The 57,671-nt window shown below is 74.4% G+C and carries 30 protein-coding genes and 2 pseudogenes (2 of these 32 running past the window's edge); 18 read left to right on the top strand and 14 right to left on the bottom strand.

Annotation, left to right across the window (positions count from 1 at the left end):
* Positions 1-570 carry the 5' portion of a hypothetical protein gene (locus ACFYNX_RS00455; RefSeq protein ID WP_388656010.1) on the bottom strand. 96 nt of this gene lie to the left of the window's left edge, so 570 of the gene's 666 nt are visible here — the first part of the coding sequence; the start codon lies at positions 568-570; its stop codon lies beyond the left edge, outside the window.
* A 629-nt stretch (positions 571-1,199) separates the two neighbouring features.
* Positions 1,200-1,835, bottom strand: a complete 636-nt coding sequence (locus ACFYNX_RS00450) for a VanZ family protein (RefSeq protein WP_388656007.1) — start codon at positions 1,833-1,835, stop codon at positions 1,200-1,202.
* A gap of 182 nt (positions 1,836-2,017) precedes the next feature.
* On the opposite strand from ACFYNX_RS00450, the gene ACFYNX_RS00445 reads away from it, so the two are divergent.
* Both ACFYNX_RS00445 and ACFYNX_RS00440 read left to right on the top strand, forming a co-directional pair.
* A complete protein-coding gene (locus ACFYNX_RS00445) occupies positions 2,018-2,698 on the top strand; it encodes a DUF4230 domain-containing protein (RefSeq protein WP_388656004.1) in 681 nt (226 codons plus the stop codon).
* A 213-nt stretch (positions 2,699-2,911) separates the two neighbouring features.
* Positions 2,912-4,009, top strand: coding sequence for a glutamate--cysteine ligase (locus ACFYNX_RS00440; RefSeq protein WP_388656003.1), 1,098 nt, complete (start codon positions 2,912-2,914; stop codon positions 4,007-4,009).
* A 68-nt stretch (positions 4,010-4,077) separates the two neighbouring features.
* Here ACFYNX_RS00440 and ACFYNX_RS00435 read toward each other — a convergent pair whose 3' ends face one another.
* The 3 genes from ACFYNX_RS00435 to ACFYNX_RS00425 all read right to left on the bottom strand — a co-directional run bounded on the left by ACFYNX_RS00435 (position 4,078) and on the right by ACFYNX_RS00425 (position 9,625).
* The gene (locus ACFYNX_RS00435) at positions 4,078-4,344 is read right to left on the bottom strand and encodes a DUF4235 domain-containing protein (RefSeq protein WP_388656001.1); all 267 of its coding nucleotides are present in this window, start codon (positions 4,342-4,344) and stop codon (positions 4,078-4,080) included.
* Positions 4,345-4,412: 68 nt separating this feature from the next.
* On the bottom strand, positions 4,413-5,183 hold the full coding sequence (locus tag ACFYNX_RS00430) for a hypothetical protein (RefSeq protein WP_388655999.1): 771 nt from the start codon (positions 5,181-5,183) through the stop codon (positions 4,413-4,415).
* Positions 5,180-9,625 (bottom strand): SNF2-related protein, encoded by a 4,446-nt coding sequence (locus ACFYNX_RS00425; protein WP_388655997.1) that lies wholly within the window; start codon positions 9,623-9,625, stop codon positions 5,180-5,182. Before ACFYNX_RS00425 ends, ACFYNX_RS00430 begins: the two co-directional genes overlap by 4 nt.
* 366 nt (positions 9,626-9,991) lie before the next feature.
* Here ACFYNX_RS00425 and ACFYNX_RS00420 point away from each other — a divergent pair, with 366 nt between their 5' ends.
* The 3 genes from ACFYNX_RS00420 to ACFYNX_RS00410 all read left to right on the top strand — a co-directional run bounded on the left by ACFYNX_RS00420 (position 9,992) and on the right by ACFYNX_RS00410 (position 13,047).
* Positions 9,992-10,582 (top strand): lytic polysaccharide monooxygenase, encoded by a 591-nt coding sequence (locus ACFYNX_RS00420; RefSeq protein WP_388655995.1) that lies wholly within the window; start codon positions 9,992-9,994, stop codon positions 10,580-10,582.
* An 81-nt stretch (positions 10,583-10,663) separates the two neighbouring features.
* A protein-coding gene (locus ACFYNX_RS00415; RefSeq protein WP_388655992.1) for an IS5 family transposase occupies positions 10,664-11,495 on the top strand; the annotation gives its coding sequence in 2 pieces (ribosomal slippage) (positions 10,664-10,855 and positions 10,857-11,495; 831 coding nt in all).
* A 157-nt stretch (positions 11,496-11,652) separates the two neighbouring features.
* On the top strand, positions 11,653-13,047 hold the full coding sequence (locus ACFYNX_RS00410; RefSeq protein ID WP_388655989.1) for an aspartate ammonia-lyase: 1,395 nt from the start codon (positions 11,653-11,655) through the stop codon (positions 13,045-13,047).
* Positions 13,048-13,324: 277 nt separating this feature from the next.
* On the opposite strand, the gene ACFYNX_RS00405 is transcribed toward ACFYNX_RS00410, so the two are convergent.
* The gene (locus ACFYNX_RS00405; RefSeq protein WP_388655986.1) at positions 13,325-14,755 is read right to left on the bottom strand and encodes a pre-peptidase C-terminal domain-containing protein; all 1,431 of its coding nucleotides are present in this window, start codon (positions 14,753-14,755) and stop codon (positions 13,325-13,327) included.
* Positions 14,756-15,072: 317 nt separating this feature from the next.
* Here ACFYNX_RS00405 and ACFYNX_RS00400 point away from each other — a divergent pair, with 317 nt between their 5' ends.
* From ACFYNX_RS00400 to ACFYNX_RS00370, 7 genes are all read left to right on the top strand, one after another.
* A complete protein-coding gene (locus tag ACFYNX_RS00400; protein WP_388655983.1) occupies positions 15,073-16,020 on the top strand; it encodes an ABC transporter substrate-binding protein in 948 nt (315 codons plus the stop codon).
* Between the two features lie 2 nt (positions 16,021-16,022).
* Positions 16,023-16,985, top strand: a complete 963-nt coding sequence (locus ACFYNX_RS00395; RefSeq protein ID WP_388655981.1) for an amino acid ABC transporter permease — start codon at positions 16,023-16,025, stop codon at positions 16,983-16,985.
* Between the two features lie 8 nt (positions 16,986-16,993).
* Entirely contained in the window at positions 16,994-17,746 is a 753-nt protein-coding gene (locus ACFYNX_RS00390) for an amino acid ABC transporter ATP-binding protein (protein ID WP_388657775.1), read from the top strand.
* Positions 17,743-18,960, top strand: a complete 1,218-nt coding sequence (locus ACFYNX_RS00385; RefSeq protein ID WP_388655978.1) for a M20 family metallopeptidase — start codon at positions 17,743-17,745, stop codon at positions 18,958-18,960. Before ACFYNX_RS00390 ends, ACFYNX_RS00385 begins: the two co-directional genes overlap by 4 nt.
* 104 nt (positions 18,961-19,064) lie before the next feature.
* The gene (locus tag ACFYNX_RS00380; protein ID WP_388655975.1) at positions 19,065-20,351 is read left to right on the top strand and encodes a cyanophycinase; all 1,287 of its coding nucleotides are present in this window, start codon (positions 19,065-19,067) and stop codon (positions 20,349-20,351) included.
* 119 nt (positions 20,352-20,470) lie between these two features.
* Positions 20,471-21,334 carry a MurR/RpiR family transcriptional regulator gene (locus ACFYNX_RS00375; protein WP_388655972.1) on the top strand — a complete coding sequence of 288 codons (864 nt, stop codon included), beginning with the start codon at positions 20,471-20,473 and terminating at the stop codon, positions 21,332-21,334.
* 79 nt (positions 21,335-21,413) lie between these two features.
* Positions 21,414-22,361 carry an ABC transporter substrate-binding protein gene (locus ACFYNX_RS00370; RefSeq protein WP_388655969.1) on the top strand — a complete coding sequence of 316 codons (948 nt, stop codon included), beginning with the start codon at positions 21,414-21,416 and terminating at the stop codon, positions 22,359-22,361.
* A 16-nt stretch (positions 22,362-22,377) separates the two neighbouring features.
* Here ACFYNX_RS00370 and ACFYNX_RS00365 read toward each other — a convergent pair whose 3' ends face one another.
* Both ACFYNX_RS00365 and ACFYNX_RS00360 read right to left on the bottom strand, forming a co-directional pair.
* Positions 22,378-23,262, bottom strand: a complete 885-nt coding sequence (locus tag ACFYNX_RS00365; protein WP_388655967.1) for a MurR/RpiR family transcriptional regulator — start codon at positions 23,260-23,262, stop codon at positions 22,378-22,380.
* Positions 23,263-23,374: 112 nt separating this feature from the next.
* Positions 23,375-24,157: an ABC transporter substrate-binding protein gene (locus ACFYNX_RS00360; protein WP_388657772.1), complete on the bottom strand. Its 783-nt coding sequence runs from the start codon at positions 24,155-24,157 to the stop codon at positions 23,375-23,377.
* A 323-nt stretch (positions 24,158-24,480) separates the two neighbouring features.
* On the opposite strand from ACFYNX_RS00360, the pseudogene ACFYNX_RS00355 reads away from it, so the two are divergent.
* Positions 24,481-25,343: pseudogene (locus ACFYNX_RS00355) on the top strand (MFS transporter); the annotation flags it as partial.
* 87 nt (positions 25,344-25,430) lie between these two features.
* Here the strand turns inward: ACFYNX_RS00355 and ACFYNX_RS00350 are convergent.
* The 4 genes and pseudogenes from ACFYNX_RS00350 to ACFYNX_RS00335 form a co-directional block, all read right to left on the bottom strand.
* Positions 25,431-26,228 (bottom strand): AAA family ATPase, encoded by a 798-nt coding sequence (locus tag ACFYNX_RS00350; protein ID WP_388657769.1) that lies wholly within the window; start codon positions 26,226-26,228, stop codon positions 25,431-25,433.
* Between the two features lie 552 nt (positions 26,229-26,780).
* Positions 26,781-27,383 (bottom strand): annotated as a pseudogene (locus ACFYNX_RS00345) (IS5 family transposase); the annotation flags it as partial.
* 74 nt (positions 27,384-27,457) lie between these two features.
* Entirely contained in the window at positions 27,458-29,020 is a 1,563-nt protein-coding gene (locus tag ACFYNX_RS00340) for an FAD-dependent oxidoreductase (RefSeq protein WP_388655964.1), read from the bottom strand.
* 132 nt (positions 29,021-29,152) lie between these two features.
* A complete protein-coding gene (locus ACFYNX_RS00335; RefSeq protein ID WP_388655962.1) occupies positions 29,153-30,409 on the bottom strand; it encodes an NAD(P)/FAD-dependent oxidoreductase in 1,257 nt (418 codons plus the stop codon).
* Between the two features lie 292 nt (positions 30,410-30,701).
* On the opposite strand from ACFYNX_RS00335, the gene ACFYNX_RS00330 reads away from it, so the two are divergent.
* Positions 30,702-32,132, top strand: coding sequence for a protein kinase (locus ACFYNX_RS00330; RefSeq protein ID WP_388655959.1), 1,431 nt, complete (start codon positions 30,702-30,704; stop codon positions 32,130-32,132).
* A gap of 9 nt (positions 32,133-32,141) precedes the next feature.
* Here the strand turns inward: ACFYNX_RS00330 and ACFYNX_RS00325 are convergent, their stop codons facing one another.
* Together ACFYNX_RS00325 and ACFYNX_RS00320 are read right to left on the bottom strand one after the other, a co-directional pair.
* A complete protein-coding gene (locus tag ACFYNX_RS00325; protein ID WP_388655956.1) occupies positions 32,142-33,083 on the bottom strand; it encodes an oxygenase MpaB family protein in 942 nt (313 codons plus the stop codon).
* Between the two features lie 68 nt (positions 33,084-33,151).
* Positions 33,152-33,574, bottom strand: coding sequence for an SsgA family sporulation/cell division regulator (locus tag ACFYNX_RS00320; protein ID WP_388655953.1), 423 nt, complete (start codon positions 33,572-33,574; stop codon positions 33,152-33,154).
* Positions 33,575-33,866: 292 nt separating this feature from the next.
* Between ACFYNX_RS00320 and ACFYNX_RS00315 the strand changes: the two genes are divergently transcribed.
* The 4 genes from ACFYNX_RS00315 to ACFYNX_RS00300 all read left to right on the top strand — a co-directional run.
* A complete protein-coding gene (locus tag ACFYNX_RS00315) occupies positions 33,867-34,415 on the top strand; it encodes a phosphatase PAP2 family protein (protein ID WP_365550789.1) in 549 nt (182 codons plus the stop codon).
* A 600-nt stretch (positions 34,416-35,015) separates the two neighbouring features.
* The gene (locus tag ACFYNX_RS00310) at positions 35,016-35,234 is read left to right on the top strand and encodes an MbtH family protein (protein WP_388655951.1); all 219 of its coding nucleotides are present in this window, start codon (positions 35,016-35,018) and stop codon (positions 35,232-35,234) included.
* A gap of 405 nt (positions 35,235-35,639) precedes the next feature.
* On the top strand, positions 35,640-50,219 hold the full coding sequence (locus ACFYNX_RS00305) for an amino acid adenylation domain-containing protein (protein WP_388655948.1): 14,580 nt from the start codon (positions 35,640-35,642) through the stop codon (positions 50,217-50,219).
* A protein-coding gene (locus ACFYNX_RS00300) for an amino acid adenylation domain-containing protein (protein ID WP_388655945.1) crosses the window boundary here: on the top strand, positions 50,216-57,671 show its 5' portion. The gene runs 92 nt beyond the window's last position; 7,456 of the gene's 7,548 nt are visible here — the first part of the coding sequence; the start codon lies at positions 50,216-50,218; its stop codon lies beyond the right edge, outside the window. Before ACFYNX_RS00305 ends, ACFYNX_RS00300 begins: the two co-directional genes overlap by 4 nt.

Below are 57,671 nucleotides of genomic sequence, written 5' to 3'. Positions count from 1 at the left end.
CCCCTCCTTCGCGTCCTCGGCGGGCAGGGAGCAGTCCAGGACCCCCGAGCCGTTGACGACCCAACTGGTCGCGCGGCCCGTCGTCCGTCCGCCGTCCCCGCAGGTGTACGTGAAGTCGGCGACGACCTGCTTCACCCAGGAGTAGTTCACGAAGGTCCCGGCGCCCTCCATGTCGGTGGTGACCGCCCGGGGATCCGGTGCGGGCCTGTGCACGTCGGTGAACCCCGGATCGTCGTCCGCGTCTCCGGTACGGGTGCCCAGGGAGCGGAGCACGGCCTTCGCGTCGATCCCCGGTCCCCTCTCGAAGGCGACCGCGACGCGCGGCACGTGGAGCGGCGTCATCTCGCGCGTGAGCACGCCGCCCTCCTTGCCGAGCCTCTGCTTCTCGGCGACGCCGGTCAGGACGTCCCGCCTGTCCACGTTGAACCACGCGTAGGTCCCGTCCTCGCAGGCGGGCCCGGCCGTCGCCTTCGGCCGGGCCGCCGGCTCGCCGCCGGACGTGCAGGCGCCCGCCCCCGTGAGCAGCGCGGCGACGACACCCGCCGCGAGGCGGCCCTCTTCGATCCCCATGCCCGTTCCCCCTCCGAAGGCCACTGGTCGGTGGCGGAGACGACGCTGCCCGCTCGCAGGCTTCCCCGGCAAGGGAGTTGAGCGACTTCTGAGCTGGGCGGGGATGCCCCGGATCCATCCGGTGCGAGGGCTGTCGCAGCCGTGCCACTCGACGGTGATCCGCGGATCCGCCCGCGACTCGGGGGAGTGGCGCGGGCACCGTCACGACGTCCGATCCCGTCACCGAGCACGAGAGGGCCCGCGCCGCCCTTGCCGCCGCGCTCCCGCGCCTGGTCGGGCCGTTGCGTGCCGTGCCCGACCCGGACGCGGGATCGGGCGTCCCCGTGTGGTCGGTGGGTGACGTCGGCGCGCACCTGGCGGTCGTCCACCCCGGGTACACCTCCCTCGTCCAGCCCGGCGAGGAGGTGGAGCGGGACGACGTCCTGCCACCCGGCGAGGGGACCTTCGCCGAGCGGATCACCGCCATGAACGCGCGGTCCGCGGAGCTGTTCGGCGGTGAGGAACGCGCGAAGACGGCCGACTTCGTCGCCGAACGGGACGAGACCTTCCGGCCGCGCGGCTCGGCCGGCTCGTCGCCGGCCCCTGACCCCGGCCCGGCCGTCCGGCCGCCGTCCGTCCCGCCCGCGCGCCTACCGGTCGGCGGCCAGGGCCCGGTCGGTGCCCTTCCGTCGCTGCCACCACCGGCGCCGGACGCGCGGGTGCACCGCACGGCCCAGCCGCCGCCCGATCAGCAGATAGCCGAGCAGCGCGCCCGTGGTGTTGAGCAGGACGTCGTCGATGTCGAAGGCGCGCCCCGTGATGAGGGCGCCCTGCACCAGCTCGACGAGCAGCATCGTCACGACCGTGAGCAGGGCCACGCGCACCAGTCCGCGGGTCCTGAGCGAGAGCAGCGGCAGCAGGATGCCGAACGGCACGCCGAGCAGCACGTTGCCGCCCAGTTGCTTCACCGTCTCCACGAACTCCGGCTGTCCCAGGTACGCGCGGATGGAACTGCCCGGGGTCAGATTGCTGTGGGTGAGCGGTACGGACGCCGGTGAGGCGTTCAGGGTGAGCCGGGCCAGGACGATCGCGAAGGCCACCATGCCGACGACGGCGACGAGGGCCACCAGCGCCCGGACCGCCAGGCCCGGCCGCCGCGGCTCCTCCCGGCGCTCCCTCCCCCGGGAGGGCTCCTCCCGGGGCGGCTCGGCCGGTACGGCAGGAGCGGCGGGTACGGGATCGTCGGCCGCCACCGCCTTGTCCGCGCTCCGACCGCGTGTCCACATCCTCATGTTCCGCCCCCAGGGTCAGGTCTCTCCGAGGGGGTGCGGCTACCCGGGAAGCGGCGCGGCAACCCATGCGCGCCGCCCCGGCGCGACACCGGCCACAGCGGCCACGGAAACCCCAACCACCGCCGAAAGAAGCCGCGTTCCGCATGCCCCCCGGACGAGGCGGGCACCAGACGCGCATGGCAGACGACACGGAGAACAGACCCTCGCGCGAGCGCCGGCGGACCGGGCGGTCCGTCCGCGGATGGCCCCTCGCCGCCGCGCTCCTCACCCTGATCCTGGTCCTGGTCCTGCTGGGCCGGTTCTTCCACCCGCCCGGCCTGGGCGACCTGTTCGGAACCGAGACCAAGGACCGCTCCGGCCCCGCCGTGCTGAAGTCGATCCAGGACATGAACCGCCACGAGGGGGCCGCCGGCGCCTACCAGGTCGTGGTCGACCTGGAGAAGGACGCCCGGTTCCTGCCCGACGCGATCCGCGGCACCCGCACGCTCTACGTGGCCGGCGGCAGCGTCAGCGCCTACGTCGACTTCTCGGGCCTCGGCGAGAACGCCGTCACCGTCGACGAGAAGCGCACCACCGCCACCCTCCGCCTGCCGCACGCCCGGCTCGCGCAGCCGTTCCTCGACCCCGAACGCTCCTACACGGTGTCCAAACAGCGGGGACTCCTCGACCGGCTGGGCGACCTCTTCTCCGACAACCCGGCGAGCGAGCAGGCCGTCAACGTCCTCGCCGCCGAGCGCATCGGCGACGCCGCGAAGGAGAGCGACCTCACCACCCGGGCGGAACGCAACACCACCGCCATGCTCCAGGGCCTCCTGCGCGCCCTCGGCTTCGAACGGGTCACCGTCACCTACGGCTGAGCGGACGCTCCCGCACGAACGGAAGGCCCGGACTCCGGCCCGTACCGGCGGAGTGCGAGAACACCCGCCGGGAGCGCGAAGCGAAGTGCGTCACCGAGGCGGAAGTGGGCATACGGGGGAGAAAGTCCCTGTCCCGCACCGCTCGCGGCCCCTCCCGGGGCGGCCGGCGGCGCGGGGCATTCGTCGCAGTAACAGCAGTAATCAGGAGAGCCGATGCGCACGGTAGGAGTCGAGGAAGAGCTGATGCTCGTCAACGCCAGGACGGGCGAGCCGTTCGCCGTGTCGTCGGCGGTACTGGCGTCGGCGGCCCTGCGCGGTGGCGAGGCGGGGGAGGTCTTCGAGAAGGAGCTGCACCAGGAGCAGCTCGAGTTCTCCACCCAGCCGCTGACGGACATGGCGGAGATGCGGAAGGAGATCGTACGGTGGCGGGGCGAGGCCCTGCGGTACGCGCGGGAGTCCGACGCGGTCGTCGCCGCCCTCGCCACCTCGCCCGTCCCCGTCGAGCCGTCCCGCCACCGGGGCGAGAGGTACCGGTGGATGGCCGAGCAGTTCGCCCTCACCACCAAGGAGCAGCTCACGTGCGGCTGCCACGTCCACGTCGCCGTGGACTCCGACGAGGAGGGCGTCGCCGTCCTCGACCGGATCAGGCCCTGGCTCTACCTCCTGAACGCGCTCAGCGCCAACTCCCCCTTCTGGCAGGGGGAGGACAGCGGGTACAGCAGCTACCGCAGCCGCGTCTGGAACCGCTGGCCGTCGGCCGGCCCGTACGAGCTGTTCGGCAGCCCGGAGGTGTACCACCAGCAGGTCGAGGCCATGGTGGAGACCGGCGTCCTGCGGGACTCCGGCATGATCTACTTCGACGCCCGCCTCTCCGCGAACTACCCGACCGTGGAGATCAGGGTCGCCGACGTCTGTCTGGAGCCCGACACCACCGTCCTCATCGCGACCCTCGCCCGGGGCCTCGTGGAGACCGCCGCCCGCGCCTGGCGCAAGGGCGAGCCCGCCGCCCCCGTCTCCGCCGGTCTCCTGCGGCTCGCGTCCTGGCGCGCCGCCCGGTCCGGCCTCCGGGGGCCGCTCCTCCACCCCCTCACCCTGGAGGAGACCTCCGTCGAGACGGCGTACGAAGCACTCCTCGACCACGTCGAGGAGGCCCTCGCGGACACCGGTGACCTCGACGACGCGCGCAAGGGGATCGCCGCGCACCTGGCCCACGGCGGCGGCGCGGACCGCCAGCGGGCCCTGCGCGACGAGGGCTTGGACCTCCACGAGGTCGTGAAGGCCTGCGCCCGGATCACGACCGCCGGCGAGTGAGTCCCGAACGGCCCGGAGGGCCGCCCCCCGCGGGGGGCGGCCCTCCGGGCCGTCGGTTCGGGGCGGGCTCAGGCGGGCCAGGTGCCCGTCACGCGCCGCACCGCCGTGGCCCCGCCGCGGTCGACGGCGGCCTTCACCAGGGCGAAGATCGCGCCGTGCAGCGTGGCGGCGACCAGGACCTCTCCCCAGCCCCGGTGCTCGTCGGTGGCGTCGGGAGTGTCGTCGTCGTGTCCCAGGAGCTGCCACGCCTTCTTGAACGCGGCCCCCGCGAGCACGCCGGTCCCGGCGCTCACGGCGAGCGAGAGCGGCTTGAACACGAGACGTGACGGTTTCATGGCATTTTTCCTTTCCTCAGGTCACTGGCCCGGCTACCCAGGCGCCCGACCCGCATGCGCCCCCGCGATCAGCGGTGCCGCCGCAGCGCGAGGCGGGCGGCCCGGTACGCGCGGACGGGGTCCCGGTGCGGCCCCGCCACCGGCTGCCAGGCGCCGTGGAGGTGGGCGTACGGGTACCAGCGCCCGTCCGGGCCGTGGCGCAGCTCCACCCCGGCGGGCGGGTCGGTGAGCCGGTCGCGGCGACGCTCGACGGGCGGTTCGGCGAAGGGGCGCAGCGGCCGGATCGCGGCCTCCGCACCGGCGAGCACGGCGGGGTCGGCGGGCCGGGGGGAGAGGCAGGCGGCGACGCCGTGCGGACCGCCGTGGTGGTAGGCGGCGGTCAGGTGCCGCATCCGGAGGGGCGTGAGCCCGAGGTGGGCGGCCGCGGTCTCCAGGTGGGCGCCGCCGGTGCCGACGGTGAAGCGGACGATGTCGGCGGCGGTGTCGTGGGCCTCGGGGACGTGGCCCTGGAGGAGCGAGGCGGCGCGCCGGGCGGCGTCCCGGACGAGCGCGCGCAGGGCGGCGAGGTCCGGCAGCGGAGCGGGCGGTTCGGCGGTGACCGCGTCGAGGACCGGCGGGGTGCCGTGCGGATCGAGCGGCGGGAGCGGCGGCAGGGCCCCGGTCCGTACGCCCTGGGCGGGGAGGCGCGGTGCCCCGGCGGCCGTGGGCGCCCCGGACGCCGGAGCGGCCGGGACCGCCCGGTCGCCGGTCGCCGTGCCGCCCTCCGGGGGGCCGGCGGAAGGGCGCGTACGGGGAAGGGGCCCGGCGGCGGCGTGCCGGCGGGGCGGGACGGCGGTCATCGGGGCGCCCCCAGACGGACGAGTTCGGTGAGTTCGCGGTCGGTGAGACGGGCGAGGCCGGTGCCGCCGGAGGCCAGGACCGTGTTCTGCAGGGCGCGTTTGTGGGCGAGGAGCCGGTCGATCCGGTCCTCGATCGTGCCCCGGGTGACGAGCCGGTGGACGGTGACGGTCCGTCGCTGGCCGATGCGGTGGGCCCGGTCGGACGCCTGGTCCTCGACCGCCGCGTTCCAACTGCGGTCGAAGTGGACGACGTGACTGGCCCGGGTCAGGTTGAGGCCGGTGCCGCCCGCCCTGAGGGAGAGGACGAGCAGCGGCGCCCCGCCGCCCTGGAAGGTGTCGACCAGTTCCTGCCGCCGCCCGGCGTCCAGGCCGCCGTGCAGGAACAGCGGACGGTGGCCCAGATGCGCGAGGTGCTCCTCCAGGAGCCGGCCCATGGCGACGTACCCCGTGAACACGAGGGCGGCCTCGCCGCGCCGGGCGATCGCCCCGGTGAGCTCGACGAGCGCCTCCAGCTTGGCCGACCTCCGGCCGAACCGCCGCACGTGCGCGGGCCCGGGGTGCGTCTCCCGCAGGTAGTGGGCGGGATGGTTGGTGATCTGCTTGAGCGCGGTGATCAGCTTCAGGACCAGGCCGGAGCGGGTGGCGGCACAGGAGCCGGCGATCCGGTCCATCGTCTCCCGGACGACGGCCTCGTACAGGGCGACCTGCTCGGGGGTGAGGTCGACGATCCTGCGCGTCTCGACCTTGGCGGGCAGCTCCGGCGCGATGCCGGGGTCGCTCTTGGTGCGGCGCAGGACGAACGGCGCGACGAGGCGGGCGAGGGCCCGGGCGGCGGGGCCGTCGGGCTCGCGTTCGGCGGCGGCCGCGTACCGGGACCGGAACGCCTCCAGGGTGCCGAACAGGCCCGGGTTGGCCCAGTCGATCAGCGACCACAGCTCGGAGAGGTTGTTCTCCACGGGGGTGCCGGTCAGGGCGAGGCGGGCCGTGGAGGGGAGCGAGCGCAGGGCCCGGGCGGTCGCCGAGGCGTGGTTCTTGGTGTGCTGGGCCTCGTCCGCGACCACCAGGTCCCAGGTGACGGCCGCGAGTTCCGCGTCCCGGCGCAGGACGCCGTAGGTGGTGAGGACGACCGTGTGCCCGCCGACGGCGTCGAGGCTCCGGTCGGCGCCGTGGTAGCGGACCACGTCCAGGTCCGGGGCGAACCGGTCGATCTCCCGCTGCCAGTTGGTGACCAGGGAGGACGGGCACACCACCAGGACGGGGCCGGTGTGCCCCGTCTCGTGGCGGTGGAGGACGTAGGCGATCGCGGTGAGGGTCTTGCCGAGGCCCATGTCGTCGGCGAGCACGGCCCCGAACCCGACCCCGCCGGTGTGGGCGAGCCAGGCCAGGGCCCGTTCCTGGTAGCCGCGCAGCACGGCCCTCAGCCGGGACGGGACGGCGACGGGGGGGACGTGCTCGCCCCGGCGCAGCGTGGCGACGACACCGGCCAGGTCACCGGTCGCCCGGCAGGGGACCTGGTGGCCGTCGACGCCGACGGTGCCGGTGAGCGCGGCGGCGAGCGCGTCGACCCCGGCCAGCCGGCCGAGCTCCCGGCGCCGCGCGCGGGCGCGCACGGTGGGGTCGAGCAGCACCCAGCGGCCGCGCACCCGTACCAGCGGCCGGGCGGCCTCGGCCAGCGCGTCCATCTCGGCCTCGTCGAGGGTGTCGTCGCCGAGCGCGACCTGCCAGCGGAAGTCGAGCAGCGCCCGGAGACCGAACCCGGGCGCCCCGGTGCCGCCGGCCGTCGCGGTCGTGGTGCCGACGACCGCGTACGAGGAGAGCCCCCGGCGCAGGCGGTCCGGCCAGCGCAGCAGCAGGCCGGCGGCGGCCAGTTCCTCCTCCGCCCGCAGGAGCCGCGCGATGCCCGCCGCGTCCACCGTGAACGCCCCGGGCCGCGAGGCCAGTCCCGACAGGCCGGGACACAGCCGCTCCAGCCGTTCCAGACGGCGCCCGACCCGCTCGCGCGACCGGTGCCGGTCGACACCGCGCGGGAAGGCGCGCCCCGACCACAGCAGATGGGCCGCGACCTCGCCCCCCTCCCGCCCCGGTCCGGGGTCGAGCAGGAGACGGCCCGTCAGGCGCCCGGCCAGGGCCTCCCGCTCGGAAGGCTCTCCCATCTCCAGGACCAGGCGGGGCGGCGGTCCGTCGTCCCATCGGTCCTCCAGCGCGTCGAGCCAGGGCCGTACCGCCTCGGCCTCGGCGGGCGGGACGCGCTCCCCGGCGGGGCCCGTGAACGGGCCGGAGCCGAACATGACCGCCGCGGGCGTACGCACCAGGCCGTCGGCCACGGAGTCCAGGAAGACGAGCACCGCGTCCCGCGCCGGCGGGGCGGGGCCGTCGCCGACGACGGCGTGGGCGTGGGGCGACATGTGGTGCGCCAGCTCGTCCACGCCCTGTAAGGCGGCGTCCGGAAGGGGGCCGACCCTCCACCGGCCGGTCCCGTCGGTGCCGAGCGCCGGACGGACGAGTCCGGCCGCCACCAGGCGTACGCCCAGGCGCGCGGCCTGCTCCCACTCCACGGCCGTGGGGTGCCACGCGGCGGACCGGGACCGTCCGAGCAGGAGCGGCACGGCCTCGGCGAGGGGGAGGTGCCAGCCGGTCACCTCCACGAGTCCGTCGGCCGCCGGTACGCCGAGCCGGCGGACGGTCGCGGCGAGCGGGGCGGGCAGCGGCACCTCGGGCATCGGCGCGCCGTCGGCCCGGTAGAGGAACATCCCGGCGGCCGGCCCACCCGTGACCGGGGGGACGAGGGAGAGGGCGCACCCGGCCGCGAGCGCCTCACCGGCCACGGCACCGGCCGACAGCCCTTCCCACGGGGTCTCCGGCACGTCCGCTGCCACGGGGGCTTCCGGGGCCTCGGGGTTCCCCGGCGGCACCGGGCCTTCCGGCGCGGTGAGGGCTTCCAGTGCTACGGGGCCTTCTGTCGCGACCGGACCTTCCGGCACTACCGGGCCTTCCGGTACCACCGGGCCTTCCGGCGGGACCGGCCCTTCCGGCGCCACGGGTGCTTCCGCGCGCGGTGCCGGCAGGAACACCGACGGACCCGCGGGCGGGGCCGTCGCCGGTCCCGGCGGCAGGGCGGCCGCAGGACCCGCCGGCCGGGGCCTCGGGATCACGACGGGCGCGGGGGAGGGCGGCGCCGGAGGCGCGGACCGTTCCGGCCGCCGGGCGGGCCGCGCGTCCAGGCGGGCCAGCTCCTCCAGGAGCGCCGCGGCCGCCTTCTGGCGCGCGTCCCCCTTCATCCGTGCCGTGCCCGCGCCCCGTACCGTCCTGCCCGTCGCCACGTGCCGGCACGTGTACGTGCAGACGATGGTCTTCGGCCTGGAGACGACACCGAGCTCCGGCTTCGTGATCACCTCCAACTGGGTGTACTTGTTGAGGTACTTCACCGGGTCCTCGCCCCGGGGCACCGGCTGGATCCGGGGCGGGGCCTTCCGGGGCCTCTCCACGACCCGCTCCCGGGGCTCGGGCAGCCCGCACAGCAGGGCCAGGAGGGCGACCGCGGCGGCGTGCAGGGAGGCGCGCCGGTCGTCGGAGACCCGCTCGGGGCCGGTACGGACCCGGCCGTCGGCCTCCTCCCAGCTCCACACCGAGGCGAAGCCCCCGGAGCGCTCCACCGCCGTGTGGCGGAGTCCGGCGCGGCACGCCTCGGCCCGCCACTGGAGCAGGGTCGCCGCCGTCGGCGGCACCCGTGCCGTGTGGTCGAGGGCGAGCAGCCGGACCTCCCGCCACCCGGGGGCCGTCGTGTCGAAGAGCAGCCGCAGGGCGTCGCGGTGCCGCAGCCGCGAGGCGGCCGCCCGCCGTACGAGTTCGGCGTGGAGCTCCTCGCCCGGATACGCCGCGCTCTCCAGGCGCGTGCTCAGGAGCGAGTCGAACAGCTCCGCCGTCATCCCCGGGAGCCGCAGCCGCTCCGCCCCGACGCCGGCCAGGGCCCGGAGCATGGCGTCGGCCGCCGCCCGGCGCGCCCGCTCCGGCGAAGGGGCCGTCCGGGCGGGGCCGTTCACGACCGCGTCGGCCGGGCCGATCCGGAACTCCGCCCGGTGGAGGGCCTCCCCGTGCGGCGCCCGCTCGGAGGACTCCGCGTACGCGGGCGGCGCCCAGGCCTCCAACTGCGCGTGCAGGGCCAGTACCTGGTGCGGTGTCTCCGGGCGGGCGTCCAGGGCCGCGAGGGCACACCTCCGGGCGGGGAGCCACCCGGGGTGGTCGCCCGTCACGAGCAGCAGGATCCGGAGGTCGCGCGGGGTCAGGCCGCCCGCGAGCGCCAGCTCCTCCGCCTCGGCCGCGAGGCGCGGATCGAATCCGCCGAACGCGACGACGTCCCGCGCCCGCTCGTGCCACGGTGCTCCGGACCCGTCCGCCGAGGGGGAGGACGAGCCGGCACCGGTCGTCCGAGACTGCGTACCCAACAAGAGACTCCCTGCACAGTGCGTCATGCGATGAACACGCACAGGATACGAAGCGGAGCCCCCTCGCTCGCCCGGATGCGGCATCCGAAAGGCGCCAACCTCCCCTCTTCGTCAAGCCCTTGGGGAGGCGTCACTCGTTCCGGCGAACGCCCGGTGTGCCTGCGCGGACGGGGGACGCCGCACCCTCCATTGGTATGGACATGTTCAAGTGGCGGGTCTAGCCTTTCACTTGGTCTAGACCGCATCGGACGCGTGTCCTCCGGTTGTGCCTTCCGTTCCGCCGCTCCGTCCCCACTCCTCGGACCGGCGGCACGGCCGGGGCACGCGTCCGCCCCCACTCGCCCTCCAGGACCACGGGAGCACGTCATGCGCAGGAAGATCACCTCCTTACTCCTCGGCCTCGGCCTCGTCGGCGGCACCCTGCTCACCGCCACCGGCAGCGCCCAGGGCCACGGCTACACCGACTCGCCCGTCAGCCGCCAGCAGTTGTGCGGCAACGGCACCGTCCGCGGATGCGGACAGATCCAGTGGGAGCCGCCGAGCGTGGAGGGACCCAAGGGCTTCCCCGCGCGCGGACCGGTCGACGGGACCATCTGCGCGGGCGGCAACGGCCGCTTCTCCGAGCTGGACGACCCGCGGGGCGGGAACTGGCCGGCCACCGCCCTCACCGCCGGCCGGAACCACACCTTCGTCTGGCGGATCACCGCACGCCACGCCACCACGGACTTCCGCTACTACGTCACCAAGGACGGCTGGGACCCGACCAAGCCGCTGACCAGGGCCGACCTGGACCCGCAGCCGTTCCTGACGGTGCCGTTCGGCGGACGGCAGCCCACCGCCACGGTCAGCCACACGGGCGTCCTGCCCCAGAAGAGCGGCCGGCACCTCATCCTCGGCGTCTGGACCGTCGCCGACACAGGCAACGCCTTCTACGCCTGCTCCGACGTGCGCTTCTGACGCCACGACGGACCGCGGACCGCCCCCGGACGGGCCGTCCCTGGGTCGTGTCCGGAAAGCGGACGGCTCGTTGCTCCGTTCGTGGTGCGTCGACACGAACTGGCGGATGAGTCGTGGGTGTTGATCGCTCCGTTGCCGGGGCCGGGCCGGATGGGCCGGCCGGTGCGGGGCCGGCGCCAGATCGTCGACGGGATCTTGTGGAAACCGTCCGCCGGTGCGGCCCGGCGGGATCTGCCCGAGCGGTACGGGCCGTGGAAGACGGTCCGTGAACGGCTTTCGGCCCTGGTCCGCCGACGGCGCCTGGGACCGCTCGCCGGCCCACGTCCAGCAGCACTCCTGCGCCGTCGGACAGGTGGACCGGATCATCGTCTGCGTGGATTCCACCACGGTGCGGGCCCGCCAGCACGCGGCCGGGCCCGAGGAAGGGCCTCGGGAAGGCGGGGCGCCGGGCCGGTCGCGCGGCGAGCTGACCAGCAGGATCCACCTCGCCCGCGACAGGCAAGGCCGGCCCCTCGCCTCCACCCTGACCGGCGGAAACGTGAACGACCGCACCCGTTTCGAGGCGGTCGTGGATCGGATCGAGGTCATCCGGCCGGGCCCGGGAGGACCTCGGACCCGGCCCGACCGTGTCGTCGCGGACAAGGGCCAATCGGCCCGGAAGGTCCGTGCCCACCTGCGAGGACGTGGAATCGACTGCGCCATCCCCGAACGGGTCGAGCAGATCGGCGGCCGCATCCGCCGTGGCGAAACCCGCTGCCGCCTCGACGAGGCCGTCTGTCGGCGGCGCAACGTCATGGAGCGCTGCTTCAACCGCCTCAAGCGGAACCGGGACCCGGCCGCCCGCCACGACGAACGGGCCCGGCGCCACCAGGCCATGGCCACCCTCACCTGCTTCCGGCTCCGGCTCCCATGACTTTCCGGACACCCTCCGGGGGTCGACGATCCGACGTGGTTCGCGGGCGCTCCTCGCGAGTAACACCTATTCCGTATGGCGCTAGTGGATCGTTAAGTGTAATGATTGGTACTGGGGGGCAGGGTGTGCTGCCCCAGAGCGACCGGAGACCGCGACAGTGAGTTCGCAGCGCGCAGAACACGACCTGATCGGTGACCGCCTCGTACCGGAAGACGTCTACTACGGCATCCACACACTGCGCGCCCGTGACAACTTCCCGCTCACGGGCATCCCCCTGTCGGCGCATCCCGAGCTGGTGGAGGCGCTCGCGGCGGTCAAGGCGGCCGCTGCCGCGGCGCACCGGGACCTCGGCGTGCTCACCGCTGAACAGGCGGACGCCGTCATACGGGCATGCGAGGAGATTCGTGAGGGACGGCTCCACGACCAGTTCGTGGTCGACGTGTTCCAGGGAGGGGCCGGCACGTCGGCGAACATGAACGCCAACGAGGTCATCGCGAACCGCGCGCTGGAGCTGCTCGGTCACGAGCGCGGCGCCTACGGCCGTCTGCACCCCAACGATGACGTCAACCGTTCGCAGAGCACCAACGACGCCTTCCCGGCCGCGGTCAAGCTCGCCCTGTACGCGGCCGCGGGCCGGCTCCTCGACGGCATGAGCGAGCTGGCCGGTGCCTTCACGGAGCGCGGAGGGGTGTTCGCGAAGACGGTGAAGCTCGGCAGGACGCAGCTCCAGGACGCGGTACCGATGACCCTCGGGCAGGAGTTCGACACCTTCGCCCTCACCGTCCGGGACGACGCCGAAGCGATCACCCGGGCCTCGGACGCCCTGCTCGAGGTCAATCTGGGCGGGACTGCCATCGGGACCGGTCTCAATGCGGAGGTGGGATTCGCCCAGGCGGTGGTACCGCACCTGGCCGCGATCACCGGCCTCTCCGTGCGTCCGGCCCGCGACCTGATCGAGGGCACGCAGGGCATGGGCGGTTTCCTCCAGCTCTCCAGCGCGCTGAAGCAGTACGCGGTCCGGCTGGCGAAGATCTGCAACGACCTGCGGCTGCTGTGCTCCGGCCCCAGAGCGGGTCTGGGCGAGATCAGACTGCCCGCCCTCCAGGCCGGTTCCAGCATCATGCCCGGCAAGGTCAATCCCGTCATCCCGGAGGCGGTGAACCAGGTGTGTTTCGAGGTGATCGGTGTCGACGCATCCGTCTGCGCGGCAGCTCAGGCCGGTCAACTCCAGCTCAACGCCTTCGAGCCGCTGATCGTGCACCTGCTGCTCAATTCCACGAACCGCCTCGACGCGGCGAGCCGCCTGCTGGCCGAGCGGTGTGTCCGGGGCATCGAGGCGAACGAGCAGCACCTTCGCGAGCTGGTCGAAGGCTCCGCAAGTCTCGCCACGGCCCTCAATCCCGTCATCGGCTACCAGCGTGCGACCGAGCTGGCGCAGGAGAGCCTCAACACCGGCCTGTCCGTGAGAGAACTCGCCAGGCGCCAGGGACTGCTCTCCGAGGAGGAGCTGGAAGCGCGCCTCGACCTGTGGACCCTGGCCCGTCCCCGCTGACCGGCGACGCGGAAGGAGACCCGCGCCAACCTGTGGAGAAGGGACGGCGCCAGGTGCCCCGCCGGCAGGGGGTGGCTCCCGGTGGGCGCCGTCCGGTTCCGCCCTGCCCATGTCAGGGGCGCCCGCCTTGCTGCGCCGCCGACGGGAGACCTCGTCTCCCTGCCCCGTGCACCGCGCGGAACGGTGGCCCCGACCGGCGGTCGGCCGCCCGCCAGGGCCACCGTGCGGCCTTGGGAAGTGCAGAGCCAGGTGCGGCGTGCGCTGCCGCGGGGAGGGGTCAGCTCTTGGTCACGCTGCAGCTATAGGAGGCCGTTCCCGAGTCGGCGTATGCCTCCAGCTCGAGGTAGTACGTGTCGGCGCCCGCGGCGGTGCGGGTGAAGGAGACCGACTCGTCCGAGCCCGCGCCGTTGTTGACGGAGCGCTTGAGCGTGCTGCCGGTCGAGTCCAGCCAGTACAGGTCGGCGTCGTAGGCACTGGGTACGGCGCAGTTCACCGAGGCGGTCTGGCCGGAGTTCAGGCCGAGCTTGAAGTAGTCACGGTCGGTCGTGGACTTCATGGAGCCCGTGACGGTCCCGGGCGATGCGAGCGTCGTGGCGTCGTCGGCGGTGTCCCGGGCGTCGTTGGGCTCGGTCTCCGTCAACGTGCCGCCGCCCTGGCTGCCGCAGTTCGTCTGGGGGGTGCCGGTGTAGAGGTTGGCGTCGGCGACTCCGTTGGTCACGCTGCGGAGGTAGTAACCGCAGGTCGGACGATTCTTGAAGTCGAAGGTCGAGCCCGGCGTCAGGCGCCAGATCTTGAATCCGGAGTACGTCAGCGGCTTGCGGTCGACGGCCTGCTCGGGCTGGTGGTCGGCGAGGACGACGTAGGAGTCCTTGCCGTACTGCGTGGCCATGCCGTTGCGGTCGAGGTACAGCGAGCCGCCGCCCTCCTCCACGCCGACGCCCCAGGCCGTGCCGCCGGGGGCGAGACCGTCCTTCACCGCACGGGCGAGGAAGGACATGGTGCGGCCCATCCGGTCACGGGTGACGAAGTGGGAGTCGTTGATGACGCCTGCGTAGTTCGGCCACTGGAACATGCCGGTGGTGAAGCTGACGTAGCGGTTGTAGGGGTTGGCGAGTGCCTCGGCGCTGGTGACGCTGCCGTTGCAGGCGTCGTAGACGACGGGGCTGTTGATGTGGTGGCCGGCGCTTCCGCCGCCGGATCCACCGCCCTTGGCCACGACCGACTCGACGGAGGCCTCCAGCGCGGTGCCCTTCCACGCGGCGTACTTGCACTGGTCGCCACCCGCGAAGTAGACGAACTCGGCGTTGCGGATGTCGGTGTTGACTTGGCTGTTGTTGCCGTCGTTGGCGGCGGTGAGCGTCCAGGTCGTACAGGAGTTGACGCCGGTCAGGGGCATGACCGTGTCGCACTCGGGCGTTGCGCTTCCTGAGGTCGGCGCCGAGCCCGCGAGGACGACCACGTCCATCGTTCCCGTGCCGCCGGTGATGTCGCTGACGGCGCGGCTCATGGAGGCGGGGACGACGGCTCCGGCGCCGTTCATGGTGAAGGCCGGTCCGTTCCAGGAGGTACGGCTGACGTCCGAGGCGTTGCCGAGACGGATCCTGTTCGAGCTGGCGTGGGCGGGCTCCTGGGCGGCGGTGAGCGTGAGGGCGACCGACAGCAGCGCGACCGCTGCGGCGGTGGAACCGAGGGACAGGCGTGGCGACATGGGGACTCCTGGAGGAGGGAAAGGGTGCCTCGTCGGTCGGCTGGATGTCGATTGGCCGAAAGTTGATGAGGTTGGTAGCGGAACTTACAAGTCATCGCGTTCGACGGGAAGATGTACGACCACTTTGCTGGGAAGTGGCTGTCTGGGGTTCGTGAACCTGCAGCAAGGAGCCCCGTAAGTGTGGGGTGGCGGCCGCGTTACGTGAACGTAACGTGAAGTACATCTAGTCAATCCTCGGATTGATCTGTAATTTCACTGATGTGCGGCTGACGGCTGGAATCCGTCGGCAGAGTTCCCCCTTGAGAGGTTCCACCGCGATGAACGCTCGCCTTGCCCACCGCGTCGTAGCCACCACCCTGACGGCCGCGGCCCTCGCCACGCTCTGCGCCTGTGGAGGCGGTGATGACACCGCCACGGCAGTCGGCGGAAAGGTCACCGTCGCCGGCGTGGAGATCAAGAAGGACCAGGCGCTCCACGACCTGCTTCCGGCCGGGATCAAGAAAGCCGGTACCGTCCGGGTGGCCACCGATGTGCCCTACCCGCCCTTCGAGATGTTCGTGAAGGAAGGCGAGAGCACCCTCACGGGTCTGGATTACGACCTGGGCCAGGCGCTGGGCGCGAAGCTCGGTGTCACCTTCGCGTTCACGCCGCAGAAGTTCGACGGGATCGTCCCGGCGATCCAGGCCGGCAAGTTCGACGCGGCGATGTCGGCGATCACGGACAACAAGGAGCGGCAGAAGGTCGTCGACTTCGTCGACTACTCGCAGTCCGGCTCCGGCGTCCTGGTCGCAGACGGCAACCCCGGCAGGATCACCACGCTGGACGACCTGTGCGGCAAGAAGGTCGCCGTGCAGGCCGCGACCCATCAGCTCGACCTGCTGAAGTCCCATCAGGACGCCTGCGGGAAGACGGGCAAGGAGGAGATCGACATCCAGACCTTCCCGAAGGACTCCGACGCGCAGCTCGCCCTGCGCTCGGGCAAGGTCGTCGCGCAGGTGCTGACCAAGCCCGCCGCCGGCTGGGTCGCCAAGACCGCTGACGCCGGCAAGGCCTTCGACCTGGTCGAGGACCCGGCCGCGTCCGGCGGCTACGACGCCACGCCCAACGGCATCGCGATCAGCAAGCAGCAGCCCGAGCTGACGGACGCGATCCAGAAGGCCCTGCAGTCCCTGATGGACGACGGCACCGTCCTCAGGATCTACAACAAGTACGGCGTCGGCTCCATCCTCGTGAAGGAAGCCACCAAGAACGCGTCGGTGGACTGAGCATGATCGACACCAAGTCTCCCGCCGACCACACGACCACCAGCGCGCCGGGCGTGCGGGACCTGGAGATCGTTCCCGTCCGCAACTACGGCAGGTGGATCGCCGCCGTCGCCTCGCTCCTGGCGCTGGTGGGCCTGATCGGCTCGCTGGCGAAGAACGACAACCTGCACTGGGACGTCGTCGGCCGCTACCTCTTCGCCGACCTCATCTTCGACGGTCTGACCACCACGCTCTGGCTGACCGCCGCCGCCATGCTCCTGGGCCTGGGCCTGGGCACGCTGATCGCCGTCATGCGCCTGTCGGCCAGCCCCGTGCTGTACGGCCTGGCCAACGCCTTCGTCTGGGTCTTCCGCGGCACCCCCCTGCTCGTGCAGATCATCTTCTGGGGATACGCCGCGGCGCTGTACAAGTACGTGAAGATCGGCATCCCCTTCACCGAGGTCACCTTCTTCCAGGCCGAAACCAACACCCTGCTGACCCCGGCGATCGCGGCCCTGCTCGCCCTGGGGCTGAACGAAGCCGCCTACGCCTCGGAGATCGTGCGCGCCGGCATCCAGTCGGTGGACCCCGGCCAGGCCGAGGCCGCCCACTCGCTGGGCATGCGTCCCGCGCTCACGATGCGCAGGATCGTGCTGCCCCAGGCGATGCGCGTGATCATCCCGCCGATGGGCAACGAGACCATCAACATGCTCAAGATGACCGCCCTGGTCTCGGTCATCTCCGCCCACGACCTGATGTCCAACATCCAGGACGTGTACGCCCAGAACTACCAGGTCATCCCCATGCTGGTCGTGGCCAGCCTCTGGTACCTGGCCCTCGTCACCCTCCTCGGCGTGCCGCAGGCCTGGCTGGAGCGGCGCTACGGACGCGGCACCACCCGCGCCGGACACGTCTCGCCGTTCCGCCGCCTGCTCGGCGGAACCGTGGAGCGGCTCGGCAAGAACAGCAAGGAGCGGAACCGATGAGCACCCCCATGGTGCGCGCCGAAGGCGTACGCAAGCACTTCGGGAAGCTCGAAGTGCTCAAGGGCATCGACCTCACCGTTCAACGCGGCCAGGTCTGCTGCCTGCTGGGTCCCTCAGGCTCGGGCAAGTCGACCTTCCTGCGCTGCATCAACCACCTGGAGAAGGTCGACGGCGGCAAGCTCACCGTCGACGGTGAACTCGTCGGCTACCGCCAGCACGGCAACAAGCTCCACGAACTGCGCGAACGCGAGGTCGCCGAACGCCGCCGGGACATCGGCATGGTCTTCCAGCGCTTCAACCTCTTCCCGCACATGACCGCCCTGGAGAACATCACCGAGGCACCGGTGAAGGTCGGCTCCGTGTCCAAGGCCGATGCCCGCGGGCAGGCACAGCTCCTGCTCGAACAGGTCGGACTCGGCGACCGGGCCCACCACTACCCCGCCCAGCTCTCCGGCGGGCAGCAGCAGCGGGTCGCCATCGCCCGGGCGCTGGCCATGAGGCCGAAGCTGATGCTCTTCGACGAGCCGACCTCCGCCCTGGACCCCGAGCTCGTCGGGGACGTGCTGGACGTCATGCGGCAGCTCGCGGCCGACGGCATGACCATGGTCGTCGTCACCCACGAGATCGGCTTCGCCCGTGAGGTCGGCGACACCGCCGTCTTCATGGACGAGGGGGTCGTCGTCGAGGCCGGCGACCCGCGCCGGATCCTGGTCGAACCGGAGCAGGAACGCACCCGCGCCTTCCTGTCCAAGGTCCTGTGAGCGTCCCCACCCGCCGGCAGCTCGCCGCGGAACTCCTCGACGGCGCCCGTTCCCTCCAAACCCGCTACCTGCACGACCTCGAAGAACTCGTCTCCATCGATTCCGGCTCCTACACGCCCCACGGGGTCAACCGGGTCGCCGACTGGGTCCAGAACCGGCTCACCGGCATCGGCTTCGCCGTCGAGCGCGTGACCTTCCCGCCGGGGCGGCAGGGCTTCCAGGCGGGTGACGCCCTCGTCGCCCGTAAGAAGGGCGCCCTCGCCGAGTCCGACGGCGGACGGCGGATCCTCCTCGCCGGCCACATGGACACCGTCTTCGAGGAGGGGACCGCGGCCGCGCGTCCCTTCGGCCTGACCGGAAGCATCGCCCACGGCCCCGGGGTCAGCGACGACAAGGGCGGCCTGCTCGCCGGCCTCACGGCCCTGGAACTCCTCCACGACCACGGCGCGGACGCCTACGACGAGCTGGTGTTCCTCGCCACCCCGGACGAGGAGATCGGCTCCTCCGCCAGTCGGGAGCTCATCGAGGAGACCGCCCGCGTCATGCACTACGGGCTCGGCCTCGAATGCGCCCGGGAGAACGGTGACCTCGTCATCGCCCGCAAAGGCGTGGCCGACTTCCGCCTCACCGTCACGGGGCGCGCCGCCCACGCCGGGATCGAGCCCGAGCGCGGAGCGAACGCCGCACTGACCGCGGCGCACCTCGTCGTGCAGCTCCAGGCCCTCAACGGGCACTGGGACGACGTCACCGTCAACGTCGGCGTGGTGCGCGCCGGGACCAGGGCGAACATCGTCTGCCCCGAGGCGGAACTGCGCATCGAGGTGAGGGCCGCCACGACGGCCGACGTACGGCGCGTCACCCGGGCCATCCAGGAGATCGCCGACCATCCCGCGGTGCCCGGCACCACGGTCGAGGTCGAGCAGCTCGACCTGTGCCCGCCCATGGAGGACACCCCCGCCTCCCGCCGCATGCTCGACAACGCCTGCCGGGCCGCCTCCGCCGTCGGCGTCTCGCTCGGTGCCGCGGCCACCGGCGGAGTGGGCGACGCCAACCTGATCGCCGGCGTGGGCATTCCCATCCTGGACGGTCTGGGCCCCATCGGGGGCGCCGACCACAGCCCGCAGGAATGGCTCGACGTCTCCAGCGTCCCGCACCGCATCGCGCTGCTCGCCGACCTGGTCGCCGCACTCGGCGACGCGCGCAACACCGCCTGACCCCGCAGTCCCTCCGGCATCGCCCCCGGCGATGCCGGAGACGACCGGGCCCGAAGCCGGTCGACGGGCCCCGTCGCCCCACCCCCTCACCCATGGAGAGCCTCATGCGCGCACATTCCGGCACGGCACGCCGCACCGTCCTCGCGGGCAGCATCGCCCTCGCCCTCCTCACCACCCCCACGGCGCACGCCCTGAGCGAGCGCCCGCAGCAGCCGCACGGCTCCCTGGTCCTCGTCGGCGGCGGTCTGAAGGACGACAACAAGCAGGTGTACGGGGAGATCATCAAGCGTGCCGGCGGCCCCGCGGCACGCATCGGCGTCATCACCGCCGCCTCTTTGCCCGAGAGCCAGGACCCCCACGCCGGCGACCCCGACCTGTGCAGCAACTCCGCCTGCAACGGGGCCTACTACGCCGACCTCTTCAAGCGCCACGGTGCCGCGGACGCCCAGTGGATCCCCCTCGACATCGACCACGTGGCCGATGCCGACTCCGACGCCGTCGTCGCGCAGGTCAACTCCATGACCGGCTTCTTCTTCGGGGGCGGCGACCAGTACCGCTACCTCACCACCCTCCTGCACGGCGACCGGCACACCGACTCCAAGGTCCTCGCCGCCATCCGCGCCAAGCTCGCCCGCGGCGCCGTCGTCGCCGGCTCCTCCGCCGGTGCCCAGATCGCCTCCGGACCCGACATGGTCAGCGGTGGCGAATCCTACGAAGGCCTGCGCGACGGCAGCACCCCCGGCTACTACGAGGACCCCACCCGGCTCGCCCGCATCCCCGAGGGGGGCTTCGGCTTCCTGCGCTCCGGACTCGTCGACACCCACACCGGAGCCTACGGCCGCGAAGGACGGGCGCTGCGCCTGGCCGCGGACACCGGACACGACCGCGTCTACGCGCTGGAGGAGAACACCGCCCTGGTCGTCGACGATCCCGGCACCCCGCGCGAGCACCTCACCGTGCTCGGCCCCAACGGCGTCGCCGTCCTCGACCTGCGCGGCGCCCGCGCGCACACCTCTGCCGCCGGCTGGATCCTGCGCGGAGCCCGCTACACCTACCTCACCGATCACGACCGGTACGACGCCCGCACCTGGGCCCCCCGGCCCGCACCGGGCAAGCGGCCCCTGAGCCCCATGAGCACGGCCCCGGTGCCCGCCAACACCGACGTCTTCCACTCCTCCGCCAACCCGAACGGCACCCCCTACTCCTTCCGCACCACCGCCCGCGGGCTCGCCTCGACCCGCGCGCAGAACACCGCGACCGCCACCACCTTCGAGTCCGGCCCGCGCTTCGACGTCACCTTCAGCAAGGCCGGAGGCTTCTCCGCCTGGACCGGTGACGGCGCCACCGCGCAGACGCTGATCGGGATGGGGATCAGCATCACGCCCAGGTGACTCCCGCTCCATCCTCCTGGGCGAAGGCCCCCGGGCGCGTCCGGTGCACGCCCCGGGGTTCCGCCCCGTGCCACCCGCGCGACACCGTTCGGCGTGCGCAGGACCGAAGAGAGTCTCCCGTGGTTCCCAGCCCCGTCGCCGACGACATCCGCCGCAAGCTCGGCATCCTCACACCCGCCGAGCGGAAGGTCGCCCGCATCCTGCTCGCGTCCTACCCGTCCGCCGGATTCGAGAAGGTCGCCACGATCGCCGAACGCGCCGGCGTCAGCGCACCCACCGTCCTGCGTTTCGTCACCCGCCTCGGCTACACGGGCTTCCCCGACTTCCAGGCCGCGCTGCGCAAGGAACTCGACGAGCGCGGCGCCTCACCGCTCTCGCTCTACGAGACCGCCGGCAACGGGGCCTACGGACACTCGACGGACGGCCTCGTGGCGCACGGCACCACCCTCTTCACCCAGTCCCTCACCCAGACCCTCACCGACATCCCGCGGCACGACTTCGCCGGAGCGCTCGCCCTGCTGTCCGACCTCCGGCGCCGCGTCACCCTCGTCGGAGGACGCTTCACCCACCTGCTCGCGCGCCACCTCGGCCTGCACCTGATGCAGCTGCGCGACGACATCCGCCTCCTGCCCGACCGGGACGTGGAACGCACGGCGCTCCTGGCCACGCTCACCAAGCGCGACGTCGTCGTCGTGTTCGACCACCGGCGTTACGAGAACGAGAAACTCGCCATCGCCCGACTGGCGAAGGACGGTGGAGGCAAGGTCATCGTGTTCACGGACATGTGGCTCTCTCCCACCACCACGCACGCCGACGTCGTGCTGTCGCACCGCGTCGACGCGCACTCCCCCTACGACAGTCTGGTGCCCACCCTCGCCATCGTCGAGACCCTGGTGGCCGCTCTCGTCACGTCACTCGGCGACGGTGCCCACCAGCACATGAAACGAGGCGAGGAGACCGCGCGCCGCGTCCACCTGGTCTGACCCCGTCCGATTCCGACGCGGCCCGCAGCCCGTCACGTCCCGCCTCCACCCGCCACGCCCACCGAAGGAATGAACCGTCATGCGCTCGCACGTCACTCCGGCCGTGGTCCTCACCGCCGTCACCGCCCTGGCCGTGTCCGCCTGCAGCACCGGCACCACGGCTGCGGACGCCCGGCCGACGGCCGGTCCGGTCGCCGTTCTCCCGGACCTCATGGTCGAGCCCGACCCGAAGCTCCACGCGATGCTCCCCGAGAGCATTCGGAGCGCGAACACCGTCCGCGTGGCCACGGACATCCCCTACCCGCCCTTCGAGATGTACGCGAACGAGGGCGGCAAGCAGATCACCGGCATCGACCACGACCTCGGGCAGGCCATCGGGGCCCGGCTCGGCGTGCGGTTCGACTTCGAGGCCCAGAAGTTCGACGGCATCCTCCCCGCCGTCCAGGCCGGCAAGTTCGACGCCGTCATGTCCGCTATGACCGACAAGAAGGCGCGGCAGAAGTCCGTCGACTTCGTCGACTACCTCAACGCGGGACCCGGCTGGCTGGTCGCCAAGGGCAACCCGGCCGGGATCACCGTCGTCACCGACGCGTGCGGCAAGCCGGTCGGCGTGCAGACCGGCACCAACCACCAGAAGCTCCTGCAGCGGCGCCAGCAGCTCTGCGAGGCGAAGGGCCTCCCGCCCATCCGGATCCTCACCTTCTCCAAGGACTCCGAGGCCCAACTCGCCTTGCGCAGCGGCAAGGTGGTCGCCGACTACCTGGACGAGGTCACCGCCGCGTACGTCGCCTCCACAGCGGACGGAGGCAACGCCTTCTCCACGGTGACGGGCCGCGCCGCCGTCGGTGAATACAGCGCCTCGCCCATGGGAATCGGCATATCCAAGGACCAGACCGGCCTCAAGGAAGCGGTGCGGGCCGCCCTGCAGTCGCTGATGGACGACGGCTCCTATCGGAAGATCCTCGGCAAGTACGGGGTACCGAACATCGCGATCCCGAGGGCGACGGTCAACGGCGCCCTCGACTGATCCCGGAGCGCCTCCCTCACAGCAGCCCGGTGCGCCGCGCGACTGCCTCGGCGTCCTTCATCCGCTGGTGCGCCTCGGCGCCCAGCTCGCCCAGGGTGGAGGCCACGACGGACTCGATGAGCGCGAGAGTGGGGGTGAGACTGTCGTAGGGGGAGGCGGAGTTCACCTGGCTGGTGAGAACGACGTCGGCGTGGCTGGCGCTCGGGGACAGCCACGGATCGGTGAAGACGATCACTTTTCCGCCGCGTTCCCGCGCCAGCTCCGCGATGACCGCCTTGTCGCTCTCGTAGCGCCGGTAGTCGAAGATGACCGTCACGTCGCGACGCGCCAGCTGGGTCAGGAACGCCGCCCGCTCGACGTCCCGTTCCGGGACGAAGGCGACCTGGTCGCGGAACTGCATCAGATGGAGCCCCAGATACTCCGCGAGGAGATGGGTGAAACGGCCGCCGGTGAGGTGGATCCGGCGTCGCGGATCGCTCAGGAGTTTGACCGCGAGGCCGAACTCATGAGGGGAGACCTCACTGAAGGTCCGGGACAGGGCCTGCTGTACGAGAGCGAGGGAGTTCCCCGCGACCGGCTCGTCGTCCTCGCCCCGCTGCCCGTCCGACGGCTCCTGCGCCTTCGCCGGACCCGCGCTCTCGTACAGGGTGATCGGTGAGGCGTGCCGCGCATCGAGCTCGGCACGCAGGGCCGCCTGCAGGTCGGGGAAACCGCGGTAGCCGAGTCGGGAAGCACAGCGGAGTACGGTGGGGGCGGACACGGAGGCCCGCTCCGCGATCGTGGCGACCGTCTCGAAGATCGCTGCGGGGTAGCCGGCCAGCAGGACCCGCGCGACCTTGCGCTCGGCAGGGCTGAGCTCCCCGAGTCGACTGCGGATCTCGTCGGCCAGTGTGCCGCCCATGTCGGTCCTTCCTGCGCGCAGCGCCGGCTCCGGCGAGCCGCCCGTGGTCTCGGGTGACCCGGCCGCCCCTCGCTACAGATGCGGCCCACCCGATGGCCGAACGTACCGTACGTTACACCCCTGGGTGAAGTCCGTCGGAGTTGCTCCCCGCCATGGCCGCAGGCGTGACCGATCGTCCGGAAGCAGGTGGGGTGCGGACGGGTGCGCGTGCCCGTGACCCGGTCGGGGTCAGGGCGGGGTCGGTGTTGCCCGGCGACACGTCGACCACGCTCGCGCGGGAGAGCACGGGCACCAAGGTGAGGGCGACGGCGGAGTCGGGTGGGCCGACGGCGCCGAACAGTTTGTCGTCAGACACCGTCCGGGTGGCGTTGGCCGCGCCCTCGGCGGGGTCGGCCCCGTCGTCCGAGGGCGTGACCTCGAAGGTCACACCGGGGACGTGACCGGTCTCGTCGGCGGTCCGGACCGCGAGTTCGGCGGAGCTCCTGATGCCGGTGCCCATCGAGGAGGGTCCGCCGCCGAGGGGCGCGTCCACCCCGATCCGTACCGTGAGGGGAGAGGCCGCCGACCCGCTGCCGCCCGTGCCGCCGCCCCGCGGGTCGTGGTCGCGGGTGAGGGACCGGGCCAGGAGCGAGCCCCTGGCGAGCACGACGAGCGCCGCTCCCAGGACTGCGGAGCGCCGAGTGAGGCCCCGGGGCTCCCTGGACGTCCGGTCGTCCCGCTTCGGCGGTGCCGTCGCGTCGAGTGTGGGCGGCTGGTCGTCCGGGGCCACGACGACCGGCGGTGCGGTCGGCCGGTCGGGCGCGCGGTGACGCGCGGGGCCCGCGCCGGCTCCGGAGGAGCCGGGGACGGTGGGGGTCGGTACGGACGGGGTCGAGGAGGGGGCCCGCTCGGGCATCGTCGCCACGGAGGAGGGTTCCACCGGCGAATCCGGGGCTGGAGTCTCCTCCGCGCCGGGAGCGGGTTCCGGTCCTGGCCCATCGCCGGGTTCGGCTTCCGGCCCGGGGCCGTGGTCCGGGCCGGTGGGGGAGGGGACGGAGCCCTCGTACGGCCCTGAGCGTCTCGGCCGCCTCCGCGGCGCCCACGCGCTCAGCCGGATCCTTGGTCAGCAGCGCGTCCAGCGGCGGAGCGAGCGGACCCGCGTGGACCGGCGGTCGGTGTGGACGGGTGAACACGGCCACGGCGAGGGCGTGGAGACCCTCCGCCTCGAACGGGGGGACCCTCGGCGGCAAGCTCGGCGACCGCTTCGGCCGCCGCACCTTCTGCCTGGTCGGCATCGCCGGCTTCACCCTCGCCGCCATCGCCATCGGCCTGGCCGGTTCCATCGGGGGCGTCATCACGTTCCGCGCGCTCCAGGGCCTCTTCGGTGCCCTGCTCATGCCCAATGCCCCCGGTCTGCTCCGCGCGGTCTTCCCGCCCGGGAAGTTCGGCATGGCCGTCGGCACCTGGGCCGTGGTCTCCTCGGTCTCCACCGCCCTGGGTCCCATCGTCGGCGGCTTCCTCGTCCAGCACGTCGGCTGGGAATCCGTCTTCTGTATCAACGCCCCATCGGCGTCATCGCCCTCGCCTTCAGCGCGGCCGTCCTCCCGCAGAGCAAGGACGAACACGCCGTGCAGGAGAGGTTCGACGTCCTCGGCGTCGTCCTGCTCGCCCTGGGACTGCTCGCGCTCGTCTTCGGCGTGGTCAGGGGAGAGACCCGGGGCCGGACCTCCGCCGGCACCCTCGGCGCCATCGGTGCCGGTCTGCTGGTCCTGGTGCTCTTCGGCCGGTGGCAGAACCGTGTCGCCTCACCACTGCTGCCGATGCGCCTGTTCCGCGATCCTGCCCCGACCATCGGCACCACCCTCACCGGCGAACTCACCTCGGCAGGCGTCCCCGCACCTGCGGCCACCGCACTACTGGAGGCCAAGGACGCCGTATCCATGGGCATCGCACCCATCGCCACCGCCACATCCGCGCAGCTCAAGCCGGCGATCATCGAAGGCAGACATCACGCCTTCACGAACGGCGTGCGCACAGCCGTCCTGACCGCGGGAATCCTCTGCCTGGTCGGCGCCGTCCCGGCCGTCATCGGCGTCCGGCGAGCTCCTGGCCATATTCACCAGCATGAGTGCTGCCACGCGGAGGTTCGTGGAGGGGCGCCGAGGGCAGGTCCGGACACGTCGGAGGTGTCAGGCGAAGGAGAAGTGCGAGGCGGCTTCGGCGGGTGTGGTCGCTTCACGACGTCCGGGGACGTCGTGGACGGCGGTTGCGCCCTCGGAGCGGAGCTGGTCGGCACTGGCGTCTCGGGCCATGGCTGCGGCGTAGGCGCGGACGTCTGCGGCGGTGAGGTCGGTGCGGCCTCGCTCGGTGTACTGCTGGAGGAGGTCGGTGACCTCCGGGTCGAATCGCAGCATGGTCACCGGGACGTTGAAGCGCCCGGCGACGGCGATCAGTCGTTCGCGTGCCTGCGGGGTGACGTTCGTCGACTCGGCGACCGCGCTGCGTCCGTTGGCGAGCCCGGCAACGATCCTGCGGTCGCGTTCCTCGAAGATCCGTGCGTCCGCCGCGTCGGATTCCGCTTGTGCGGGGGAGGCGGGGAAAAGCTCCGCGCGGATCTCGTCGCTGGAGACCACGGTTTCCGCGTCGATCTGCCGGCGCGCGATCAGTGCCTGAACGAAGCTGGTCTTGCCCGAGGCTGGTGGGCCGACGAGGACGACGAGGCCTGACGGCACCTGGATGGTCGGTGCGAAAGCGGTGAGATAGAGGGCGCCCGCGCGGTCGAGGGCTTCCTCCGGGGAGCCGACGGGCAGTCCGCTGGGCAGGATGTCGTCGCGGTAGCTGTCATCGCCGGCCAGATAGAGGGCGAAGCCCCAGGCGTGCGGCATGCCGGTGAAGCGCAGGCGACACAGCGGCAGACTCTCTCCTCCGGGCAACTCGGCTGCCATGGAGGCGAATCCCGCGCGAAAGCGGACCGTGATGGCGTCCACGCGGGGCCAGCATGCGCGGGCGTGGCGGTTCAGACGCTGATGCAGGTGGTGCTGCGTCGATTCCGGGGGACTCTTCGGCACGGGCCCATCCTGCCGGGTGCGGTAGCGGCCCGCCACGATCGCTGGCCGCGGTGGACGACGGACTCGCCTGGCGACTGCCCCGACGGGCTGCTCTGTACGATCACCGAATGCTGGGCGCCGGTCCGCCTGTCCTGTGGGGAGACCGGCACGTGATGCCCTGTCCGAATGGTTGAGGCGGTTCGGCGGGTGTCCGCTTGGGACTTCTACGCTCACGTTGCCGTTCGCGGTGAGGTTCTGGAAGCTGGCCTCGGCGCCGACCCGGACGCCTGGGAAGCCGCCCTGGGGGCAACATGCCTCGATGTTCCGGTGGTGTCCTACTGCGGCGGACAACGATCCGAAGAGCGCGCGGCATCCGGATGGACAGCCACGCTTATCGAAGCGCGGCGGCCGGCCACCGTGGAAGCCGGGCTTTCGGCGGTTGCGGGCCTGATCGGCCTTGCCGGGGATGGTGGAGCGGATCTCGCGGCGGCGCGGGTAAGCACGGTTCTTGCGAAGGGCGTACGCCTTGTCCGCGCGGATCCGGTCGGGGCGGACGTGTGGCCGGCCCGGTCCGAGACGGGGCACACGGACCTCTGCCGGGACGGGTTCGAACTCCGGTGAGTCCCTGCGCTGCCCGGCGGTCACCGCGACCGCCATGGGTCTCTGGTCCTGTTCGACGGCCAGGTGCAGCTTGGTGGTGAAACCGCCGGGCGACCGTCCCGGCCCGTGATCCTTGGGATCTTCACGGACATCGTTCGGTGGTTCTTCGTGGAGGTCGCCCTGCCTTCGGGCGCCGGCCACGTGGTGGTGGGTGCGGGAGACCGTGGAGTCGACGCTCGGGACCCTGGCGATCGCACCCTTCACGTCTGCCGGGGACTGGAGACGGACCGGGATGCGGTGCCGGGTGCCGTTGCGCCGCCATCGGCCGAACAGGTCGTGGACCCGGTTCCACAGTCCGCACTCGATGGGTACGTCCTGCCACGGAACACCGGTACGGACCCGGAACCGCATGCCGCCGATCAGCTGCCGTCGCGGCCGGACCGGTGGCCGCCCCGGCTTGGCCCCTCTCGGCAGCGACGGCCCCGACGGCGCCCACTCCTCGTCTGTGGGATCTCACCGATCCATGAACCGTGGTCATGCACAGTCCGAGATCCGCTTTCGATATGTGCCTAGACGGACCCCTCCGTGCCGGACGGGCCCTCGTCGGGGAGCGTCCGCGGTTCGAGCGGGTGGACGGCGGGGCCCTGGAGCACCGAGCCGTCGACGGCGAAACGGGAACCGTGGCAGGGGCACTCCCAGGCGCGCTCGGCGTCGTTGAACCGGACGAGGCACCCCAGGTGCGTGCACCGCGCGGACACCGCGTGCGTCCCGCCGTCCTCGTCGCGGTAGACCGCGCAGCGCCGTCCGCCGACCCGTACGAGGGCCCCGGTGCCGGGCGCGATCTCGGCGACGTCGTCGGCGTGCGAGGGGCGGAGCCGGTCGCCCGCGAAGTGCTTGAGGACCGCGCCCTGCGCCTTGAGCAGCGACGGCACCTCGTGGGCGTGCAGGCGGCGGGGATCGTAGAGGGAGGTCCAGGGCGACTCCCCGCCCGTGATCAGGTCCCCGAGGAGCCGGCCCGCCATGACGCCGTTGCTCATGCCCCAGCCGCCGAAGCCCGTCGCCACGTACACGTGCCGGGACCCGGGGTGGAAGCGCCCCACGAACGGCACCCCGTCCGTGCTCGCGTTGTCCTGCGCCGCCCACCGGTGGGTGATCCGCGCGTCCGGGAAGTGCTCCAGGGTCCAGGCGGCGAGCCGTTCGTACCGCTCGCCCACCCCGCCGGGGCCGCCCTCGCCGGGCCTGAACTTCTCCCCGGTGACAATGAGCAGCCGCTCGTCCCCGCCGTACGGGGCGGTGCGCACCGACCGGGTGTTCCGCTCCGGCGTCAGGTACATGCCCCGCGGATCGCGCGCGGCGGGCAGGGCCGCGGCGACCACCAGCTCGCGGTGCGGTTCGAGCCGGGAGAACAGCAGGGCGCGGTCGAAGACCGGGTAGTGCGTGGCCACCACGACGTCCCGGGCGACGACCACGGCCCCGTCCTCCGCGGTGAGACGGCAGGGCTCGCCCTCGTGGAGCGAGACGATCCGCGTCCGCTCGTACACGGCCCCGCCCCGCGCGACGAGGTCGGCCACCAGGCCCAGCAGGTACTTGCGCGGGTGGAACTGCGCCTGGTCCTCCACCCGGACCGCGCCCGCGACCGGGAACGGCAGACCGGTCTCCCGGACGAAGGACGCCGCGAGGCCCGCCTCCCGGGCCGCCTCGGCCTCCTCCCTCAGCCGGTCGACCGCGTCAGCCGACTCCGCGTACACGGACGCCGGGACCCGTTCGAGCTCGCAGTCGACGCCCAGCTCCGCCGCGACCCGGCCGACGTGCTCGACGGCCTCCTGCTGGGAACGGGCGTACCGCCGGGCCCCCTCGGCGCCCAGCGATCCGCGCAACTTCGCGTAGAGCGGCCCGTGCTGGGCGGAGAGCTTCGCGGTGGTGTAGCCCGTGACCCCCGCCGCCACGCGGTCGGCCTCGACCAGGGCGACGCGCCGGCCGGCGCGTGCCAGCTCCCAGGCGGCGCAGATGCCGGCGACACCGGCGCCGACCACCGCGACGTCGACCTCCGTCTCGCCCTCCAGGGCCGGGTACGCGGGGCCCGTCCCGGTCTCCATCCAATACGACTCGTACGTACCGGGCAGTTCCGTCATCTCGGCGCTCTCCGTTTCGCTGTTCTCGTACCCCCGGCCACTCCGGCACCACCGTGCCGCCCCCGGACGCCGGTTCCTTCCCGACGTCCCGCCTCTGCCCCCCGAACCCCGGATCACCCCCGGGGGACGCGGTCACAGGTCGGCCAGGACCTCCCGGGCCGTGCGGGCGCCGGAGGCCAGGGCGCCCTGGACCGATCCCGTCGCCCGGTGGTCGCCGCACACGTACCGGCCGGGGGAGACCCGGCCGGTACGCGAGAGCGGGAGGGGCGGCGGCATGGCCGGGAGGGCGTCGCGCACCACGACCCGGTGCACCGGCTCCCAGGTCCGGGCGTCCGTGCCGTACACCTCGGAGAGGGCGGCCAGGACCTCCGCCTCCCGCGCCGCATCCGGGTCCCCGAGGACGGAGGTCGCCACCAGCGCCCGGCCGTCCGCCGAGAAACCGCGGTGCACCTCGGTGAGCACGCAGGTGTTGAGGAAGCGGCGCCGCGCGTCGACCACCAGGGTCGGCTCGGACAGCGGGGAGCGGTCCGCCGCGTGGTACAGGGTCGTGACGACGCGCCCGGCCGGCACGTCCAGGCCGGGGAGCAGCCGGCCGGCGGCGCCCTGGCCGGTGGCGACCACGACCGCGCGGGCGGGCACCTCGCCGCCGTCGGCCAGCGCCACGCCCCCGTCGGTGAGAGCCGCGACCGGCTCTCCGGTGCGCAGCACACCGCCGGGGAGGCCGGACGCGAGCTGCGCGGGCACGGCCCCGATGCCGTCGGCCGGCAGGCACAGGGTGCCGCGCAGCATGGTGCGCCACACGAGGTGGAAGAAGCGGGCGGAGGTCTCCAGTTCGTCCTCCAGGAAGATCCCCGAGAGGAACGGCCGGAAGAAGGTCTCCACCAGGTCCGCCGAGACGCCGGCGTCGGCCAGGGCGGTCAGGGTGGTCGCGTCGGGACGGCTCCGCAGGTACCGGACCGGCGCCAGGACGTCCCTGGCCGACAGGACGCCCAGGGCGGCCAGGTCCCGGGCCGAGGCGAGCCGGCCGGGCAGCAGGTCCCGGCCCTCGCGCGGACGGCGGGAGGGGTCGACGAAGCGGCGGAACCCGTCGTCGGTGTGCACGAGCACGCCCGGCGTGAACGGCCTCAGCCGCAGGGCCCGCAGGTCGAGGCGCCTCTTCACCTGCGGATAGGAGGTGTTGAACACCTGGAAGCCGCGGTCGACCGTGAAGCCCGCGACCCGGTCGGTGCGCATCCGGCCGCCCACGGCGTCGGAGGCCTCGAACAGCCTCACCCGCACCCCGCCGGCGACCAGGTCGGCCGCACAGGCGAGACCGGCCGCCCCCGCCCCGACGACCACCACGTCGACGTCGGCATCGCCGTCGGTCTGTCCCGTGGACCTCTGTCCCATGGACGTCGTCACTCCTCACTGGAACGCCGGACTCCGGGCCGTCACGTTACGGCGGCCCCCGGCCCGTCGGGGGAGGGCGCGCCGCTCGGGTTTCCCCGCCACCGGTCTTCCGGGGTTCCGCCCCCACCGGATTCACCGGTGGCGCACGGGGATGCCCCGGCGTTCCCGGGGCACGCGTACTCCCGTGCCCGCGCACGGGCGGGGCCCGCGGCCCGGAGCGTACGGCGGCCGGGTCCGACGCGTACCGGCCGGGCGAACGGCGGAAGACGGCAACGCAACGCAGGGAGCGTCGATGATGGTCCGTCCATGGTCGGTCCGACCGGATCTCCGGCTCACGGCCCACGCGGTCGCCGGACGGTACCGGCTCGACGGCCTGCTGGGACGCGGAGGCGCGGCCGACGTGTACGAGGCGCTGGACCTGCGGCTGCGGCGACCGGTGGCGGTCAAGCTCTTCCGGCCGGGCGGCGAGGCCCAGGGCGAGGAGAACTTCGACGACGAGGGCCGTCTGCTGGCGCAGATGGAGCACCCCGGTCTGGTGACGCTGTACGACTCCGGGCGGGAGGAGGGGCGGCCCTACCTCGTGATGCGGCTCGTCAGGGGAACGACCCTGCGCCGGCGCATCGCCGCGGCCCCCCTCACGCCCCACGAGACCGCCGGGACCGGCGCCGCGCTCGCCTCCGCGCTCGCCCACGTGCACGCGGCCGGCGTCGTGCACCGCGACGTGAAGCCGTCGAACGTCCTCCTGGACGGGTCGGGCACCCCGTACCTGACCGACTTCGGCATATCCCGGCTGCTCGACGCCACAACCCGCGTCGAGACCGGCCCCCTCGTGGGGACCGCGGCCTACATGGCGCCGGAGCAGGTCCTGGGCAGGGGAGCCGGACCGGCGGCGGACGTCTACAGCCTCGGCCTGGTGCTCCTGGAGTCCCTGAAGGGCGAACTGGAGTACGCGGGCGCCCCCTTGGAGTCCGCGCTCGCCCGGCTGCACCGGCCTCCCGTCATCCCCGCGGGCCTCCCGCCGGAACTCGCCGGCCTCGTGGCGGCCATGACGGACCCGGACGAGAAGGCCCGGCCCGACGCCGACACCTGCTGCCGCGTGCTGACGGCCGTGCGGGGCGGGGCGGTCGCGCCGCCCGGTGGACCCCGGGTCGGTGGAGCTCCCCTCGACGGAAACCGGCCCGGTGGATTCCCGTCCGTCGGGACCTCGTCCGGTGAACCCCCGTCCGTACCCGCGCGCCCCGCCGGCCGTCGTCCGGCCTCCGTGACCCACCGCTCCGGCCGCGCCCTCACCGCCTGCGCGGCGCTGACCGTGCTCGGCGCGACCCTGACCGGCTCGATCGGCGCTCCGACCGCGAGCGAGGAGGTGCCGCCGCCCCGGGCACCGCAGCGGATCACGGCCGAGGCGCCGGCGCCCCGCCCCGCGACCGGAGCACCGGCGCCCCGGACGGGCCGGGTCACCGACTCCCCGTCCGGTCGCGCGGGCCACCCGGCCCCGGCCCTCCCGGCGACGGCACCCGTCCCTCCGCCCCGTTCCCGTACGACGTCCTCCGCCGGCACGTCCGCCGAGCGGCCTGCGGTTCCGCCGGGCGGCGGGCGCCAGGCCCGCGTCCCCGCCGCCTCCCCGAAGAAGCCGGGCCCTCCCCGGGCCGAGGCCGCCCGGGGCCCCGCACGCGACGGCTCCGGTCACCGATCGCCGAAGGCCAAGGGGGAGCGCCGGAACTGACGCGGACCGTCACCCGGGTCCGGTCGGCGCGGTGGGAGTCGGTCCCCGCCCGTGCGGCGTCCCGTCGGGCCGCGTGCGCGGAGGGGAGGGCGGAGGAGGGGCCATCGCCCAGCGGATCCCGCCGGTCGCCAGCCGCCCGCCCGCCCGCGCCGCCGCCCGCACGGGCCGGGGGAGCGGCGGGAGGCCCAACTCCCCGAGGGCCCACGGCGGCAGCAGCTCCACCGCCCCCGCCGCGAGCAGCGCGTACGGCGCGCGGGCCCGGCGGGGGATCGGCGGGTCCCGCAGCAGGAAACGGGCGGCCTCCCGCGCCTCGGGGGTGCCGCCGAGTTCGCTCCGGTACGCCTCCATCCGCCGCGCCAGCCCGGCCAGGGTCCGGGGCGGGTCCTCCGCCCCCAGCTCCTCGGCGATGCGGGCCGCGTCCGCCACGTAGCCGTCGCAGCCCGTACGGGTGAGCGGAGACGCGCCGTAGCGCAGGTGCGCCCGCAGGAAGCTGTGGACCTCCGCCACGTGCACCCAGCCCAGGAGGTGCGGATCGGAGGCCCGGTACGGCCTTCCTCCGGACGTCGTGCCCCGTACTCGTTCGTGGACCGCGCGGACGCGCTCCACCGCGTGCCGCGCGTCGTCGGCCGTGCCGAAGGTCGTGACCGCGAGGAAGGTGCTGGTCCGCTGCAGCCTTCCCCACGGGTCGCCCCGGAAGCCCGAATGGGCGGCCACGGCCGCCATGGCCGACGGGTGCAGCGACTGCAGCAGCAGCGCCGTCAGGCCCCCGACGAACATCGACGCGTCGCCGTGGACCGTGCGGATCGGCCGGTCCGGACCGAACCACCGGGGCCCCGGCGTCCCGTGGACGCGGGCGCGCGTCTGCTCGCCCGAGGGCCCGGCGACACGGCGGAAGAGCTCGCTCCCGAGCCGTTCCCTCAGGTCGTCCACGAAGGGCGGCGACCATTCCACAGGGCCAGTATGCGCCCGGCGCGGTGAAGGCCCCCGGTGCGGCGGGCGGGCGCCCGCCGCACCGGAGGTCAGTCGGCGAGGACGTCGAGGAGCGGCCGCCAGTCGAGGTGGGAGCTCTCGTCCCCGGCGGGCACGACGGTGTACGTCGTGTTCAGCCAGCGCAGCGCGGGGCCGCGTCCCAGGCTGATCAGGGCGGCGTGGGAGGGGGTGCCCAGGCGCAGGACGACCTGGTCGTAGGGGGCGGGCCGGATGTGGACGTCGCCGATGCCGACGGGCCCCTCGGTGCCGGCGAGGAACATGTCGCGGTCCAACTGCCACACCGTGTCGCCCGTCGGGGTGTGCAGGGTGAGCTCGATGACGAAGGGGGAACGGGACCGGTAGCGGACGGTGGTCCCGAGCGGGACGCGGCAGGAGTCGGTGACCAGGAAGGCGGTGGTCTTCCAGGTGATCTCGCGGCAGACGGGGGGGACGGCAGAACCGGGACGGGACACGGAGGCTCCAACTTCGGACGCCGCCCGGGGCGGCGGCGCTTCACAACGCGGTTACCCCGTGAGCCGTGATCACTCCTCGAAAGTGTGCGACTACGGAGGGGGATGTGTCGAGGGATGGTGAGGATCGTCAACCTCTCGTGACGCATGTCCTCCTTACGGGTCTTTGGGCTGTTGTGGGCTACTGGCCACCGGTCCACGGGGCCGCGGGTCCGTCGAGGGCCGACGCGGGAGGCGCGGACGGCGCCGCGGCCCGCACCGTGTGAAACCGCGACCGGCAGGAAAGCCGGTGGGCATGGAACTTCTGACGAGACTGCGCGCCACCGACCACGGCCTGTCCAGACGCATGGCCTCCTGGGACTCCCCGTGGGTCCGCGGCCTCCTGCCCCCATTGGAGGAGGCCGCCCGGCGCACGAAGCTGTGGTGGGCGGCGGCCGCACTCATGTCGGCCGCCGGCGGGCGGCGGGGCCGCGGGGCCGCGGTCGCCGGCGTCACGTGCATGGCGGTCGCCGAACTGCTCTCCAACGGGGTCGTCAAGCAGTGCGTCGAACGGCGCCGGCCGCCGGAGGAGTGGATCCCGCACGACGACGTGGAGGACAGGCCCGACAGCTCCTCCTTCCCCTCCGGGCACACCGCCGCCGCCGTCGCGTTCGCCGGGTCCGTCGCGCTGTCCTGGCCCCCGGCCGGAGCCGCCTGCGCCGTGCCGGCCGCGCTGGTGGCCGTCGAACGGGTCCACAGCGGCGCGCACTACCCCTCCGACGTCGTGGCCGGTGCCGCGGTCGGCCTCGCCGCGGTCGCGCTGGTGCGGTCGGCGCCCCGCCTCCTCGTCCGCGCCGTGGCCTGATACGACCGGGCGGCGCCCCGGCCGGCAGTCCCGGAGTGGCTTCAACCGGCCGACCGGAAGGCGCCGCGATGGCCGGGGGGACCACTTTTTTCGGCGTGAGGTTGCCTCCCGGACGGGGCGCATGCCCGGCGCATGGGAGCGCACCGCGCTTCCGGGGGGCGTAACGGGGAACCGGCGGGGGCGTCGGACGGTCAGCCGGAATGGTGCGGGTGATAAGGAGTCAAGTGGGTGCCAAACGGACTTTCCTTGGCCGGATATCCGGCAAGGGGTGGCTCTTGGCATATGACCCGTGCCCTTTCCGAACTTCCTACTTGATGAATTACTGGAAAGTAACATGAAGGCTCGCATCCTTGGCCGAGGAGGATCCTTTAATCTGACCGGAGTGAGTTCGGTTTTAGGGGGAAGTCTTGGCCGGGGGTGCTCGCCGCCCCGATCCGGAGCGGAGTGGACCGCCGGCCTCCGTGGTCGTGCCGAGACCTCCTTGAAGGGGCGGCGTGCATGCCGCGCCGTTCGGGGGAAATCCCGATCCGGTCGCCCGGTGGAGCCGGGCGAACCGTGCGTGAAAAAGGCTGGAACGAGATATCGAGAACGGGTGGGAACGTGAGCAATCCCTTCGATGACGAGTCGGGGCGCTTCGTCGTGCTGGTGAACGGCGAGGCCCAGTACTCCCTCTGGCCCGCGCACCTCGACGTCCCCGGCGGCTGGGACCGCGAGGGCGTCGAGGGGTCGCGCCAGGAGTGTCTGGAACGGATCGAGAACGTCTGGACCGACATGCGCCCCGCCGGTCTGGTGGCGGCGATGGAGGCCGAAGCGGGTTGACGGATCGACGGGCCGTCGAGGGGGATCCGTGCAGGTCGGACGGCTCCTGAGGTGACCCGGGTGTCAACTTCGTTCGTGTAATGAGCAGTTTCGCTCAGAAGTGATCCCTTGTCGGTCATGTGCGATCGACACGTGCGCGTGGTGTCCCGAAAACCCTCTTCACGAGACGGCGGCGGGGCACCTCGTGACTTCCTTCCCCTCCCGTCCGGTCCGTGCGGTCCGCACGGACCGGACGGGGTGGGCGCGTCCCCGCGCGAGATCCCCACGGCATCCGCGGCGAAGGCCTCGCCATGTCTCCCCGCGTGTCCCGTCACGCGGGAAAAGACCGTTCCCGATCTCGGCTCGCCGAATGCCCGTCCGCCGCTCGACCGTCCCCTGTAAAACCTCACCGAAGGTGTCGTCGGCATGCCTGAATACCCCTCCGTTCCGTCGGACGAATCCGCTCCCGAATACCTCGAACTGACCACGGCCCAGCAAGGTGTGTGGTACGGCCAACTGGTCGACCCGGACAGCCCGAAATACAACATCGGGGAATGCATGGAGATTCGCGGGGGCGTCGACGAGACGTTATTCTCCGCGGCCCTCAACCGGGCGGTCCACCTCTGCGACAGCCTGAACCTCACGTTCACGGCCGACGACGGCTCCGTCCGGCAGCGTGTCGTCCGCCCGCCGGCCGGAACCGACCGGCTGCGCCGGGTCGACCTCACGGGAACCGACGACCCCGCCGCGGCGGCGGAGCGGTACATGGCCGACGACATGGCCACCGTCGACCGCCTCGACGCGCCGACCCACCACTTCGCGCTGCTGCGGCTCGGCCCGCGCCTCCACTACTGGTACGTCCGCTACCACCACATCGCCGTCGACGGCCTCGGCGGCGCGCTCTTCGCCCGGACCGTGGCCGACCTCTACGCGCGTGCGGCAGGCGGCGAGGACCTCGCGGAGGCGGAACCGCCCACCGGACCCCTGCGCGCCCTCGTGGCCGACGAGGCCGCCTACCGCGCCTCCGACCGGCTGGAGGCGGACCGCGCCCACTGGACCGGCAGATTCGCCGACCGCGCCGCGGACGGACCCGGCCCCGAGGACGGCAACCCCCTCCTCAGGAGACGCACGGACCTGGCCCGGCCCGCCGACCGGTCCGCGGACGGCGGCGACCCGGCCCGCCCCGGCGCCGCCGACCTGCACACGGGCGAGACCCTCCCACTGCCCGTGCTCGACGGCCTGAGACGGCTCGCCGCCGGCCACCGCACCACCTGGAGCGCGGTCCTCGTCGCGGCGGTCGCCGCCTACACGGCCCGGGTCACCGGACGCCGGGAGGTCTGCGTCGGTCTCGCCTCCCACGGCCGCCACGGCTCCCTCCGGCACGTGATCGGGATGACCTCCAACGTCCTGCCCCTGAGACTGGCCGTCGACCCCGGCACGACGGTCGGGGAACTCGTCCGGAGCGTCGCCGCCGAGATGCGCGGTGCCCTGCGCCACCGCCGCTTCTCGCGCGAACAACTGGCCCGCGAACTGAACCTGGCCGACGGGGCGGCACGCCTCACGGACCTCGTCGTGAACGTCATGGGGTACGACTACGACCTGGACTTCGGCGGCAGCCCCGCCACCTCCCGGCTGCTGTCCATCGGCCCCGTCGACGACGTGTCCCTGTTCGTCTCCGAACGGGCCGAGGGCACCGGCCCGCTGATCGGCTTCGACACCAACCCCGCGCTCTACCACCCCGACGACGTCCGGCTCCACCAGCAGGCCGTGGTCGGCTTCCTCGCCGCGCTCGCCGACACGGACGCCGGCACACCCGTGCGCGACCTCCCACTGCTCGACGCGCGGGCCGCCGGGAAGCTCCTCGACCACGGGCGCGGCGCGGCCCTGCCGGCCGGGACCACGGCCACCAGCCTGCCCGAGGCGTTCGCCGCGCGCGTCCGCACGGCCCCGGACGCCCCCGCCGTCGTGGACGGCCCCACCACCCTCTCGTACGGCGAACTGGCCGGGCGTGCCACGGCCCTGGCCCGCTCCCTCACCGGCTGGAACCTCCGCGCCGAGGACGGCGTCGGCGTCCTCGTGGGCCGTTCGGCCGCCGTCGTGACCGCCTCGCTCGGCGCGGTGGAGGCGGGCACCGCGTACGTGCCGATGGACGCCGACTGGCCGGCCGAGCGCCTCGACCGCGTCGCCGGGACCGCCCGCGTCCGCGCCCTGGTCGTCGACGAGGAGGCCGCCGGACGCGACTGGGTGAAGGTGGCCGCCACCCGGCTGCCCGTCCTCGTGGTCGACCGCACGGGCACGCTCCTCCGGGGCGGCCCGGAACGGCCCGGCCCGCTGCCGGGAACCCCGCGCGGCGACCGGCTCGCCTACGTCATGTTCACCTCCGGCTCCACCGGCCTGCCCAAGGGCGTCGGCGTCGGCCACGCCGACGTCCTCGCCCTGGCCGCCGACTCCGCCTGGACCGGCACCTGCGACGCGGTCCTGATGCACTCGGCGTACGTCTTCGACGCCTCCACCTTCGAGATATGGGTGCCGCTCCTCAACGGCGGCCGGGTCGTCGTCGCCCCCGCCGGACTCCTGGACGCGCGCCGGCTCAAGGAGGCGACCGCCCGCGACGGCGTGACCGCCCTCTTCCTGACCACGGCCCTCTTCAACGTCGTCGCCGAGACCGACCCGACGGCCTTCGCGGGCCTGCGCCTGGTCGCCGCGGGCGGCGAGGCCGCCGCCCCCGACCTGATGGGACGGACGGCCGCCGCGGCGCCCGGGACCCGCGTCCTGAACGTGTACGGGCCCACCGAGACCACCACGTTCGCCTCCCGCCACCCGGTGGGGCCCGGCGCCCCCGGCGTCCCGCCCATCGGCCGGGCCCTCGACGGCACGCGCCTGTACGTGCTCGACGAATCCCTCCGCCCCGTGCCCCCCGGCGTCGTGGGCGAGCTGTACGTGAGCGGCGCCGGCGTCGCCCGCGGCTACCTGGGCCGGCCCGGCCTCACCGCCACCCGGTTCGTCCCCGACCCGTACGACCCGGACGGCGGCCGGATGTACCGCACCGGAGACCTGGCGCGCTGGACCGCGCACGGGGACGTCGAGTACGCGGGACGGTCCGACGGACAGATCAAACTGCGCGGCTTCCGGATCGAACCGGCCGAGGTCGAGAACGTCCTGCTCGCCCGCCCCGACGTCCGCGCCGCGTGCGTCCTGGTCCGCGAGGACGCCCCGGGCGACCGCCGGCTCGTCGCCTACGTCGTACCGGCCCCCGGCACCCGCCCCAACGGTTCCGGACTCGCCCGTGCCCTCAGCCGCGTCCTGCCCGCGTACACGGTCCCCTCCGTGTTCGTCCTCCTCGACGCGCTGCCGCTGAACGCCAACGGCAAGGTCGACCGGCGGGCCCTGCCCGCGCCCCAGGCCCCCGCCGCCCGGGGGACCGCCCCGCGCACCCCGCAGGAAGAGGTCCTGGCGGGCCTCTTCGCCGACGTCCTCGGCGTGCCCGCCGTCGGCGTCGACGACAACTTCTTCTCCCTCGGCGGCCACTCCCTGCTCGCCACCCGGCTCGTCGCACGGGTGAGGGCCGCGACGGGCGCGGACACCGAACTGCGCGACCTCTTCGAGCACCCCACGGTGGCCTCCCTCGCCACCACCCTCGGCACGACCAGCGAGACCCGGCCCGCCCTCGTCCCCCAGGACCGGCCCGACCCGCTCCCGCCGTCCTTCGCACAGCAGCGGCTGTGGTTCCTCAACCGCGCCGAGGACGCGGGGGACACCTACAACGTGCCGCTCGTCCTCGACCTCGAAGGACCCCTCGACACCGGGGCGCTGCGCGGCGCCCTCGCCGACGTGGTCGCCCGCCACGAGAGCCTGCGGACCGTGCTCGCCGAACACGACGGCGCCGCCCGCCAGATCGTGGCCGACGCGCGCGACGCCGAGGACCTCGTCCCCCTCGCCGTCGAGACGCCCCCGGCGGGCGAACCGGCCGGGGACTGGGCCGAGCGGACGGTACGCCGCCTGACCTCGGAGCCCTTCGACCTCACCACCGACCTCCCCGTGCGCGCCCGGCTGCTCGCCACCGGCCCCGACCGGCACGTCCTGGTCCTCGTGCTCCACCACGTCGCCGCCGACGGCTGGTCCCTGGCCCCGCTCTGCCGGGACCTCGGCTCCGCCTACCGCGCCCGGACCACGGGCACCGCCCCCGACTGGCCCGAACTGCGCGTCCAGTACGCCGACTACACCCTCTGGCAGCGGGAACTGCTCGGTGACGACGTCGACCCGGAGAGCCCGGTGGCACGCCGGCTCGCCTTCTGGCGCGACGCCCTGCGCGGCGCCCCCGACCTCCTCGAACTGCCCCTGGACCGGCCCCGCCCGACGGTCCCGGACCACCGGGGCGGCGCGGTGCCGTTCGACCTGCCCGCCGACGCGTACGCCCGGCTCGGCGCCCTCGCCCGCGACGCGGGCTGCACGCCCTTCATGGTCCTCCAGGCCGCGCTCGCGGTGACGCTCCGCGCGCACGGCGCGGGCACCGACATCCCGCTGGGCACCGCGGTGGCGGGCCGGACCGACGAGGCCCTGGACGAGCTGGTGGGCTTCTTCGTCAACACCGTCGTGCTGCGCACGGACCTCTCGGGCAACCCGACCTTCCGCGAACTGCTGCGCCGGGTGGCCGCGTTCGACCTCGCGGCCTTCGACCGGGCCGACCTGCCCTTCGAGCGGCTGGTCGAGGAGCTCAACCCGGACCGGTCCGGCGGCCACCACCCGCTCTTCCAGACCATGCTGGTGCTCCAGAACCAGCGGACGGCCGCGCTCGACCTGCCCGGCGTCACCGTGCGGGACAGGTCCCGGCACACCGGCATCAGCAAGTTCGACCTGACGTTCTCCCTCGTGGAGGTCCCGGAGACTCCGCAGACCCCGCAGAGACGGGAGACCCCGCAGACCCCGGAGGCCCGGGAGGCCGTACGGCTCGGCGGCCACCTGGAGTACGCCACGGAGCTCTTCGAGCCCGCCACCGCCCGCGCGCTCGCCGACCGGTTCGCCCGCGTCCTCACCCGCGCCGTGGCCGAACCCGACCGCGCCGTCGACGACTTCGACCCGCTCGCCCCGGAGGAGCGCGCGGACCTCCTGGAGCGGGGGCGCGGCGAGCGCCGCCCGCTGCCGGCCCTCACCGTGCCCGAGGCCGTGGGGGAGTGGGCCGCCCGCACCCCGGACGCGCCCGCCGTGCGCGACCCGCGCACCACCCTCACGTACGCCGCGCTGCACGCGCGGGCCGACGCCCTCGCCCGCGTGCTGCGCGAGCGCGGCGCCGGCCGCGGCACCCTGGTGGCGCTCGCGGTCCCGGCCTCGGCGGACACCGTCGTCGCCATGCTGGCCGTGCTGCGGGCCGGAGCCGCCTACGTGCCCGTCGACCCCGAGTACCCCCACGCCCGCATCCGCCGGATCCTGGACGACGCGCGCCCCGTGCTGCTCCTCACCGGGACGGACGTCCCCGCCGACACGCCGACGGGCGGCATACCCCGGCTCTCCCTCGACGACCCGGCCGTACGGGCCGGGGACCCGGCGCCCGGATCCGGGGAAACCGCCGCCCCGCACCCGGCGGACGCCGCCTACGTCATCCACACCTCCGGGTCGACCGGCCGCCCCAAGGGCGTCGTCGTCCCCCACGCGGCCCTCGCCAACCACATGGCCTGGATGGCGCGCCACCTGGACCTCGCCCCGGACGACCGGGTCCTCGCCCGCACCTCCACCAGCTTCGACGCCTCCGTCTGGGAGCTGTGGCTGCCGCTCACGCACGGCGCCCAGGTCTGCGTGGCCCCCACCGGCGCCAACCGCGAACCGCGCGAACTCCTCTCCTGGATGCGCCGGTTCGACGTCACCGTGGCCCAGTTCGTGCCCTCCCACCTCGAACTCGTCCTCGCCGAGGAGGCCGGGACGCCGCCGCCCGCCCTGCGGGCCGTCCTGTGCGGCGGCGAACCCCTCCCGCGCGCCCTCGCCGACGCCGTCGCCGCCCGGTGGCACGCCGAGCCGCACAACCTGTACGGGCCGACCGAGGCGACCATCGACGCCACCGCCCACCGGGTGGACCCGGCGGAGTCCGCCCGCCCGGCCTCCGGCGGATCCGTCCCCATCGGACGGCCCGTCGACGGGACGCGCGCCTACGTCCTCGACGAGCGGCTGCGCCCCGTGCCGCCCGGCGTCACCGGCGAGCTGTACCTCTCCGGCCCCCACCTCGCCCGCGGCTACCTCGACCGCCCGGCCCTCACGGCCGCCGCGTTCGTGGCCGACCCGTTCGACGCCCCCGGCGCCCGCATGTACCGCACCGGCGACCTGGCCCGGTGGAACCGCGACGGGCTGCTCGAACACCTCGGACGCGCCGACGACCAGGTCAAGCTCCGCGGCTTCCGCATTGAACCCGGCGAGGTGACCGCCGCCCTCCTCGACCTGCCCGGCGTCACGGCCGCCTGCGCGGTGGTCCGCGAGGACGCCCCGGGGCGCCGCCGGCTCGTCGCGTACGCCGTCACCGCCGACCCGGCGCCGGGCGCCACCGCCCTGCGGGACGCGCTCGCCGGAACGCTGCCGCACCATCTGGTCCCCGAGGCGGTCGTCGTCCTCGACGCGCTGCCGCTGCTGCCCAACGGCAAGGTGGACCGCGGCGCCCTGCCCGCCCCCGCCGACGACGACCCGGACCGGACGGGGCCGGGCCCGCGCACCCTCCGGGAGGACCTGGTCGCCGGGATCTTCGCCGACGTCCTGGAACGCTCCTCGGTCGGACCCCACGACAGTTTCTTCGACCTCGGCGGACACTCCCTCCTCGCGATGCGCGTCGTCAGCCGCGTCCGCGCCGTGCTCGGCGCCGACCTCGCCGTACGGACCCTCTTCGAACACCCCACGCCCGCCGCCCTCGCGCGGGTCCTGGACCCGGCGGGCCCGGCCCGGCCCGCGGTGACGCCCGTCCGGCGGCGCCCCGACCCCCTGCCGCTGTCCTTCGCGCAGAGCAGGCTGTGGTTCCTCAACCGGCTCGAAGGACCCGGCTCCACCTACAACGTCCCCCTCGTCCTGGAGCTGCGCGGCGCACTGGACGCGGACGCCCTGCGCGCCGCCCTGCTCGACGTGGTGGAGCGCCACGAGGCGCTGCGCACGGTCTTCCCCGAACGGGACGGGGTGCCCCACCAGACGGTGCTGCCCGCCGCCGGCGCCGCCCCCCGGCCGCCCGTCGAGAGCACGGCGCCGACGGACCTGGAGGCGGCCGTCCTCGCCGCCGTGCGCGAACCGTTCGACGTGCTCACCGACCCGCCGCTGCGCGCCCGGTTGCTGCGCGCCGCCCCCGAGCACCACGTCCTGGTCCTGGTCCTCCACCACATCGCGGGCGACGGTTGGTCCCTGGGGCCGCTGACCCGGGACCTCGGCGACGCCTACCGGGCCCGGCTCGCCGGCCGGGCGCCCGAACCGGCGGCCGGGACCCCGATCCAGTACGCCGACTACGCCCTCTGGCAGCACGACCTCCTCCGGGAGGACGGCGACGTCCTGGCGCGGCAGCTCGACCACTGGCACACCGCGCTCGCGGGCCTGCCCGAACTGATCGAGCTGCCCCTCGACCGGCCCCGCCCCGCCGTCGCGGACCCCCGGGGCGCCGTGGTCCCCCTCGACGTGCCGCCCGCCCTGCACGCGGGCCTCCTCGACCTGGCCCGCGCCTCCGGCAGCACCCTCTTCATGGTGCTCCGGGCGGCCGTGGCCGCACTGCTGCGGCAGCACGGCGCGGGCGACGACATCCCGCTCGGCTCGCCCGTCGCGGGCCGCACGGACGAGGCACTGGAGGACCTGGTCGGCTTCTTCGTCAACACGCTGGTCCTGCGCACCGACCTGTCCGGCGACCCGACCTTCCGCGAACTGCTCGGACGCGTCAGGGAGTTCGACCTCGCCGCCCACGCCCACCAGGACGTGCCGTTCGAGCGGCTCGTCGAGAGCCTCAACCCCGTCCGCGCCCGGGACCACCACCCGCTCTTCCAGACCATGCTGGTCCTGCAGAACCAGCGGCCCGTCCGCCCCGACCTGCCCGGCCTCGCCGTCGAGCACCGGCTCGTCCACAACGGACTGAGCAAGTTCGACCTCACCTTCGCCTTCGGCGAGGACGAGGACGGAGACGGGAACGGGGCCGGGAACGGGGCCGGGACGGGGGGCGGTCTGTCCGGCGGCGTCGAGTACGCCACCGCGCTCTTCGACCGCGCCACCGTCGAGGCGCTCGCGGCCCGGCTCCTCCGGCTGCTCGAACAGGTGGTCGCCGACCCGGACCGGCGCCTGTCCGGGTACGACCCGCTCACCCCGGACGAACACCTCCGCGTCACCCGCTGGGGCACCGGCCGCGCCCTCCCCGCCGAGGCCGGGACCGGATCCGGGGCCGCCGACGGCACCCTGCCCGCGCTCTTCGCGCGATGGGCGCGCCGCACCCCCGGCGCGCCGGCCGTCACCGACGGCGCCGCCACCCTCTCCTACGCCGACCTCGACCGCGCCTCCGCCGCCCTCGCCGCCGCCCTCGCCGGGCTCGGCGTCGGACCCGAGGACTCCGTCGGCGTGCTCCTGGGCCGGTCGCCCGCCGTGGTGACGGTCTCCCTCGGAACGGTCCGCGCGGCCGCCGCCTACGTCCCGCTGGACGCGCGCTGGCCCGACGACCGGCTCGACCGGGTCGCCGCCGTGGCGGAGCCCCGCGTCCTGGTCGTCGACGAGGAGAACGCCGCCACCCCCTGGGTGACCGCACGCGCCGGCCGCCTGCCGCTCCTCGTCGTGGACCGGTTCGGACGCGTCCTGCGCGGCGCCCCCGACCGGCCCGGCACCCCGGTGCCCGTACCCGCACCGGCCGCCCTCGCCTACACCATGTTCACCTCCGGCTCCACCGGCCTGCCCAAGGGCGTCGGCGTCAGCCACGCGGACGTCGCCGCCCTCGCGCACGACGCGGCCTGGGCGGACGGCGCCGCCGACGCGGTCCTGATGCACTCCGCGTACGTCTTCGACGCCTCCACCTTCGAGATCTGGACCCCCCTCCTCAACGGCGGCCGGGTCGTCGTGGCACCGGAAGGCCTCCTGGAGGCCCGCACCCTCGACGCCGCCGTCCACGAACACGGGGTGACGGCCGTCTTCCTGACGACCGCCCTGTTCAACGTCGTCGCCGAGACCGACCCGGGCGCCTTCGCCGGCCTCCGGACGGTGTGCGCGGGCGGCGAACTCGCCTCACCCGACGCCATGCAGCGGGTCGCGTCGCTCGCCCCCGACACCCGGGTCCTGCACGTCTACGGACCCACCGAGACCACCACCTTCGCCACCCGGTACGCCGTCGCCGCCGACCTCCCGGCCGGACCGCCGCCCATCGGCCGCCCCCTCGACGGCATGCGCCTGTACGTCCTGGACGACGCCCTCCGCCCGGTCCCGCCGGGCGTGGTGGGCGAGCTGTACCTCGCCGGGCGCGGCGTGGCGCGCGGCTACACCGGGCGCCCCGGCCCGACCGCCACCCGCTTCGTCGCCGACCCCTTCGCGGCCGACGGCGGCCGCATGTACCGCACCGGCGACCTCGTGCGCTGGACCCCGGACGGGCACGTCGCGTACGTCGCCCGCGCCGACGGCCAGGTCAAGCTGCGCGGACACCGCGTCGAAACCGGCGAGATCGAGGGCGTCCTCGCGGGCCTCCCCGAGGTCGCCGACGCCTTCGTCCTGGTCCGCGAGGACGTGCCCGGCGACCGGCGGCTCGTCGCCTACGTCGTACCGGTCGCCGGCGCTCGCCCCGACCCCGGCGCCCTCGCCCGCGAGGTCGGCCGCGTCCTGCCCTCCTACATGGTCCCCGCCGCGATCGTCCCGCTCGACGTCCTCCCGCTCACCCCCAACGGAAAGGTCGACCGCGCCGCCCTCCCGGCGCCCGCCCACGACGCCCCCGCCCGCGGCCGGGCCCCGCGCACCGCCCGCGAGGAGATCGTCTGCGGCCTCTTCGCCGACCTGCTCGGCCTGCGGACCGCGGGCGCCGACGACGACTTCTTCGCCCTCGGCGGCCACTCCCTGCTCGCCACCCGCCTCGCCGCCCGGCTGCGCACCGTGCTCGACGTGGAGATCGAGGTCAGGACCGTCTTCGAGCACCCGACGCCCGCGGCGCTCGCCGCCGCCCTCGACGGCGCGGGAACGGCCAGGGCGCGGCTCGAACGGGTCGCGCACCGGCCCGACCCGATGCCGCTGTCCCCCGCGCAGCGACGCCTGTGGTTCCTCCACCGCTTCGAGGGCCCGAGCGCCACGTACAACGTGCCGCTCGTCCTGCGCCTGGACGGGCCGCTGGACACGGACGCCCTGACCCGCGCCCTCACGGACGTCGTCGAACGGCACGAGAGCCTGCGCACCGTCTTCCCCGACACCGGGGGAGTGCCGGGCCAGCGGGTCCTCGACGCCGCCGGCGCCGACCTCGACCTGACGCCCCGCGACGTCGCACCGGACCTGCTCGACGCGGTCCTGAGCGCCGAGACCGCGTACGCCTTCGACGTGAGCGCCGAACGGCCGGTGCGGGCCCGGATGCTCCGCCTCGGGGACGACTCCCACGTCCTGGTGCTCCTCGTCCACCACATCGCGGGCGACGGCTGGTCCCTCGCCCCCCTCGCCCGCGACCTCGGCACGGCCTACCGCGCCCGCGTCGCGGGGGAGGAGCCGGCCTGGGCCGGACTCCCCGTCCAGTACGCGGACTACACCCTGTGGCAGCGGGAGCTCCTCGGCGACGAGGAGGACCCGTCCGGCACGGCCGCCCGGCAGTTGGAGTTCTGGCGGACCGCGCTCGCCGGACTGCCCGACCTCCTCGACCTGCCGCTCGACCGGCCGCGCCCGGCCGTCGCCACCCACCGGGGCGACGCGTTCGCCTTCCCGGTGGACGCCGCGACGCACCGCGCCCTCGCCGACCTCGCCCGGGCCCGGGGATGCAGCCTCTTCATGGTCCTCCAGGCCGCGCTCGCGGTGCTGCTGCGCGCGCACGGCGCCGGCGAGGACGTCCCGCTGGGCACACCCGTCGCGGGCCGCACCGACGAGGCGCTCGACGACCTGGTCGGCTTCTTCGTCAACACCCTGGTCCTGCGCACCGACCTGTCCGGCGACCCCACCTTCGACGAAGTCCTGGACCGGGTGAGGGAGTTCGACCTCGCGGCCTACGCCCACCAGGACGTGCCCTTCGAACGGCTCGTGGACGCGCTCGACCCCGAGCGGGCCCAGAACCGCCACCCGCTCTTCCAGACCATGCTGGTGCTCCAGAACCAGGCCGGGGCGAGCGTGGACCTGCCGGGCCTCACGGTGACGGAGCAGCCGGTCCGCACCGGCATCAGCAAGTTCGACCTCACGTTCACGTTCACCGAGCGCCGTGACGAGGAGGGCCGCCCGGCCGGACTCGACGGGCACCTGGAGTTCGCCACCGACCTCTTCGCGCCCCCCACCGCGCACGCCCTCGCCGCCCGTCTGACCCGGCTCCTCGGCGCGCTCGCCGCCGCCCCGGACCGGCCCGTCCGTACGGTCGGGGTCCTGACGGCGGACGAGCGGACCGCGCTCGTCCGGAGCGGACACGGCCCCGCCCGGACGGTACGAGCGCGGACCGTGCCCGAGGCGTTCCGCGCCCAGCGCGACCGCACTCCCGGGGCGGTCGCCGTACGGGACGGCGAGCGGAACACCACCTTCGCCGAACTCGACGCGCTCTCCGACGCCCTGGCGCGCCTGCTGCGCGGGCGCGGGGTCGGCCACGGGGACGTGGTGGCGCTCGCGATGCCCGGCACCACCCACCAGGTGGTGGCGATGCTGGCGGTCGCCAAGGCGGGCGCCGCGTGGCTGCCGGTCGACCCGGAGTACCCCGCCGCCCGGCTCGGCTTCGTGGTCGACGACGCCCGGCCCGTCCTGCTCGTGACCACGACGGCGACCCTGAGGACGCTGCCGGACCTGCCGGTGCCGGTCCTCACGGTCGACGGACCGGAGACGGCGGCGGAGCCCGTACCCGAGCCCGTATCCGTACCGGACGCCGCACCGGACCCGCGGGACGCCGTCTACGTCATCCACACCTCCGGATCGACCGGCCGCCCCAAGGGCGTCGTCGTCACCCACGCCGCGCTCACCAACCACATGGCCTGGATGGCCGACCACCTGTCCCTCACCGACGCCGACCGCGTCCTCGCCCGCACCTCGCCCAGCTTCGACGCCTCGGTGTGGGAGACCTGGCTGCCGCTGCTGCACGGCGGCGCCACCTGCCCGGTGCCGCCGGCCCTCAACCACGACCCGGCCGGACTCCTCGCCCGGATGCGCCGGGAAGGCGTGACCGTCGCCCAGTTCGTGCCCTCGCTCCTCTCCCTCGTCCTCGGCGAGACCGGGCGCGAGGAACCCCCGGCCTCCCTCCGGGCCGTCCTGTGCGGCGGCGAGCCCCTGACCGCCTCCCTGGCCGAACGCGCCGGACGGGCCTGGGGCACCGAGGTGCACAACCTGTACGGACCGACCGAGGCGACCGTCGACGCCACCGCCCACCACCACCGGCCCGCCGACGCCACGCCGACCGGCCCGACCGCGTCCGGCCCGACCGCGTCCGACCCGACCGCGTCCGGAACGCGGGACGCGGGCACGGTGCCCCTCGGCCGGCCGATCGACAACACCCGCGCGTACGTCCTCGACGACGCCCTCGCCCCGGTCCCGCCGGGCGTGGTGGGCGAGCTGTACCTGGCCGGCGAGGGCCTGGCGCGCGGCTACCTCGGCCGCCCCGGCCTGACCGCCGAACGGTTCGTCGCCGACCCGTTCGGGCCCCCCGGAACGCGCATGTACCGCACGGGCGACCTCGTCCGCCGCGACGCGGACGGCCTCCTCGCCTACGTGTCCCGCGCCGACGACCAGGTCAAGCTGCACGGCCTGCGCATCGAGCCCGGCGAGATCGAGGCCGCCCTCACCGCGCTCGACGGCGTCGCCGCCGCCTCCGTGCTCGTCCGCGAGGACCGGCCCGGCGAGCAGCGCCTCGTCGCCTACGCCGTCCCCGCGCCCGGCGGCCCCGGGATCCCCGACGCCCGCGCCCTGCGGGAACGCCTCGCCGCGTCCCTCCCGCCGTACATGATCCCCGCCGACTTCGTCCCCCTGGACGCGCTGCCGCTGCTGCCCAACGGCAAGACGGACCGGCGCGCCCTCCCGGCCCCCGCCCGGCCCGCCGCCGGGACCGGACGGCAGGACGGCGGCAAGCCGCGCACCGCGCGGGAACGGATCCTGTGCGACGTGTTCGCCACGGTGCTGCGCGTGCCCGAAGTGCGCACCGACGACGACTTCTTCGCCCTGGGCGGCGACAGCATCCTCTCCATCCAACTGGTCAGCCGGATCCGCGAGAACCGGCTCGGCGTCACCCCCCGGGACGTCTTCCTGCACCGCACGCCCGAGGCGATCGCGGCCGCCGCCGAGGAGCTCGACGAACGCACCCCGGCACCGGCCGACGACGGTGTGGGCACCATGCCGCTCACCCCCATCGCCGCCTGGTTCCTGGACCGGCCGGGCCCCACGGACGGCTACAACCAGTCCGCCGTGCTGCGCACCCCCGCGGGCGCCGACGAGGAACGCCTGGTCGCCGCGCTCCAGCTCCTCGTCGACCACCACGACATGCTGCGGGCACGGGTCGTCCGCACCGCCGGCGGCGAACCGGCCCTGGAGACCCTGCCCCGGGGGACCGTACCGGTCCGCCCCCGCCTCACCCGGATCGACGTCACCGGGCGGAACGCGGACGAGGTCCGCTCCGCCCTCGCCGAAGCGGGCGAGCACGCCAGACGGCGGCTGCGGCCCGCGCACGGCGAGGTGTTCGGGGCGGTGTGGTGCGACGCCGGGCCGGACGCCCGCGGACGGCTCCTGCTCGTCGTGCACCACTTGGCGGTCGACGCGGTGTCCTGGCGCGTGCTCGCCGAGGACCTGGCGACCGCCTGGCGCGCGGTGACCGCCACCACCGACCCGGTACGCACGTCCACCGGGACCGACCCCGTACCGGCCCCGGACGCCCCCGTCCTCCCGCCCGTCACCACCTCCTACCGGTCCTGGGCGCGCCTCCTCGCCGCCCAGGCCGAGGAAGGCGCCCGGGCGTCCGAACTCCCGCTGTGGGAGACGGTGGCGCGCGCCTCCGACCCGCCGCTCGCCGACCGGCCCCTCGACCCCGCGCGGGACACGGCGGGCCGGACCCGGACCCTGACCACCCACCCGGCGGCCCCCCGCACCGCGGCCCTGCTCACCACCGCCCCGGCCGCCTTCCACGCGGGCGTGGACGACGTCCTGCTCGCCGCGCTCGCCCTCGCCGTCCGCTCCTGGCGGGCACGGCGCGCCGACCGGACCGGGGCGCCGCGCCCGGAGGGCACCGGCGTCCTGATCGACCTGGAGAGCCACGGCCGCGAGCAGATCGCCGCACACCTCGACCTGTCCCGCACGGTCGGCTGGTTCACCAGTCTCCACCCCGTCCTGCTCGACCCCGGCCCCCTCGACCCGCGCGACCCCGCCCGCTTCGACGCCGGCCTCGTGGACCGGGCCGTCAAGCGCGTCAAGGAACAGCTCCGGGCCGTGCCGGACCACGGCATCGGCCACGGCGTGCTCCACCGCCTCGACCCCGGGGCGCGGGCCCGCCGCGACGGCGCGGCCGAACCCCAGATCGGCTTCAACTACCTCGGCCGGTACGCCGCGCAGGACCCGGCGGGCGACGGGGACGCCGACTGGCAGGTGGTGCTCGACGGCGGCGGCCCGGCCGCCCAGGACCGGGACATGCCCGTCCACCACGTCCTGGACATCAACGCCCACACCGAGGACCGGCCCGGCGGACCGCGCCTCGTGACGCGCTGGACCTGGCCCGCCGGCCTGCTCGACGAGGAGGACGTGGCGGCCCTCGCCGACGCCTTCGACAGGGCCCTGACGGCGATCGCCGAACACGCCGAACGGCCCGACGCGGGCGGCTGGACGCCGTCCGACCTTCCCCTGGTCTCCCTCGACCAGAACCAGCTCGACCGACTGAAGAACAAGTGGGGTGGCCGCAAGTGACCGGGTTCCAGCTCGAAGACGTCCTGCCGCTGACGCCGTTGCAGGCGGGCATGCTCTTCCACGCCCTGTACGACTCCGACGCCGTCGACGTCTATACCGCGCAGTTCGCCTTCACCCTCGAAGGCGCCGTCGACACGGCCGTGCTGCGCGCCGCCGTCGGCACGCTCCTGCGCCGGCACGCCAACCTTCGCGTGGGCTTCCTCCACGAGGACCTCGACGAACCGGTGCAGGCCGTGGCCGCCGACGTCCCCGTGCCCCTGGAGGAGCACGACCTCACGACGCCGGACGACGGACGGACGGTCGAGGAGCGGGTCCGCGCCTTCCTCGCCGCCGACCGCACCCGGCGCTTCGACCTCACCACCCCGCCGCTGATGCGTTTCGCCCTGCTGCGCACCGCCCCCGGCCACCACCGCCTGGTGATGACGAGCCACCACATCCTGCTCGACGGCTGGTCGATGCCGATCCTGGTGCGCGAGCTGTTCGAGCTGTACGCCCACCGGGGCGACGACCTCACCCTGCCCCGCGTCACCCCCTACCGCACCTACCTCGCCTGGCTGGCCGGGCAGGACGGGGCCGCCGCCCTCGACACCTGGCGCACCGCCCTGGCGGGCATCGAGGCGCCGACGCTGCTCGCCGGGCGCGGCGCCACGGAGGCGGCGCGTCCGGACGAACTGCCCGAGACCCTGGTCCTCGAACTCGACGCGGTGACCAGCGAGCGGTTACGGGCGACCGCCCGCGCCCACCGGCTCACCCTCAACACCCTCGTCCAGGGCGCCTGGGGCCTGCTGCTCTCCCGGCTCACCGGCCGCGACGACGTCCTCTTCGGCACGACCGTCTCCGGCCGCCCGCCGGAGCTGCCCGGCGTCGAGTCGATGATCGGCCTCTTCATCAACACCGTGCCGGTGCGCCTGTCCCTGCGCCCCGGCGAGACCCTCGCCGAACTCCTCACCCGACTCCAGGACGAACAGGGCCGGCTGCTCGGCAGCCAGCACGTGGGCCTGACCGAGATACGCGCGACGACCGGCCTCGACACCCTCTTCGACACCCTGGCCGTGTTCGAGAACTACCCGCTCGACGAGGAGACCCTGCGCACCGCCCGGCAGGGGCTCCCCGGCCTCGCCGTCACCGGGTTCGAGGGCACGGACGCCGCGCACTACCCCCTCACCCTCACCATCGCCCCCGGCACCGCCCTGCGCATCACGTTCGGCTTCCGCCCCAGCGCCCTGGACCGCGAGGAGACGGCCCGCACGGTCGCCCGCATGCGCGTCCTCCTGACCGCGCTGGCCGACGGCCTCGACCGCCGGGCCGACACCGTGTCCGTCCTGCTCGACGGCGAGCGCGAGACGCTGCTCGCCCGGGGCGAGGGCACCGCCCTCCCGGCCGCCGCCCTCGCCCCGGGCCTCCCGGACGCCGTCGCCCGGCACGCCGCCGCCCACCCGGACGCGGTCGCGGTCACCGGAGCCAGCGAACGGCTCACGTACGGGGAGCTGTGCGCCCTCGCCGACGACCTGGCCGGGACCCTGACGGGGCTCGGCGCGACCGCCGAGGAGGGCGTCGGCCTCCTCGTCGGCCGCTCGGCCGCCCAGGTCACCGCGCCGCTCGGCGTCCTGCGCGCGGGCGCCTCCTACGTCCCCCTGGACCCCCGCTGGCCCGAGGACCGGCTCTCCCGGGTGACCGGGGCCGCCGCCCCCCGCCTCCTGGTCGTCGACGAAGGGAACCGCACCCACCCCTGGGTGCGCTCGCTCGGCCCCGGGACGCGGATCGTGACCGTGGACGCCGCCGGCCGCGTACGGGACGGCCGCCCCGCCGCCCCCGGCCCGCTGCCCGCCGCCCCCGGCGGCGCCCGGCTCGCCTACACCATGTTCACCTCCGGCTCCACCGGCCTGCCCAAGGCCGTCGGCGTCACCCACGCCGACGTCGCCGCGCTCGCGGCCGAACGGACCTGGGGCGACGGCGCGACCGACGCGGTCCTGCTGCACTCGGCCTACGTCTTCGACGCCGCCACCTTCGAGATCTGGGTGCCGCTGCTGCGCGGCGGCCGGATCGTGGTGGCGCCGGACGGCGTGCTCCAGCCCGAGCGGCTCAGAGAACTCGTCGCCCGCCACGGCGTCACCGCGGCCTTCCTCACCACCGCCCTGTTCAACGTCTTCGCCGAGACCGACCCCGGCGCCCTCGGCCTGCTCCGCCTCGCCGCAGCCGGCGGGGAGGCCGCCGCCCCCGGAGTGCTCCAGCGGCTCGCCGCCGCCCACCCCGGCACCCGCTTCTTCAACGCCTACGGCCCCACCGAGGCCACCACCTTCGCCCTCCTGCACCAGGTCGCCGCCGACGGGGACCCGGACGGCGTGCCGCCCGTCGGACGGCCCCTCGACGGGGTGCGCGCCCTCGTCCTGGACGCCTCGCTGAGCCCCGTGCCGGACGGCGCCGAGGGCGAGCTGTACCTGGCGGGCCCGGGAGTGGCCCGCGGCTACCTCGGGCAGCCGGGGCAGACGGCCGCCCGGTTCGTCGCCGACCCCTCGGACCCCGCGGGCGGCCGCATGTACCGCACCGGCGACCTGGTCCGCCGCACCCCCGGTGGAGACGTCGTCCACGTGGGCCGCGCCGACCAGCAGGTCAAACTGCGCGGCCACCGCATCGAGCCGGGCGAGATCGAGGCCGCCCTGCGCGCCCACCCCTCGGTGCGCGCCGCGTGCGTCGTCGTCCGCGAGGACCGGCCCGGCGACCGCGTCCTGACCGCCTACGTCGTCCCGGTCCCCGGCCGCACGCCCGACCCGGCCGCCCTGATCGCGCACGTGGGCGGCCGCCTGCCCGCCTACATGGTCCCCTCGGCCGTGCAGACCCTGGACGCGCTGCCGCTGACGGCCAACGGCAAGCTCGACCGGGCGGCCCTGCCGGCGCCCGCCGCCGCCCCGGCCACCGCCGGGCGGGCCCCGCGCGGCGCCCGCGAGGAGATCCTCGCGGGGCTCTTCGCCGACGTGCTCGGCCTGCCGGAGGTCGCCGCCGACGACAACTTCTTCGCGCTGGGCGGCCACTCGCTGCTCGCGACCCTGCTCGTGGGCCGGATCCGCACCGCGCTCGACGCCGAGACCGAGATCCGCACCCTCTTCGAACACCCCACCGTCGCCTCGCTCGCCGCCGCCCTGGAGGACGCCGGACGCCCGGCCCGCCCGCCCCTGACGGCCCGGCCGCGACCCGACGCGCTGCCCCTGTCGTACGCCCAGCGGCGGCTGTGGTTCCTCCACCGGCTCGACGGCCCCTCGGCCACGTACAACATCCCCTTCGCCGTACGCCTCGACGGCGCGCTCGACGCGGACGCCCTGCGCCTGGCCCTCCACGACGTCGTCGCCCGCCACGCCCCCCTGCGCACCGTCTTCCCCGAGCGGGGAGGGCATCCGGTGCAGCACGTCCTCGCGCCCGAGGAGGCCCGGCCGGTGCTCCCCGTCGACTCCGTCGACGAGGACAAGGGCGCGGACCGGATCGCCGGGGCCGTGGCCGAACCCATCGACGTCGAACGCGAACTCCCGCTGCGGGCCACCCTGCTGCGGCTCGCGGACGAGTCCCACGTCCTCGTCCTCGTCATCCACCACATCGCCGCCGACGGCTCCTCCCTGGCCCCCCTCGTCCGCGACCTGGGCACCGCCTACCGCGCCCGCCTCGGGGGAGCGGCCCCGGCCTGGACCCCGCCGCCCGTCGACTACGCCGACTACACGCTGTGGCAGCGGGAACTCCTCGGCGACGAGACGGACCCCGACAGCCCGGTCTCGCGCCAACTCGCCTTCTGGCGGGACGCCCTGGCCGGACTGCCCGCCTGCGTCGAACTGCCCCGGGACCGCCCGCGTCCCTCCGCGCCCCGGCACGAGGGCGCCACCCACCACTTCGCCGTCGACGACGCCACGGCCGGGCGGATCGCCGCACTCGCCCGCGAGAACGGGTGCAGCGTCTTCATGGTGCTCCGGGCGGCCCTCGCCCTCCTGCTCTCCCGGCACGGCGCCGGCGAGGACGTCCCCCTGGGCACGGCCGTCGCCGGGCGCACCGACGAGGCGACCGCCGACCTGGTCGGCTTCTTCGTGAACACGCTCGTGCTGCGCACCGACCTGAGCGGCGACCCGACCTTCCGCGAACTCCTGCACCGCGTCAAGGAGTTCGACCTGGCCGCCCACGCCCACCAGGACGTCCCCTTCGAACGGCTGGTGGAACTCCTCAACCCGGCCCGCGCCCAGCACCACCCGCTGTTCCAGACGATGCTGGTGCTCCAGAACCACACCCCCGCCGACCCCGTCGACCTCCCCGGCCTCACCGTCCACGGCGTGCCGGCCGACCTCGGCGCCAGCAAGTTCGACCTCTCCTTCACCTTCGTGGAGACGCCCGGCGGCGCGGACGCGCCCGGCGGCATGCGGGCCTCCGTCGACTACGCGACCGAACTCTTCGACGCGGACACCGTGCGCGGCCTGGCCGACCGGCTCGTCCGCCTGCTCGGCACCGTCACCGAGGACCCGGGCCTGCCCCTGCACGCCTACGACGTCCTCGGCGACGCCGAGAACGCCCGCCTCGCCCGGTGGGGGACCGGACCGACCCGGGACCTGCCGGAGGAGACCTTCCCCGCCCTCTTCGCCCACCGGGTACGGCAGACCCCCGACGCCCCGGCCGTCCGCGACGCGCACACCACCCTGACCTACCGCGAACTCGACGCGCGCGCCGACGCCCTCGCCCGGCGGCTCGCCGCCCGGGGCATCGGCCCGGAGGACCGGGTGGCCGTGGCCCTGCCCCGCGACGCCGGCCTGGTGGTCGCCCTGCTCGGCGTGCTCAGGGCCGGAGCGGCCTACCTGCCCCTCGACACCGACTACCCGGCCGCCCGCCTGGCCCACATGCTCGACGACGCGGCCCCCCGCCTGCTGCTCACCACCCCCGAACTGCACCGGCGCCTCCCGGACACCCCGGTCGCCCCCCTCTACCCCGGAGACGACGCGCCGGCCGTGGACCCGTCCGCCCCGCTGCCCCTCCCGGACGCGGCGCACCCGGCGTACGTCATCTACACCTCCGGCTCCACCGGCCGCCCCAAGGGCGTGGTCGTCACCCACCGGGGCGTCGGGGCGATGGCCGCGACCCAGCGGGAACGGCTCCGGCTCACCCCGGACAGTCGCGTCCTGCACCTGGCGTCGGTGAGCTTCGACGCCGCCTTCTGGGAGCTGTGCATGGCCCTGCTCTCCGGGGCCTGCCTGGAGATCGACGCACGCGAGGCCCTGCTGCCCGGACCGGCCCTCGCCGCCCGGGTGCGCGACCACGGCGTCACCCACCTGACGCTCCCGCCGGCCGCCCTCGCGGTCATGCCGCCGGACTCGCTCCCCGCAGGGACCACGATCGTCCTGGCCGGCGAGGCCTGCCCGCCCGCCCTCGCCCGCACCTGGGCGCGCGGACGGCACCTCGTCAACGCCTACGGCCCCACCGAGACCACCGTCTGCGCCACCATGAGCGGCTTCCAGCACGCGGACGGACCGCTCGCCCCGGACCGCACGGTGTCGATCGGCGCACCCGTCGACGGCACCCGGGTCCGCGTCCTCGACGACCGGCTCGCCCCCGTACCGCCCGGCGTGGTGGGGGAGCTGTACGTCTCCGGCGAGGGCCTGGCCCGCGGCTACCACGACCGGCCGGGGCTCACCGCCTCCCGGTTCGTGGCCGACCCGTTCGACCGGACGGGCGGCCGCATGTACCGCACCGGCGACCTGGCCCGGTGGAACCACCAGGGACAACTCGAATACGCCGGACGCGTGGACGACCAGGTCAAGCTGCGCGGCTTCCGCATCGAGCTCGGCGAGGTCGAGGCGGCGCTCACCGCGCTGCCCGGCGTCGCCGCCGCCTGCGCCGTCGTACGGGAGGACCGGCCCGGCGACCGCCGCCTGGTCGCCTACACCGTGCCCGCCGAAGGGGCGGCGGCCCTCGACACGGCGGAGGTACGGGCCCGCCTCGCGGACGCCCTGCCGGACCACATGGTCCCCTCCGCCCACGTGGTCCTCGGCACGCTGCCCGTCACCCCCAACGGAAAGACCGACCGCAAGGCCCTGCCGGCGCCCGGGGAACCGACCGCCGGCGGACGCGCACCGCGCACGGACCGGGAACGGGCGCTGTGCGAGGTGTTCGCGGAGACGCTCGGACTGCCCCGGATCGGCGTCACGGACGACTTCTTCGACCACGGCGGACACTCCCTGCTCGCCGTCACCCTGGCCCAGCGGATCGAGGAGCGGTGCGGCCGGCGCCCGTCGCTGCGCGCCCTGTTCGCCGCCCCGACGGTCGAGGGCGTCGCCCGCCTCCTGGACGACACCGAGGACGCCGCCGCCCCGAGGCCGGTCGACTGGGCGGCGGAGGTCCGGCTGCCCGAGGACGTCACCGGCGCCGGACGGACGCCCGCCCCGGCGGACCCGGGACGGCGACGCCCCTCCCGCCCCTCGCCCCGGCCCTTCCTGACGGGCGCCTCCGGCTTCCTCGGCGCGTTCCTGCTGCGCGACCTGATCGAGACGACCGGCGGCCCGGTCGACTGCCTGGTCCGGGCGGACGGCGAGGAGGACGGCGCGCACCGGCTGCGGGAGAACCTGCGGCGCTACGGCCTCTGGCGCGACCGCTACCGGGACCTGATCCACCCCGTGCCCGGCGACCTCGCCGCCCCGGGCCTCGGCCTCTCCCCGGAGGCCCGCACCGCGCTCGTCCGCCGGCTCGGCCCGGTGCTGCACAACGGCGCCCGGGTCAACTTCGCGGCCGGCTACCGCGACCTGCGCGCCGCGAACGTCGCCGGGACCGGGGAACTGCTGCGGCTGCTCGCCGACTCCGGCTCGCCCGGCATGCACTACGTGTCCACCACGAGCGTCCACGCCCCGTCGCCCGGCCCCGTGACGGTCACGGAGACGACGCCGACCGGCCCGCCCGAGGGCCTGCCCGACGGCTACGCGCAGAGCAAGTGGGTCGCGGAGGGCCTGATCGGCCTGGCGCGCGAACGGGGCCTCCCCGTCACCGTCCACCGGCCCGGCCGCATCAGCGGCGACACCGCCACCGGCGCCTGCCAGGACCGCGACCTGCTGTGGCAGCTCATCAAGGGCTGCCTCCAGGCGAAGGCGGTCCCCGACCTGCCGCACGGGTCGACGGGCTGGGTGCCCGTGGACTACGTCAGCGCGGCGGTGGTGGCGCTCGCCTCGGCGGGCCGCGACGGCACGGAGACCTTCCAGCTCACCCATCCGGACGCCCCGGACCTGGAGCGGGTGTTCGCCGCCGCCGAGAAGCTCGGTTACGAGCTGCGCAGGGTGTCCACCGAGGAGTGGCGGGCGCGCGTCGCGGCCCGCCCCGACAACGCCGCCCAACTGTTCCTCGGCGAGGACGGGAACGGGGGCGGCGGCGCCGGGGGAGCGGTGGACGCCGACGGGCGCCGCTTCGACTCCCGCCGCACGGCCGGGGCCGCGGCGGAACTCGGCG

Origin of the sequence: Streptomyces sp. NPDC007872 (assembly GCF_042868165.1) — a bacterium.
Classification (GTDB): Bacteria; Actinomycetota; Actinomycetes; order Streptomycetales; family Streptomycetaceae; genus Streptomyces.
This window is presented reverse-complemented; position numbering and strand designations above follow the sequence as displayed.

Coding starts and splice junctions, on each gene's coding strand:
- ACFYNX_RS00450 (WP_388656007.1), bottom strand. CDS start 1,835: ATGTGGACACGCGGTCGGAGCGCGGACAAGGCGGTGGCGGCCGACGAT.
- ACFYNX_RS00445 (WP_388656004.1), top strand. CDS start 2,018: ATGGCAGACGACACGGAGAACAGACCCTCGCGCGAGCGCCGGCGGACC.
- ACFYNX_RS00440 (WP_388656003.1), top strand. CDS start 2,912: ATGCGCACGGTAGGAGTCGAGGAAGAGCTGATGCTCGTCAACGCCAGG.
- ACFYNX_RS00435 (WP_388656001.1), bottom strand. CDS start 4,344: ATGAAACCGTCACGTCTCGTGTTCAAGCCGCTCTCGCTCGCCGTGAGC.
- ACFYNX_RS00430 (WP_388655999.1), bottom strand. CDS start 5,183: ATGACCGCCGTCCCGCCCCGCCGGCACGCCGCCGCCGGGCCCCTTCCC.
- ACFYNX_RS00420 (WP_388655995.1), top strand. CDS start 9,992: ATGCGCAGGAAGATCACCTCCTTACTCCTCGGCCTCGGCCTCGTCGGC.
- ACFYNX_RS00405 (WP_388655986.1), bottom strand. CDS start 14,755: ATGTCGCCACGCCTGTCCCTCGGTTCCACCGCCGCAGCGGTCGCGCTG.
- ACFYNX_RS00400 (WP_388655983.1), top strand. CDS start 15,073: ATGAACGCTCGCCTTGCCCACCGCGTCGTAGCCACCACCCTGACGGCC.
- ACFYNX_RS00395 (WP_388655981.1), top strand. CDS start 16,023: ATGATCGACACCAAGTCTCCCGCCGACCACACGACCACCAGCGCGCCG.
- ACFYNX_RS00390 (WP_388657775.1), top strand. CDS start 16,994: ATGGTGCGCGCCGAAGGCGTACGCAAGCACTTCGGGAAGCTCGAAGTG.
- ACFYNX_RS00380 (WP_388655975.1), top strand. CDS start 19,065: ATGCGCGCACATTCCGGCACGGCACGCCGCACCGTCCTCGCGGGCAGC.
- ACFYNX_RS00370 (WP_388655969.1), top strand. CDS start 21,414: ATGCGCTCGCACGTCACTCCGGCCGTGGTCCTCACCGCCGTCACCGCC.
- ACFYNX_RS00365 (WP_388655967.1), bottom strand. CDS start 23,262: ATGGGCGGCACACTGGCCGACGAGATCCGCAGTCGACTCGGGGAGCTC.
- ACFYNX_RS00360 (WP_388657772.1), bottom strand. CDS start 24,157: ATGCCCGAGCGGGCCCCCTCCTCGACCCCGTCCGTACCGACCCCCACC.
- ACFYNX_RS00340 (WP_388655964.1), bottom strand. CDS start 29,020: ATGACGGAACTGCCCGGTACGTACGAGTCGTATTGGATGGAGACCGGG.
- ACFYNX_RS00335 (WP_388655962.1), bottom strand. CDS start 30,409: ATGGGACAGAGGTCCACGGGACAGACCGACGGCGATGCCGACGTCGAC.
- ACFYNX_RS00330 (WP_388655959.1), top strand. CDS start 30,702: ATGATGGTCCGTCCATGGTCGGTCCGACCGGATCTCCGGCTCACGGCC.
- ACFYNX_RS00315 (WP_365550789.1), top strand. CDS start 33,867: ATGGAACTTCTGACGAGACTGCGCGCCACCGACCACGGCCTGTCCAGA.
- ACFYNX_RS00305 (WP_388655948.1), top strand. CDS start 35,640: ATGCCTGAATACCCCTCCGTTCCGTCGGACGAATCCGCTCCCGAATAC.